Annotated in this window: 36 protein-coding genes, 8 pseudogenes and 1 riboswitch (1 of these 45 running past the window's edge); of the genes and pseudogenes, 13 read left to right on the top strand and 31 right to left on the bottom strand. The window is 37.9% G+C overall.

Translation table 11 applies throughout. The annotated features are described in order from the left end of the window. The 13 genes and pseudogenes from JCM15092_RS17495 to JCM15092_RS05530 form a co-directional block, all read right to left on the bottom strand. Nucleotides 1–543, bottom strand: a pseudogene (locus tag JCM15092_RS17495) (6-O-methylesterase); its annotated part reaches 651 nt to the left of the window's first position; the annotation flags it as partial. A gap of 21 nt (nucleotides 544–564) precedes the next feature. Further along, nucleotides 565–1,888 (bottom strand): annotated as a pseudogene (locus JCM15092_RS17490) (glycoside hydrolase family 28 protein); the annotation flags it as partial. After that, a pseudogene (locus tag JCM15092_RS05580) lies at nucleotides 1,885–4,260 on the bottom strand (alpha-L-rhamnosidase); the annotation flags it as partial. The pseudogenes JCM15092_RS05580 and JCM15092_RS17490, both read right to left, overlap by 4 nt. Before the next feature lie 77 nt (nucleotides 4,261–4,337). Then, nucleotides 4,338–7,643, bottom strand: coding sequence for an MGH1-like glycoside hydrolase domain-containing protein (locus JCM15092_RS05575; protein WP_024993795.1), 3,306 nt, complete (start codon nucleotides 7,641–7,643; stop codon nucleotides 4,338–4,340). Then, nucleotides 7,633–8,586 (bottom strand): glycoside hydrolase family 43 protein, encoded by a 954-nt coding sequence (locus JCM15092_RS05570; protein ID WP_024993794.1) that lies wholly within the window; start codon nucleotides 8,584–8,586, stop codon nucleotides 7,633–7,635. The genes JCM15092_RS05575 and JCM15092_RS05570 overlap by 11 nt, the downstream gene beginning before the upstream one ends. 47 nt (nucleotides 8,587–8,633) lie before the next feature. Then, on the bottom strand, nucleotides 8,634–10,067 hold the full coding sequence (locus JCM15092_RS05565) for a sodium:solute symporter family protein (RefSeq protein WP_024993793.1): 1,434 nt from the start codon (nucleotides 10,065–10,067) through the stop codon (nucleotides 8,634–8,636). Between the two features lie 3 nt (nucleotides 10,068–10,070). Then, entirely contained in the window at nucleotides 10,071–10,238 is a 168-nt protein-coding gene (locus JCM15092_RS17190; RefSeq protein ID WP_159101373.1) for a hypothetical protein, read from the bottom strand. Nucleotides 10,239–10,395: 157 nt separating this feature from the next. Beyond that, nucleotides 10,396–11,058, bottom strand: a complete 663-nt coding sequence (locus JCM15092_RS05555; RefSeq protein ID WP_024993792.1) for a DUF3826 domain-containing protein — start codon at nucleotides 11,056–11,058, stop codon at nucleotides 10,396–10,398. Between the two features lie 29 nt (nucleotides 11,059–11,087). Then, nucleotides 11,088–12,811: pseudogene (locus JCM15092_RS15100) on the bottom strand (polysaccharide lyase). A 172-nt stretch (nucleotides 12,812–12,983) separates the two neighbouring features. Continuing rightward, entirely contained in the window at nucleotides 12,984–15,203 is a 2,220-nt protein-coding gene (locus tag JCM15092_RS05545; RefSeq protein WP_024993791.1) for a RagB/SusD family nutrient uptake outer membrane protein, read from the bottom strand. A 7-nt stretch (nucleotides 15,204–15,210) separates the two neighbouring features. Further along, nucleotides 15,211–18,567, bottom strand: coding sequence for a SusC/RagA family TonB-linked outer membrane protein (locus tag JCM15092_RS05540; protein WP_024993790.1), 3,357 nt, complete (start codon nucleotides 18,565–18,567; stop codon nucleotides 15,211–15,213). A 22-nt stretch (nucleotides 18,568–18,589) separates the two neighbouring features. After that, nucleotides 18,590–20,074: a DUF4992 family lipoprotein gene (locus tag JCM15092_RS05535; protein ID WP_024993789.1), complete on the bottom strand. Its 1,485-nt coding sequence runs from the start codon at nucleotides 20,072–20,074 to the stop codon at nucleotides 18,590–18,592. A gap of 35 nt (nucleotides 20,075–20,109) precedes the next feature. Next, nucleotides 20,110–20,958, bottom strand: coding sequence for a sugar phosphate isomerase/epimerase family protein (locus tag JCM15092_RS05530; protein WP_235782284.1), 849 nt, complete (start codon nucleotides 20,956–20,958; stop codon nucleotides 20,110–20,112). A 360-nt stretch (nucleotides 20,959–21,318) separates the two neighbouring features. Between JCM15092_RS05530 and JCM15092_RS15095 the strand changes: the two are divergent. Together JCM15092_RS15095 and JCM15092_RS05520 are read left to right on the top strand one after the other, a co-directional pair. After that, nucleotides 21,319–22,265, top strand: a pseudogene (locus tag JCM15092_RS15095) (SPFH domain-containing protein). Nucleotides 22,266–22,268: 3 nt separating this feature from the next. Continuing rightward, nucleotides 22,269–22,469: a type II toxin-antitoxin system antitoxin gene (locus tag JCM15092_RS05520; protein ID WP_024993787.1), complete on the top strand. Its 201-nt coding sequence runs from the start codon at nucleotides 22,269–22,271 to the stop codon at nucleotides 22,467–22,469. 90 nt (nucleotides 22,470–22,559) lie between these two features. Here JCM15092_RS05520 and JCM15092_RS15090 read toward each other — a convergent pair. After that, nucleotides 22,560–24,772 (bottom strand): annotated as a pseudogene (locus JCM15092_RS15090) (heavy metal translocating P-type ATPase). A gap of 175 nt (nucleotides 24,773–24,947) precedes the next feature. On the opposite strand from JCM15092_RS15090, the gene JCM15092_RS05510 reads away from it, so the two are divergent. Genes JCM15092_RS05510 through gcvP form a run of 4 tightly spaced genes read left to right on the top strand, consistent with a single transcriptional unit; the run spans nucleotide 24,948 to nucleotide 29,976 of the window. Next, a complete protein-coding gene (locus JCM15092_RS05510) occupies nucleotides 24,948–25,787 on the top strand; it encodes an RsiV family protein (protein WP_024993786.1) in 840 nt (279 codons plus the stop codon). A 22-nt stretch (nucleotides 25,788–25,809) separates the two neighbouring features. Then, nucleotides 25,810–26,430: a 16S rRNA (guanine(527)-N(7))-methyltransferase RsmG gene (rsmG, locus tag JCM15092_RS15085; protein ID WP_148296601.1), complete on the top strand. Its 621-nt coding sequence runs from the start codon at nucleotides 25,810–25,812 to the stop codon at nucleotides 26,428–26,430. Nucleotides 26,431–26,451: 21 nt separating this feature from the next. After that, a complete protein-coding gene (locus JCM15092_RS05500; RefSeq protein WP_024993785.1) occupies nucleotides 26,452–27,090 on the top strand; it encodes an MBL fold metallo-hydrolase in 639 nt (212 codons plus the stop codon). A 36-nt stretch (nucleotides 27,091–27,126) separates the two neighbouring features. Next, nucleotides 27,127–29,976, top strand: a complete 2,850-nt coding sequence (gene gcvP, locus JCM15092_RS05495; protein WP_024993784.1) for an aminomethyl-transferring glycine dehydrogenase — start codon at nucleotides 27,127–27,129, stop codon at nucleotides 29,974–29,976. 224 nt (nucleotides 29,977–30,200) lie between these two features. On the opposite strand, the gene JCM15092_RS05490 is transcribed toward gcvP, so the two are convergent. The 10 genes and pseudogenes from JCM15092_RS05490 to JCM15092_RS15075 form a co-directional block, all read right to left on the bottom strand. Further along, nucleotides 30,201–31,868, bottom strand: a complete 1,668-nt coding sequence (locus JCM15092_RS05490; RefSeq protein ID WP_024993783.1) for a formate--tetrahydrofolate ligase — start codon at nucleotides 31,866–31,868, stop codon at nucleotides 30,201–30,203. Nucleotides 31,869–32,085: 217 nt separating this feature from the next. Next, nucleotides 32,086–32,952 (bottom strand): F0F1 ATP synthase subunit gamma, encoded by an 867-nt coding sequence (locus tag JCM15092_RS05485; protein WP_024993782.1) that lies wholly within the window; start codon nucleotides 32,950–32,952, stop codon nucleotides 32,086–32,088. A gap of 2 nt (nucleotides 32,953–32,954) precedes the next feature. After that, the gene (atpA, locus tag JCM15092_RS05480; RefSeq protein WP_024993781.1) at nucleotides 32,955–34,544 is read right to left on the bottom strand and encodes a F0F1 ATP synthase subunit alpha; all 1,590 of its coding nucleotides are present in this window, start codon (nucleotides 34,542–34,544) and stop codon (nucleotides 32,955–32,957) included. A 13-nt stretch (nucleotides 34,545–34,557) separates the two neighbouring features. Next, a complete protein-coding gene (locus JCM15092_RS05475; RefSeq protein ID WP_024993780.1) occupies nucleotides 34,558–35,112 on the bottom strand; it encodes a F0F1 ATP synthase subunit delta in 555 nt (184 codons plus the stop codon). A 6-nt stretch (nucleotides 35,113–35,118) separates the two neighbouring features. Next, nucleotides 35,119–35,619: a F0F1 ATP synthase subunit B gene (gene atpF, locus JCM15092_RS05470; RefSeq protein WP_024993779.1), complete on the bottom strand. Its 501-nt coding sequence runs from the start codon at nucleotides 35,617–35,619 to the stop codon at nucleotides 35,119–35,121. An 8-nt stretch (nucleotides 35,620–35,627) separates the two neighbouring features. Beyond that, nucleotides 35,628–35,879 (bottom strand): ATP synthase F0 subunit C, encoded by a 252-nt coding sequence (atpE, locus tag JCM15092_RS05465; protein WP_024993778.1) that lies wholly within the window; start codon nucleotides 35,877–35,879, stop codon nucleotides 35,628–35,630. Between the two features lie 41 nt (nucleotides 35,880–35,920). Beyond that, on the bottom strand, nucleotides 35,921–36,973 hold the full coding sequence (gene atpB / locus JCM15092_RS15080) for a F0F1 ATP synthase subunit A (protein ID WP_084488465.1): 1,053 nt from the start codon (nucleotides 36,971–36,973) through the stop codon (nucleotides 35,921–35,923). A 456-nt stretch (nucleotides 36,974–37,429) separates the two neighbouring features. After that, entirely contained in the window at nucleotides 37,430–37,678 is a 249-nt protein-coding gene (gene atpC, locus JCM15092_RS05450) for an ATP synthase F1 subunit epsilon (protein ID WP_024993776.1), read from the bottom strand. A gap of 7 nt (nucleotides 37,679–37,685) precedes the next feature. Then, nucleotides 37,686–39,227, bottom strand: coding sequence for a F0F1 ATP synthase subunit beta (gene atpD / locus JCM15092_RS05445; protein ID WP_024993775.1), 1,542 nt, complete (start codon nucleotides 39,225–39,227; stop codon nucleotides 37,686–37,688). A gap of 415 nt (nucleotides 39,228–39,642) precedes the next feature. Beyond that, nucleotides 39,643–41,405 (bottom strand): annotated as a pseudogene (locus tag JCM15092_RS15075) (hydroxymethylglutaryl-CoA lyase-like TIM-barrel protein). Between the two features lie 220 nt (nucleotides 41,406–41,625). Here JCM15092_RS15075 and JCM15092_RS05435 point away from each other — a divergent pair. From JCM15092_RS05435 to JCM15092_RS05420, 4 genes are read left to right on the top strand one after another with little or no spacing between them, the layout of a single operon-like run. After that, nucleotides 41,626–41,925, top strand: coding sequence for an ATP-dependent Clp protease adaptor ClpS (locus JCM15092_RS05435; protein WP_024993774.1), 300 nt, complete (start codon nucleotides 41,626–41,628; stop codon nucleotides 41,923–41,925). 4 nt (nucleotides 41,926–41,929) lie between these two features. Then, complete coding sequence (locus JCM15092_RS05430; protein ID WP_024993773.1) at nucleotides 41,930–44,152, top strand: AAA family ATPase; 2,223 nt, start codon at nucleotides 41,930–41,932, stop codon at nucleotides 44,150–44,152. 2 nt (nucleotides 44,153–44,154) lie between these two features. Further along, a complete protein-coding gene (gene aat, locus JCM15092_RS05425) occupies nucleotides 44,155–44,787 on the top strand; it encodes a leucyl/phenylalanyl-tRNA--protein transferase (protein WP_024993772.1) in 633 nt (210 codons plus the stop codon). A 50-nt stretch (nucleotides 44,788–44,837) separates the two neighbouring features. Continuing rightward, complete coding sequence (locus JCM15092_RS05420; protein ID WP_024993771.1) at nucleotides 44,838–45,719, top strand: DMT family transporter; 882 nt, start codon at nucleotides 44,838–44,840, stop codon at nucleotides 45,717–45,719. Here the strand turns inward: JCM15092_RS05420 and nrdG are convergent. From nrdG to JCM15092_RS15070, 3 genes and pseudogenes are all read right to left on the bottom strand, one after another. Beyond that, the gene (gene nrdG, locus JCM15092_RS05415) at nucleotides 45,714–46,193 is read right to left on the bottom strand and encodes an anaerobic ribonucleoside-triphosphate reductase activating protein (RefSeq protein WP_024993770.1); all 480 of its coding nucleotides are present in this window, start codon (nucleotides 46,191–46,193) and stop codon (nucleotides 45,714–45,716) included. The genes JCM15092_RS05420 and nrdG overlap by 6 nt on opposite strands. Then, a complete protein-coding gene (gene nrdD, locus JCM15092_RS05410) occupies nucleotides 46,171–48,270 on the bottom strand; it encodes an anaerobic ribonucleoside-triphosphate reductase (protein WP_024993769.1) in 2,100 nt (699 codons plus the stop codon). Before nrdD ends, nrdG begins: the two co-directional genes overlap by 23 nt. A gap of 92 nt (nucleotides 48,271–48,362) precedes the next feature. Continuing rightward, nucleotides 48,363–48,578, bottom strand: a riboswitch (cobalamin riboswitch). Nucleotides 48,579–48,662: 84 nt separating this feature from the next. Continuing rightward, nucleotides 48,663–49,306, bottom strand: a pseudogene (locus tag JCM15092_RS15070) (DedA family protein). A gap of 238 nt (nucleotides 49,307–49,544) precedes the next feature. On the opposite strand from JCM15092_RS15070, the gene JCM15092_RS05400 reads away from it, so the two are divergent. Next, complete coding sequence (locus JCM15092_RS05400) at nucleotides 49,545–50,843, top strand: phenylacetate--CoA ligase family protein (protein WP_024993768.1); 1,299 nt, start codon at nucleotides 49,545–49,547, stop codon at nucleotides 50,841–50,843. A 16-nt stretch (nucleotides 50,844–50,859) separates the two neighbouring features. Continuing rightward, a complete protein-coding gene (locus JCM15092_RS05395) occupies nucleotides 50,860–51,294 on the top strand; it encodes an ACT domain-containing protein (protein WP_024993767.1) in 435 nt (144 codons plus the stop codon). 156 nt (nucleotides 51,295–51,450) lie between these two features. On the opposite strand, the gene JCM15092_RS05390 is transcribed toward JCM15092_RS05395, so the two are convergent. Together JCM15092_RS05390 and JCM15092_RS05385 are read right to left on the bottom strand one after the other, a co-directional pair. Beyond that, nucleotides 51,451–53,154 carry a DUF6057 family protein gene (locus tag JCM15092_RS05390; protein WP_024993766.1) on the bottom strand — a complete coding sequence of 568 codons (1,704 nt, stop codon included), beginning with the start codon at nucleotides 53,152–53,154 and terminating at the stop codon, nucleotides 51,451–51,453. A 13-nt stretch (nucleotides 53,155–53,167) separates the two neighbouring features. Then, nucleotides 53,168–54,598, bottom strand: a complete 1,431-nt coding sequence (locus JCM15092_RS05385) for a TolB family protein (RefSeq protein ID WP_024993765.1) — start codon at nucleotides 54,596–54,598, stop codon at nucleotides 53,168–53,170. Nucleotides 54,599–54,912: 314 nt separating this feature from the next. Here JCM15092_RS05385 and JCM15092_RS05380 point away from each other — a divergent pair, with 314 nt between their 5' ends. Next, the gene (locus JCM15092_RS05380) at nucleotides 54,913–55,560 is read left to right on the top strand and encodes an HU family DNA-binding protein (RefSeq protein ID WP_024993764.1); all 648 of its coding nucleotides are present in this window, start codon (nucleotides 54,913–54,915) and stop codon (nucleotides 55,558–55,560) included. 9 nt (nucleotides 55,561–55,569) lie between these two features. Here the strand turns inward: JCM15092_RS05380 and JCM15092_RS05375 are convergent, their stop codons facing one another. Together JCM15092_RS05375 and JCM15092_RS05370 are read right to left on the bottom strand one after the other, a co-directional pair. Continuing rightward, entirely contained in the window at nucleotides 55,570–56,196 is a 627-nt protein-coding gene (locus tag JCM15092_RS05375; protein ID WP_024993763.1) for an aminotransferase class IV, read from the bottom strand. Next, nucleotides 56,180–57,226 carry an aminodeoxychorismate synthase component I gene (locus JCM15092_RS05370; RefSeq protein WP_024993762.1) on the bottom strand — a complete coding sequence of 349 codons (1,047 nt, stop codon included), beginning with the start codon at nucleotides 57,224–57,226 and terminating at the stop codon, nucleotides 56,180–56,182. The genes JCM15092_RS05375 and JCM15092_RS05370 overlap by 17 nt, the downstream gene beginning before the upstream one ends. Between the last annotated feature and the right edge of the window lie 445 nt (nucleotides 57,227–57,671).

Raw genomic sequence — 57,671 nt, 5'->3', positions numbered from 1 at the left:
GAAATGTCCATTAGGGCATATTATCAGAGGATGCTTTCCACCTTTAAGAGGAGAATATATTGATCCACAGACATATTTGCCTTTGAGGGTTTCAAGAGCAAAATTCTGAACTTTATAGCCATTATATTTTCTCTCTTTGGATAACTTAATTGTCGGATTTGGCACACACTCTGAGAGTATATTATCAATTCCTAATTTCTCTCTTACCTCTTTTCTCAGTACAGCAGCTCTCTTTTCGAAAGTCTTATCATCATTATAGAGTGAAGAGAGATAGCCGAGTAATTTCTCGCCATCAGCCGTTGTGCGACGAGCATATTCATATGCTTTAATTTTGTAAAGTTTATCATTCTGCTTTACGAACTTGAAGTCAAATGGAGCTAAAACATTTGTCAGCGACTCCTCTAAAGAGTATGGTCTTATTCTGAAATCAGCATATGGAAGTACTAGTCCGGTGGTATCGACATCATACTTAAGTCTGACACCAAAACGTTTGCTTATATCATCAAGTACTGTTCCAAGAGATTTACTACTCTGAAATGACATAGCTTTATCTGTTGCACTAATTTGGAACTTCTCTCCATTTACAACGACATTATCTAAAACTATATCTTTGCAATCCTTTATGATGCTCTTCCCTTTAGCTCCCTCCATCTGTATGTTCTTAAGAACAATACCGGTTATTGGAGCCTCCTCAAGACCTACTATCTTGAGAGGCGTCTGCACATTACGTACTATAACATCGGATACAGAAATATTCCTATATTCAGGAGTTCGTTCACTTTTAGGTTCTTGAGGCATATCGCTATATTTCAGATTGAATACAAATGCCTCTTTTATATTGCTCATCACTATATTACTCACCCTAACATCTTCAACATAACCTCCCCTTCCACGTAGATTTTATTCTGATACCTCTGTCAGTCCCGTCAAAGACGCAATTGCTTATTGTAACCTTTCTTACTCCACCGCTCATCTCACTACCTATTACAACACCTCCATGTCCGGAGAGCATGGTACAGTTGGTTATTGTTATATTTTCGCATGGTACTCCAATGGTTCTTCCCTGAAGATCACGTCCGGACTTTATTGTTACACAATCATCTCCAACAGATATATGGCAATCACTGATATGTACATTTTTGCATGATTCAGGATTTATACCATCTGTATTAGGAGATGGAGGATTATCTATAGTGATACCTGTTATAGTAACATTATCACAAAATTCAGGGTTAACAGTCCAAAATGGTGAGTTGATGATTTTCACTCCTTCAATCTTAATCCTCTTACACCTTATAGGATGAATAAATGGGGGACGGAAAAACCTCCTTTCCAAAGTTGAGTGCCAATCACTATTTGTATTATCATAAAGAGATTTCATATCATTTGAGTTCTCGAACATCTTCTGATATCTGTTTACCTCTCTCTTACCATTCTTTTGAAGATCAGTCAATACTTTGAAAAACTCGCTCCACCACAGTTTTCCACTTCCATCTAATGTTCCCTCTCCCTTTATTGTTATATTCTCAGAGTCGTATGCATATATAAGAGGTCTGAAACTCTTCATCATTACACCCTCATGACGTACCTCTGTAAAAGGAAGATATTCATCAAAGTTGTCACTGAATTTCAGAACCGCACCAGCTTCAGTATCTATAGTTATGTTACTCTTCATCTCGATAGGTCCGGTAAGATAGATTCCTGCAGGGAAAAAGAGGGTACCTCCTCCTTTAGATGCCAACTTATCTATTACCGATTTTATGATTTCACTATTCGACACTTTTCCACTGTTATCCGCTCCTGCCAACCTCATATCTACTCTTTCAGCGAATGCCTGAGCAAAAAATGAAGATAGCATCAACACCAAGATATATTTTTTCATAATCATATGATATTTACATTAAACTTGTGTACCCCACCCTTAACTTTTATGGTTTCAACCTTTTCGGGAAGTTTGATTTCAGCATCACTGTTTTCGGGTATGACAACCTTCATACTGAATTTGTTACCCTTTCTATTCCACTCTACAGAGACCTTTCCATTGTTTGTTAATGTTGAGGCTTTTACATATTTTAGGTCACCTACCGGATTTGGTGATATGGTGATCTTTCCACTAAAATCAATGTTTATTCCGGCAAGAGAATTAAAGAACCATTCATCTATCTGTCCCATCATAAAATGATTCCATGAAGCCCCTTTTCTAGGATCCCACTGTTCAGTAAGAGTTGTGGCACCGAATTTCAGCTGAAATCCATAACCTGGAGAATCATAATGATTGTGCATCTCATACATTAGTTCATTAAGTCCATTGCGTGCCAGTGTCTGGAACAGATATCTGTTGCCTACATCACCAGTTGTCAGCCTTACACCATGTGCCTTTATATCATTAACCAAATTACTTAGTATATAACTTCTCTCTCCTTCTGGTTCCATATTAAGAAATAGAGGTAATGCATTACTGCACTGACTGCCGGTACCATACTGATGAGTCTCCTTATTATAAAATTTCTCGTTGAATGCTATCTTTACATTTTCTGCCAACTGGCGGTATTTCTCAGCATCACCTTCTGCTCCTACTATTTGAGCTGCCTGACAAATATAGTCGAGCATCATATAGTAGTGTGCTGTTGCAACAAGAGGTACCGGTGTGTTTCGTGAGAAACCAGCCCTATAATCTCCAAAATCGTACCAATCACCAAGTCCAAAAGAGAGAATACCATTTTCAGCCCTTGTTGAGAGATACTCCATATAGGCAGACATGTTATGGTAATATTTTCTTATTAGCGAGTCGTCCTGATAGAAGTCACGATACATAAATGGGAATACGACTAACGAAGCGCCCCACTCTGGCGATTCAGCGAAATCCTCAAGCCATTTTCCTTTGAAAACAACATATTCCGGAGCAGTAGTAGGCATTGAACCATTCTCACGTTGTGCATCTGCCATGTTCTGCATAATCTGCTTTCCGTAATTTCTCAAATCATAATTATATAGAAGACCAGGTCCGTTAAGATGAACCTCCTCCAGCCAACCAAGTTTTTCACGATGAGGACAATCTGTAAAGACACTTTGCATATTGCTGCGAGCTGCCTTCTCAATAATACGATGAGCTGAATTGAATATCTCATTGGAACATTCAAATGTAGATACCTTCTTTGCAGAGTTGTATATAAAACATGAACGAACAGATTTTATGACAGGCAAACTTCCTGATGCAATCTCACTCTTAGTAGAGTATTCACTCAGATAAGCGCCCTCTATCTGAATATATCTGAATCCATAATATGAGAAACGCGGATGCCATATCTCCTCTCCATCTCCTTTAAGAGTATATGTATAGAAGTGTTGTCTTCCTGTCTCGCGTTGGTTTACTGCACCCTCTTCTGTCAAAGATTCTCCAGGAATAAGAGTAACGGTTTGTCCCCTTCTGCCTTTTACCTTTATCTCGGGAAAACCTGAAAGATTCTGAGCCATATCGAGAACATATGCTACCGAACCAATTTCTCTTTTTGTCTTTTTTGATGCAGATGCAATCTCTTCTTGAGATAATCTTTTAGATTTGACAGGTGAGTAATATTCCATAATCTTTACCGGCTCAGCAATCTGTTGCCTCATTACTCCTTTCGGACCCTCTTGTATGACAACCTCTTTCCACCCTGCGGCATTGAAATTCTCTATGTCCCAGCCATCCTGTTCCAATCTTGCATCATAATCCTCACCTCCATAAATACAGTTGAAAAGCACCGGACTAACATCATATCGCCAACTGCCATCAGATACCACTTTATCGGTTGTACCATCCTTATATTCCAACATAAGTACAAATCGTAATGTAGGAGGTCCAAAACTAATCTGCAACTTTCTATACCTTCCACCATTAACATTATAGAATCCGTTTCCTAACATTACACCTACTGCATTACCTCTCTTGGCTAACAACTTAGTAACGTCGAAAACATTATAGAATACTGATTTGTCATAATCACTCCATAATGGTGCAAATTCCATATCTCCAACCTTCTTGCCATTAAGAGTGAATTCATATAATCCCAGCCCACATATATAAGCTGTTGCCTTCTTAAGATTACTTTTTACATTGAACTTTTTACGTAAATATATGCTCCTTTTGGATATCTCAGGAACAGCATTCCATGCATCTTTTACCTCCTGTTTTTTCAGTTCTGCATCAAAGTAATTTCTTCCTTCAGGCAATTTTGCCTCTTTACGAGTAATGGCTCCAATCCAATAGGAGCCATTAAAAGTAGAGCTATTATCGTCCATTGCTGGAAGATAATTAGCACTTATCAAAAGAATAAATAATATGTAAAATCTCTTCATCATAATTCAAAAGTTATTGTAGATAGATTTTCTCTATTTGCAACTATCTTTCCGTCGACCAGAACCATAAATCCCTTTCCTATTCTATATTTATCACCATTCTTATCCCATACTATTGTGATATTCTTACCATGATAAAAAACATTATCCAGACAGAACCAATCCCACTTTCCTTGAGGAATTAAAGGATTTACAGTAACTTTATTGCCAAAAGCAGGACGCAAGCCAACCAAACCTGTAATCAAAAGGTCATTAAAGGTGGAATGATTATAATATCTAGATCTCTCCTGATCACCTTTCAACCAGTATCCTGTTGTCTCATCAAGATATTCACCTATATATGGACGTCCGCGATGATATTGCGATTCAACATACTTTTCCATCTGTGCAAAGTATACAGAATCATTAATTATCGGATTAGAATAGTTATTCATATAGTTTGCCAAAGCTGTCAATGTCTGTGAGGTGGCAAAAGGCCATATCGCTCCATCCCATTCACATTTTCCTACGCCATGTGTTCTAAATTCAGGATGACGTTGTTCAGCTGTTGTAAGTCCATAAGGAGCATCAAACCCTTTGACATCTGTTATCTGCATCCATGCCTGGTCATATCTCTTATTATCAGGGAGGTTAAAGTACCATGGTAAATAACCTATTGCCTCACGGACATTTGCACTAGAGTCACTCCTCATTGTCTCAAAGAATAGTTGCTTCTCATTCCACAATTTATCCTGTACCAAATGTTTCAGAGAATCAGCTTTCATGCCATATTTCATTGACATAGCCTCATCACCTGTTATCATACCTATCATTGATAATGCATTTGCATTACCATACATATAACTGTTTATTGTAGGTCGTGCATATTTCTTCTTTCTTCCTCCACTTATTGACTCCTCCATACCATCTTGCACATCACCTTGCCAATATAATCCGTTTGGAAGACGGTTACTCTGCTCCCATCTTGAGTATTCAGATTCAAGTTCAGGAGCTATATCAACTAAAGAGTTTTTGTTACCATCTACTTTATATCGCCCAAGTATGGCATCTGCATTCCACGAGCTGAATTTGTTCATTTTAGCCATATGCTTACCATCATTACCACGATACCAGGTATTGATTATTCCATCAAGATATTTAGAATTTCTCAGCCAACGGCTTTCATATATATGATGTCCTACAGCACAAGCTATAAGATTATATTTATCTGCATACGAACGGTTAACCAGAAACTCGGTCATTCCGTAACCAACAGGAGTATTCTTAATATGTTTGCGCAATGTCCACCAACGATAGTAGAACATCTCCTCAAAGTTCTTCTGAGGGCATTCGAACAGAGGAATATTCTCTTCCATCCATTCTGCTGCTTGAGAATTAGGGATAGCCTGAACAATATTTTCATCCTCCATATTGTTAAACTCGTCAACATAGTGCTTATAGTCGGAGAACTTGAGCAGTGCAGAATATGGAGAGTCTGCATCTATTGATTCACTCTTAAAATCAGCAATCTTGTATATTGCCAACAGCTCCTCGTCACCAGCTGAAGGGAGTATCCCGTTCCAATCGGCAGGAGTGTCAATGGTAGGATAATTGCGATGGATACCTGTAGCAAATGAGATGCGCTCAATCTTATCTACAGGAGCATCAAATATACGTTGACCAACTTTCTTATCATCTACATATACAACTATCATACGTTTATCAACAGATAGTTCTGCAACCACCTTATACTCCTTGTTTGGAGAATATTTCATAAGATTTCCAAAACGAGCACCTCCTTTAACACGGAACATACCATCAGAAGTTAGTTCCAATCTTGAGCATGCCACACCACTTCTATCGAGGAATTCAATACGTAGGTAACCATTACTGTTTTGGCAAGCCATTATAGAGAAGCTAACTTTTAAATTATCGCTGGCAGGAATTACCCTCTCTATTTTGGAATAGTCGTATAAATCCTTATCCTCAAGAACAAGCCATTTACCCTCCAGACTTACAGGAGCCCACTGAAGAGAGTATATATTCCAATCCCTCAATTGGCTTAAATATCTATATTTTGAAAAGTCGTCATTTGCTTGAGCTGTAGCCTTAGTTCTGGCAGGCACAGTAATATGTGAAACCCATATATCTTCCTTGTTCATGCTATATGAAACCCATATATCACCATCTTTAGGCTTTCCATTACCTTCCTGAATACCCCTTACATACTGAGGTCCAAAAGATTTATAGTTTCCACCATACCTCATTGGGCTTATCTCTCCATGTACCAAATTAAGTGTGGTATAGTTAAGTCCATCTTTACTTAATGATATCGCCAATGGCCATCTATATTCAGAAGGATTATATACTGTAGCATATGAGCCATCGCTTAATCGCTGTCCCCATATTTTTGCATTGCTATTAACAAAACCTTTAGCACGTTCAATAGGTTCCTCCCAGTTTTTTCCGCCATTACTACTTATAGAAGTAAGTGCATGTTTCCATAAAGAGACAAGTCTTCCGTCAGGAAGAGTATAGTCACAATATGCCTTATAAGGTTTATTTAATGGAATCAAAGGATCGTTCCTGTCAGCCTCCTCTACCCATTGCATTCTGTACCTCGGGTTAGCAAGTATCTCATCACAAGCTTTTACAAACTCTTTGTCTTTGCTCTTTTTATAATATGGGAAACTTGTATTCTTCTCGTTGAAACCATGATTATAATATATGAAGAATATATCTCCAAAAGATCCGTCCTTATTTATCCTTCGCACAACACGTCCGATACCATTTCCATCATTTGGATCATCTTTTGGATCTAATGCTACACCATAATTCCCCATTGCTATAAGGATATTACTTTTGGAGACATAGAAACCAACTCGTTGATGCATTATAGCATTAAGGTTATGTGCTTTGTCTTCTCTTCCAGGTTTTGAATATCCCTCTGGAACAAGATATATTGGGAAAAGAGTCTTTGGATTAGTCCATTTATAGCCATCTTCTGATGTCATAAGAAATGTCTGTGATGGTGGAATATGCTCATCACTTGGATCTGAAAGATAGTGCAGATAAAATTTACCATTCCAGTATGCCATCATAGGTTGATGATTGTAAGTCCATCCATTACCATTCAACTCAGATGGTTTCTCACGGTTGGCTCGCATAATCTGTATATTGTGTACCCCAATCAGAGGTGACAGTCCTCCATCATGTAAAGATGGATTAGATAGTTCAGTCCCTGTATAGTGTACTCTATCCTGTCCCTCCATTACACTGCATAGAGAGAGTGCAGCGAGAAGTAAAAGATATTTATTATTCTTCATTATCAGTATTATTATGTAGTCCGTTTTTTAGTTCTAACATTTGCTCTATCATACTTTTGGGAGCCTTGAATATGGTACCATGTTTATGACCAACAGGTACTCTGACCTTATTAGTGATATCTTCAAAATTAATAAAGTCTTTTGTAAAAGCAGCACCATATCGTTTTTCTCTGTACTCGTCATAATATATCACATATCCACTATCGACAAATGCCACAGCCGGTCCTTCAGTTAAAAAACGGGTAAACGATTTAGATGCTTCACTCCACGGGCCTTCAGGACTTTTAGCAAAAGCTACCTTTAAGTTTCTATTTGGACGAGTATTATCTTTTAAAACCATTACATAATCGTCTGCTTCACGTTTTAATATTGTTGCATCAATAACACTGAACTTTGGATCATATAATAGGTTTGTAGGAGTTACAGTATTGAAATCTTTAGTTTTGATGTAGTATAATCTATGGTTGTTCGTCTCCTCCTCTTCTCCCTTTTCAAACTTATAAGGGACACAAGATGCCCAAACGACCATTATACTATCCTTTACGTCATCATAGAATAGATCAGGAGCCCATACATTTACTGTTGTAGTGTCATGACTCATAACTGGAATGAATTTCTGATCAGACCACTCAATCAAGTCTTTACTAGATGAATAACCGAAACCCAAATCCCCCTTCCAACTAGAGGTCCATACAAGATGGAAGATACCGTCAGAAGTGCGGACAATAGATGGATCTCTCATTACCTTATGTTTACCAACTTCAGGTTTAAGCCATACACCAGGTATACTGTCCCAATTAATCCCATCCTGACTATATAGGAATCGCAATCCCTCAGTGGCTGGTTCATGAAATGATGTGAAAACATATATCTCTTTTTCTGTTTTGCATGATACTAAAACTACAATCAACAAAGCAGAAATAACCTTAAAAATCTTCTTCATAAACTATTGATAATTTATGAAAAGACGAGATACCTTGCTCTATGTACTCATTTCTTGCTGATATTTCCTATTAATTTAGAAGATAGAAATCCTACAAGGAAAATAAGTATAGTACCAAAAACGATAGCTAGATTTGCATGAACATATGAGCTTAGAACAATCCATATAACCAGGATTACTCCACAAGCAACACCAATCATAGCATCTATATTACGAACTTTCTTACTCATATAACCAATAAGAAAGAGTCCTAACATGCCTCCACTGAATATGCTACTCAATGCCCACCATGCGTCCAATGCACTATCAACCTGAAGAAAGGCTATAGCTACAAATATACCTAGCAGTCCAATCAACAAACTGCCTAACTTTAGTACCATAAGTTTCTCCTTATCTCCAGCTTTTTTCCTTATCATAGAGTAGAAATCGGTCATAAGAATTGTACTACTACTTGTTACACTGGTAGCAATGGTGCTCATGCCTGCCGCAAATATACTTGCTATAAGCAAACCAGTCAGTCCAACCGGCAATTTGTTAACAATGAAAAATGGAAATACATAGTCAGCTTTTGTACCCGGAGGCAATAGATCTGGATATACCTTAAAGTAAGCAAAAAGAGCAGTGCCTATAAGAAAGAAGACCGCACTTACAGGTATGAAAAGATATCCTCCAAAAAGTGCTGAGAACTTCGCTTCCTTTTCGTTCTTAGCTGTATGATATCTCTGAACATAGTTCTGGTCAATACCATAGTTCTGCAGGTTAGTAAATATACCATATATCAAACAGACCCAGAAAGTACTCTTATCCAGTTCTGCGCCAAAACTTCCAAGGCTGAATTTATTATATTTCATGCCTATCTCAAAAGTCTGTAAAGGGCCTTCAGGCATGCTGAATAGCAACACGACAAGGCATACCAATGCTCCTACTATAAGTATTATTCCCTGAATAGCCTCTGTCCATATTACAGCCTTAATGCCACCTACTATGCTATATATAACTATCATAATGCTTGTAACGACTATAACTGTAGGTATATCCCATCCGAAGAGCTGATTCATTGGCAGCGCAAGAAGATATAAGATACTACCCATACGAGCTACCTGCGTAAGCAGATAACAGGAAGATGCATACAATCTTGCCCATCTACCAAATCTCTTTTCCAAGAATGAGTAGGCAGAAATAGAAGATTGAGATCTATAGAATGGTACAAAATATTTGGCTGCAAAATATGAAGCAAAAGGTATACTAAGACTGAAAACAAATGCATTCCAATCGCCGGCAAAAGCTTTACCCGGATAGCCAAGATAACTTATACTGCTTACATAGGTTGCAAAAATACTCATACCAACAACCCATCCTGGGATGTTACTGCCTGCATTGGTAAACTCATCTGATGAGCTTTTTCTGTTGAAGAAAGAACAACCGAAAACAACGATACCTCCTGTAAAGAGTAGAAAGACTAAGATATCTATCAAATGCATAAGCTAAACATTATAAAGTGAAGAGTTGATAGACAAACTCATAAGTAACATATCTATCTTTTCGCACTCCGCAAAATTGATTTCATCAAATAAATAAGCTATTTTATTACTGAATACAGCTATATGGCCTATAGGATGAGTATAAGTGTTTTTCTCTAGTATAAATTTCATGAAACAAATATATATGTTTTACCATTCATTAAGAACACAAAATTACATTAAGTAACATTTTAATATTATTCTTATATGGATAAAACTATAAAATAATAAGAGCCTATCCGATAAAAATCAGACAGGCTCTTGCTAAATAATAAAACCCTAAATCAAATCAGATAGAACCACCACGAGCTTTTATTCGCTCATACCATGCTTCTCTCTCTTTCACTAAATCATAACCACGTTTAGATAGATAATTATTTATTCTACCTTTATACTTTCCAAAAACTTCATGCTTTTTATTTGATGATTCGGCATCGATAGCCAATTCACGAGCTTCTATCAGCCAAACTTTAATCTGAGCCTTCTCCTCATTCTTAAGAGAAGGTATCATATCAACAGTTGCTTTATATGTTACATCTACCACATTGTATGTCATTCCATCTTTAACATCATCTATCTGCTTTCCATCAAGATAAAGTGACAAATCGGCTGTAAAAGCAAAATGAGAACGATAAAGTTTTGAATCTTTCTCATCTTCAGCCGACTTAATTGCACTCTCTTTTGCCTGACCTGTAAGACTATTCTTAGCTTCTTTTACTTTATTGTCACGGGCAGTGTAGATATCATTAAGTTTAAAATAGCGATTAGCAATTATTGTTGTAACAGACTCTATAGAAGCTTTATCAGTTATATTCAGTTTATCAACAATCTTTTTCGAACGTTTCACTATAGATGAGACATATGCCGTATCGCGTTCCTCTTTATCAAGTTCCACAGCTTGTACGGCAAATGCCACAAACAACATAACTAATGATAATATTACTTTTCTCATATCAGATTAATTATTTATTGCCAAAAATATTACATCAACTTACCTTTTGAGGCAAGAGTATCATAATTGTTATTCAGATTTCTCCAATCAATCTTACTGCTAGTGCTGATACCATTAATATACTTCTCTATGTTAGTATATCCATCACCGTTGCAGTCTCCGTTTGCATCTGAAGCGTCTAGTGGATTCAACCATTAGCCTTTTCCCATGCATCAGGCATTCCATCAATATCGCTATCAATGTACTTTTCTCCTTTATATTCAGGATATCCTCCCATCTGGCGAACATCGGTTATGATACCAATCTTATAAGAGTCTTTGTCCATTCTACGATATTTGAAATAGCCATCTTTATCTTGAGACTTATCTGACAAACCGCTAACATCACCATATGCATCTTTAGGTAACTTCTTCACATAATATGGTACATTTGTCTTAACCTCATCAACAATACGTTCATCTACGATATCACGGCAAGGAATAGTAGCACCCACATTCTTAAGGACGTAACTATATGCCTCATCTGCTGACATTATATTAACAAAAGGCATAGTAAAAGGCTCATTTGATTTCATATAGCCCGTATGACCATCTGTATTGTTCTGTTCCTCAATCTGAATACCTCCATTCCAGTTATTTTTTGTTATCTCAGGGTATCCCTCCATAACATTACCTTCTGCAAAGACTCTACCATATACCTTATGGTCAAGTTTACTTCTTCCTGCTTCAGGTTTTAGAATTCTGTGTCCAACATTAGTTGTCTTTGGTGTTGCAGGTCCCGGCTTATAATAGTTGTTTATCATATTGAACATTGCTGTATAGTCACCACCATCTGATGAACGATGTACCCAGTTATATACTACATTGTTTACAAAATTGAATATACCATTCCATCCTATTGATGGGTTACGGCCAGAGTTACTAGCCCATAGATTGCGTACGAAAGCACAGTTCTCTCCACCAAGTGTACTACCAAATGCATGATTGTATGTATCAAGAGCCTTTGCTGATATAGTATTTTGTATTGTAACATTTACAGTAGGAAGTTTCTCATCTGTGCTTTTGTATTGACCTTCACTTGGGTCATACATGTGACGATAAAAAGATATATTCTCGTCAAGTCCCCATGTACATGAGCAGTGGTCAATCATAATGTTACCTACAGGATTACCTCCGAATGAATCATCACGATGATGTACTTTTGTCTCTCCTCTGCGGAAACGCATATGACGTACAATAACATCATGAGTATTTACCCAGAAAGATTCACCTGCAATACATACACCATCTCCGGGAGCAGTCTGTCCTGCTATTGTAATATATGGAGCACGTACTATTATCGGTTTGCTCAATTTTATAATACCTGAAACATTAAATACTATAATTCTTGCTCCTCCGGTCTCACAAGCTTCACGAAAAGATCCAGGACCATTGTCATTCAAGTTAGTCACAGTAATAACTTTACCGCCACGTCCTCCGGCTGTAAACATACCACCACCCTCTGCTCCAGGGAATGCAGGAATCTTTGCCTGTACAAGATCGTAAGGACGACTTGCCCATGGCACATATGGACGACCTTGAGTTGCCTCTTTCATTACTATTGGCAAAGCTTTTGCCCATGCTGAATCAGAGCTGCTGTTCAACTCCTTTTTCATCTCATCAAATTTCTGCTTAGCCTCATCTGTTATCACAGGATATTGTGCTTTTGCAATATTAGTTGCAAAAATGATGCAATACACATTGCAAATATCAATCTCTTTTTCCTCATATCATATTCTTATTTTTGCGTTGTAATTCTTTATATATTATATAGACGCTCATAATTCATATTTGTAATCATGCTTTTCGCCTTTTATAAATATAAAAATAAAAAAGAGTCTGGTAAGTACAAAAGTTCTTACCAGACTCAATTTATAAATATTTATTTTATTCTGCTAAAGGGTCAAATGTACCATTCGTTCCACCCTTGTTATAGTCTTGCCATCCAATGTTCTGTTCCAACGCTGTATTAACAGTCTGTGCCTTCTGACCAAGGCCAAGGAAATAGTAGTATGGCTCGAAATTCATATAAAGAGGGATATGATTAGAATCATAAGAATCTCCCTTCTTAGTATTTCTTTCAAGATAAGTAGAATACCAAGTCTTCAAAGCCTCAAGCCAAGGGCCTACCTTATTTGGAGCCTGGCTGAAGTTAATTGCAGTTGGTCTTGCTATGCCACTCAATGGATCAGGATTTGTTCCACCTATTGTCCATTCTTTACCTCCAAGACCTCCTTTATAATCACTCTTTACGCGGAATTCAATTATCTCACGGCGTTTTCCGTTTAGTGGTGTGAAACCTAGATAAGTACATGTGTTTCCACCCCAACCTGTAAGTGTCCATGATGTTGGTGCTCCTTCAACATGACCAGCTCCACCATCAAATAACATCCAACGACGAAGATCATCAAAACGTTTTCCCTCATAAGCAAACTCTATCTGACGTTCATAAAGGATAGCTGACATACAAGCTGCCTCACTAGAAGTTAGATTAGCCTGAAGACCGTAGTTGTTGTCTGCAGTATAACCAACACGTGAACGGATACGTTTTAGTTGATCTACAGCAACACTTAAGTTGCCAGAGTTACATGCAGCCTCAGCTAAATTTAGAATAACTTCAGCATATCTTATTTCAATATATGGAGCAGCAGAACGTTTGAATCCACGGCTTGAAGCCTCAAATTCATATAGTGGAGAGCCATTTATATCCTTATCATCAGAACGCTTACGTACATACATACCCTTTGCATTAGCAAGAAGATTATCTGATCCATACTGCTTAGTGCTCTCTATGTTGTTACGGTCTTCAGCACTTGTATACCATACATAATTCCAAAGTTCATAAGTACTTCCATCATATGGGTTATTGTTTCCTGTATTACGTGGGTCACCATTAAATGTCCATCTAACTCCAGGGAAAGCAAAAGTACGGTAGAAACGCTGATCGCGGTTCATAAATGGATAATTAGGATCATATCCCTCTTCAGAAGCCTCTAGCAGAGAGTATGTATTACATGTAGCAGGACGTTTTCCATCTGCCATAGGGAACATATCAATAATCATAGAAGAAGGAGTTTTTCCACCACCTCCATTAGCATTACTTGGACGTATTCCATTTTCCCATGTATTGTTACGGCTATAATCAGGTGCACCTCCATCAGCAATTGTGTTATACTTAGTAAAGAATATAGCTTCAGGATTGTTATCACAAGTTACGAAAATATTAGCCCAATTCTTTGCATAGTTGCCTCCATTGCCTTCAGCTACTAGTGCATTTCCACATGACTCAATTACAGGAATAGATTTAGATATTACATCATATGCTGTCTCCCATCTTGTCTTATCATTAGCACGGTTAAAGAGAGGACTAGCCCACAATATAAGTACTCTACCCTTCAATGCTAAAGCTGTACCGGATGTAACACGTCCGTAATTCTCAGAGTTCCATCCACCATTAGTTGTGAATGGTGCAAGCATCTCGGCTGCTTTATCAAGGTCTGAACAGATAAAATCAATACAAGCTTTAGTTGATGAACGAGGTACAACTGAAGTCTCAACAGGGTCTTGTACTTCTGTAATGATTGGAACACCACCATACCATTTAACCATCAGATAGTAGCACCATGCACGGAAGAAATAAGCTTGACCTAATAATTCATTTTTCTCTTTATCACTAAGTGTGCTTCCTTCTATTCCCGCAATAGCATCATTGATATTACGGATACGTCCCCATGTCATATACTGAATATTTCCATTATCAGTTCCGTTAAAATAGTCTGGAACTTCTTGAAGACCACCGGAAAGTGACTTCATAGGTTTTTCAGGGTCAACAAAAGGACTGAATCCAGCATATTCTTCCGTTGCTTTTGAATGGTCATCAGACAAACCGGAACTTCCATATTTCCAGTTTGGTGTATCATTTGCACTTGGCAATGACCAATAAATAATGTCATCCAAACGTCCTTTAGCACCACTGTAATAGTTGTATGCTTCAGAGTTTGTCATATCATAGTTCTTTAACTCCTGCAGAAAGGAGTCACTGCATGATGAGAAAGCAAATGTTGTCATCAAAGCAATGCCTAAAACTGCTATATTTTTTCTTTTCATATTGTCTTTAGAATGTTAGATTAACACCAATAGTAAACTTTCTCAAAGTTGGATAACTTCCATAACTCATCATTGGGTCCATGAAGTTTTCAGGATAAGGATTGTACAAACTCAATAAATTCTGACCTGTAACATTTAATCTACAGCTCTCAATTCCAGCTAGTTTAGTGAATCTTGATGGAATAGTGTAAGCTAGAGTAAGATTATTAAGTCTAACCTGTGTTCCGCTTATTCTCCAAAAAGTAGATGCCACACTATTTACAGTTGCATACTGTAAGTTAGGATATTTAGCATCACGATTTTCAACAACAACCAAGTTACCTGCATTATCGTATACATTCTGGTAAGAATACATATTATCAGGGTTCCAGAAAGATGGCATATTTGTCATCTCTATTGATGAACCTGTCTTCAAAACAGATGTAGGTAAAACGCTGTAACCTCCCCAACTAGCTGATAGTTGAGCTGAGATAGAGATGCCTTTCCATTCTGCACCTAGATTTGTTGTAAATCCATAAGGATTTGAACGATTTGAAAGTCTTACTTGATCATCTTCATCACTAACGATACCATCAGGACCTAAATATGTACCGTCAGGTTGTTGTTTACCACGTACATCTTTGTAGATCAACATACCTGGTCTAACCTGATCTTTTGTTTTGCCCATATATGATGTGATGTTATATTTAGCAAAATACTCCTCTATATCCTGGAAAGAACGGAACATTCCTAAACACTGCATACCCCATGTTCCAACATCTGTACGACCATCTTTCTGAATCTGGCGATAGATATAGTCTGTCTCCCAGTCCATAAGCAATACTTTATTGTCTGTATATCCCGTATTAACTCCAATTTTATATTTAAAGTCCTTACCGATACGATCTCTCCATGTAGCAGACAATTCAACTCCATAGCTATCCATCTTTCCATAGTTAACCTTTGCAGACTGAGTACCAACTGTACCAGGGATTGATGCTGAATAGTTCAACAACATCTCTCTGTTCCATTCATAATATCCGTCAATATTGAAAGATAGACGATTATTAAGTACATTAAAATCAACTCCGATATTTGCTTTATAAGACTTATCCCAATGTGCATCACGGTTTACAGCAGAGTTTTTCTTATTAAGAGTAATATGACTACCTGCATTATTTCCAGTTCCAACGCCAATAACAGGACCTTTATCTTTATCTGTAGCATATGTCTGCATCCACTGCCATGCTACAGTATTATCACGACCTGTTAGACCGAAAGATCCACGTAATTTTAGATAATCAATCCATTTTACATTCTTGAAAAAGTCCTCTTGTGAAACAATCCATCCAGCAGAGAGTGATGGGAAATAACCCCAATAGTTTTCAGGTGCAAATTTTGTTGATGCATCAGTACGGAACAAGAATTCCAAAAGATATTTGTCAGCGTATACATAGTTCAAACGACCGATATATGACAATGAGCCTGACTCAGCACGAGTAAATGTTGTAGACATTTCACTGCCTGAGCCTACAGAGTTTGACTGACCTGTTGTAAACTCATATGGATTTGTTACATATCCATAGAGGTATTCATTCTCTGTTTCAGATCTTTCAATTGAGAACAAACCAGAAATAGAGTGTTTACCAAATTGGCGGCTATATGAAGCTGTTAAGTTTATCTGATAGCTATCTGTACGATTCATATTACGTGATAGATAACCTGTTCCACTACCACCATTTAGAACTGCTGATCCATTATTTCCAAGTAAGAAATTGCTCTCTGACATCAACTCGTTGTAAGCTTCATCATATCCGTAAATAGGAGTATAAAGATGCTGTCCACTACCTGAACGAATTGCCATCTTATAAATATTGTATGAAGAACCGTATTGGTTACCCTTATCAGTACTTATACTTTTAGAATAAGAGAGACGTAAATTAAGTCCTTTCAATATATTACTCCATCCGAAATCATATTCCAAACTACCGTTGATATTCAAATTTGAGGTCATAGATTTGCTATAATCCCCTGAGTTTTGCAAAGTATAGAAAGAGTAGTTCTGATCTTGGTCCTTCTCAAGGTTGCTAGGGCCATAAGATGCTAGAGCATAGCCATTAACCTCTTCAGGGATATAATATGGATGAGTGAGTAGAAGGTTGTAATCCTTTTCATCATTAGTACCACCTACTTTTACATTTGGCTTATTCTTCTTAGAATAGTCGCCTGAGATCTGTAAGTTTGCTTTCAGCCATTTGCTGACCTTAACATCTACACCAGCACGGTAATTCCAACGGTCATAATCAAGTTTTCCTAAATTACCAGACTGATCAAAATATGATATACCAGCAAAATAGTTAGCTTTTTCGGTTGCTCCACTAACATTTAAGCTATGTTTTTGTGTCAATCCGGTTTCCCAATACTTATCCAATAAATCATAATTCAATCCTTTCATAGCTTCAAGCTCATCTGCTTGGAAAAGATCGTATAGATGATCAAGTGTAGTACTTTTAGGATCTGCTGCAGCTATAGAGTTATATAGTCTTCCATATTGATATGCACTCAGCATCTTTGGGCGGGAAACCTCATCGGTAAATCCGAATGATCCGCTATAGCCAATTTTAGGAGCGCCCATCTTACCTTTTTTGGTAGTCACTAAAATAACACCATTAGCAGCACGAGCACCATAAACAGCAGCAGCTGCATCTTTTAATACAGAGATACTTTCGATAACTGAAGGATCTAGATTATTGAAAGCTGTAGAACCAAGATTTTCTGTGTTGTTTCCAACCTTAACCTCATTAGGATATATAAAACCATCTATAACGAAAAGTGGTTCTTGAGCATTACCACCAACAGAAGATAAAGCATCACTGTTACGTATATAAATACGAGCATTTTCTCCTGGTCTGGATTCACCCCCACTTACGCTAAGACCATTAACCAAACCACTAAGTGTGCTTGAAAGGTTACCTGAAGTCAAGTCTTGAATTTCATTTACCGGAACTGTAGATATGGCACCTGTAAGATGTGCTTTTTTCTGTGTACCATAACCTACAACAACAACCTCTTCCAATTGTTGTGAATCCTCTTTAAGAACAACTTTAGGATCTGTAAACTTACTTAGCTTCTGAGTAATATATCCTATGAATGATACTTCCAACTGTTTACCTTCCGGAACGTTTATTGTGAAGTTTCCATTAAAATCAGAAATGGTACCGGTTGATGTACCTACTATTTTTACTGATGCACCTATTATCGGTTCTCCCGACTGGTCCACAATAATACCTTTATATGTTTGAACTTTCTGAGCTGATAGTGGCATTACCATTAATAAGGTCAGAAATAGCCCAACAACAAATCTAATTAGTCTATTATGTTTCATTTTTTCTTAATTTTCTCTGTTATTATTCGTACCAACGAGGATCACCAGCTGCCCAACTTACAGCATTTGCACCTTGAGGTTTAAAGTTGATTCCACCATTAACCTGTGATAGATCGAGTACCTTATCAATAGGACCAACAAACTGAGGATCCTCAGTTGTACAATATTTAGCATCTGTAGCATCTACAGTATTCAAAATTCCAAATATTGTATTCTTGTCCCAGCTCTTTACCCAATTGCCCTGGAAGAGTTTCTGCAACCTCCATGTATCGTAGAATATACATCCCTTTACATCTGAATAGAACAGATTTGAGTTCTTCACATTATTACCCATCTCCTTAGCACTCATTACCTTTGAAATTGTACTATTAGTAAATATGAATTGAGAGGTTGAACCTGTACCAAATACCTGATTAGGATTAACCTGAGTACTGAATCTGATAAAACGGTTTTTGCTATCATTGCTAAGATTGTATATAGTACTATTCTTAACCATCAAGTTACATATAATAGATGTTGTAGTAGGTTTAGTCCAATCTACATTCTCCATACATATAAAGCTATTGTTGCTTACAGCTCCATCAAAATTCATCTGTACTATACAATCAACTATTCTGAAGTCTTTTACACACCATCCAACTTTATTGTTATGTATGATAGGACGATTATTGAGGCCCTTAATATTACACTCCTGAATGATAATAGGATTATCTATTATATAAGCTTTCTTATCAGCACCCAAAGCTGTATATCCCTTACTTTCTGAACTAGTTGAAGGATCAGGAGTTTTTCCTAAACCTATAAAACCACTTTCATCAGTTAAAGAAGAACAGTCAAAGTTGATGAATTTTATTTTCAAACCATTTTGAGTCATTAAACCTCCTTGTGAACCTACAGTTACAGTAGGACGGTTTTTCTTATTTGATCCACGTAGTGTAATGTAGTTGTTACGAAAATCAACAAGACTATTCATAGTATATTGTTTTCCTCCCTCAAGTTCGAAAGCCTGTTCTACATTACTATCTGTTAGATTTGCATTGATAAATGCTGCTATATCTTGTCCTTCCGGAATAGTTACAGCACTAATCATTGTACTATAAGGAAAAGTTGTAGATTCTAGAGCATCTTTATTATTGAGCTTCTGATTAGCGATAGTCTTAATAGAAAACTCATACTTTGTATCTTCAAGTCTTTGAAAGAGTATAGAACATCCATCAACTAAACTATCTTTTATCAATACAACAGGAGAACTTGGGTCATCTACTATATTTACATTTACCAAATAACCAACTGCCCCACTGACTAGTGGCCAGTTCACTACTACGCTCTCCGAACCATCAGTATTCGCCATAACAGAAAAATTTTCATTTCCCAACTTAGGCGATTCAAGTTGAGTGTTTGTGACATCGATCGTAAATCTCTCGCTGTCATCGACACCATAAGCACATGATGCGAACCATATAGTTCCGATCAGGTACCACAAGTTTCTAATTTGTTTTAAATTCATAGATTATAATTATTATATTAACAAAATTTCTTTACTTATTTTTGAAATATATTTTTCAGATATTGAATATTTGTACCGAAGTTTTTCTTAACGCTTCGTATATCATTTACATCACGAGAACGTTCAACAACCAGCCAGCCACTCCACCCTATTTTATCAAGCGTCTTCTTTATTTTATTAATATCAAAGCGCTTATTATATGGAAGTGTTACTCCATCTGTATCACTAAAGTGAATCTGACATATCCTTTTCTTTCCTAGTAACTTTATCTCTTTACATACATCTCGTTTATTATCCAATGCATTTTGAAGAGAGTAATAAATCTTTATTCCTTCCGAATCAATTTCTTTAAGTAACTTCAGTTCAGACTTTGCATCAAGATGAGTACGAATGCCTATTACCATATTCTCTTTAGCAGCCATATCTCCTGCACAACGTAGACGTTCAATCAACTCTGTACGTGCTTGTCCTGGCTTAGTCCAATCTTCTTTAATACCTCCCAATGGTAAGAAAGCGACCTTTACCCCAACACATTTCATTGTAGCAATACAATCATTAATCAATACCTTATAATTATTATGAGTAAGAAATGATTGTCCATAAAAACCTGACATTGCTACTGATGCTATTTCTACATTGTATTTCCTTGCAGTTTCTGGAAACAGAATCTGAAAATAAGGTTGATGAAACTTATTATCAAATGTATCACGAGTGCCTAGACCGCCAATGTCCATTTCAATTCCGTCACCTCCCAACTCTTTCATCAGTTGGAAAGCACCTATTTTCTGTCTTTTAAGCATCATCCAGTCGCAAGCTGCGATTTTATAGCGCTGTCCCGACAGGTTCTGCGCTTCTACCGGCAACATCAGCAACATCAGCAACATCAATAATAAAAATTGAACAACTCTATTTTGCATACTTATTCTATCTTTTTTACAAGACGAGTTTGATTAATTTTTGTAATCACCTTCTCATTATTAATAAATAATTAAGTCGAAATTTTAACTATCGCCTATGGAGAAAACAAACTTCACTCTACTATTATTCATTAAAAAATGGTTTTTTCATGATTTATAATGAATATGGAGATTATGTTTAGCAATGAATAATTAAGTTGAAAGCAAAAATTGCCTCGACAACATAAACAAAAAAATAAAAAATATTTCTCTAAATATTAGGATATTAATAAAACAAACCTATATATTTGTGATATCATTTTAATATCACTTTAATACAACAAACAAATGGAAAACAAAGAATTAAATTTTAACGGGACAACATTGAATGGTTTCATGGTCCTATTTCTTAATTTAATAGTGGTGCCTGCATTGATTGCACTTGATATTATCTTTTGGGGAGATAATAAAGGATTATCTATACCTATTGCAGCTGCACTTTTTATTGTTTTTATCGTACTTATGCCTGGTTACTTCTCTCAAGAGCCAAATGAAGCACGTGCAATGGTCTTCTTCGGTAAATATAAAGGAACCTGCAAAGAGACCGGATTTTTTTGGGTGAACCCTTTCATGGACAAGAAAAAACTCTCTTTAAGAGCAAGAAATTTAGATATAGAACCAATCAAAGTAAATGACAAGATAGGAAATCCTGTTATGATAGGTTTGGTGCTTGTTTGGAAACTTAAAGACACATACCGTGCAATGTTCGAGATAGATGCGCAGACTATGGCAGATAAGGGAAACGGACAAATAGGAGTTACTGTAGCAGGACGTATGAAGGCTTTCGAAGAGTTTGTTGCTGTACAGAGCGATGCTGCCTTAAGACAAGTGCTGGTGAATATGCATACGATGAGAGTGAACATGGAAGCGATGAACTTACATTAAGAGGAGGTGGTGAAGAGATTAATGACCAACTTGAGAAGAGACTTAATGAAAGACTTGACATGGCAGGCATGGAAGTCGTAGAGGCTAGAATAAACTATCTTGCTTATGCTCCTGAAATTGCAGCCGTTATGTTGAGAAGACAACAGGCAACAGCTATCATCTCTGCACGTGAAAAGATTGTTGAAGGTGCAGTAAGCATGGTCAAATTGGCACTCAATAAACTTGCCGATGAAGAAATCGTTGATCTTGATGAAGAGAAAAAAGCAGCAATGGTGAGCAACTTGCTTGTAGTACTCTGTGCAGATGAGCCTGCTCAACCAGTAATTAACTCTGGTACATTAAATCATTAATTTGTGGCAAAGAAAGATATAAATAAAAGTTTTGTCCTAAGAATAGATGCCGAAACGATGGATGCCATCGAAAAATGGGCAGCGGACGAATTCCGTTCTACTAATGGTCAGTTGCAATGGATTATAGCAGAAGCTTTGAAAAGAAGTGGAAGGATGAATAATAAAAAGATTACAACGAAACCTAACAATGAAGAGAATAAATGAAAAGAGAAGGCATTGCCTTCTCTTTTCTATTTTATAGCAGCACTCTGCTTTTGATTATTATCATTCAATCTTGTAATTCTAGATTAAGATTTATATCTGTCTCCAATTTAGGCTGAGACTATTGAGAACAACAGACACAGAAGAACATGCCATCGCAGCACTGGCAATCATTGGACTAAGCAATATGCCATACGATGGGAACAGTATTCCGGCAGCAATAGGTATTCCTATAACATTATAAATAAATGCCCAGAAGAGATTCTGACGTATCAATCCTACCGTCTTTTCGGATAAAGAAAATGCGCGGGGAAGGAGCATAAGATCGGATGTGATAAGAGTTATCATTGCCACGTCCATAGCAATATCTGTTCCCTTACCCATGGCAATACTTACATCAGCTCTTGCCAATGCTTGCGAGTCATTTATACCATCCCCTACCATTGCAACAACCTTACCCTGAGCCTGAAGTTCCTTTATTACATTCTCCTTATCTGTAGGTAAAGCTTCAGAGATAAATCGGTTTACTCCAATAACTCCAGCTACCGCCTGAGCTGTACGATGACCATCACCTGTAAGAAGAATAACCTGTTTCCTGTGTGCACGTAGAATCTTTACCGCGTCAATAGAAGTAGGTTTTATCTTGTCACTTATTGAGAGGACTGTAAGTATCTTGTCTTCCAGACCGAAGTACACAAGACTCTCTCCATGATTCTGGAATTCAGCTATTTTATTTTTAAGTTCCTCTGATAATTCAACACAATGTAGTTCGAACATACGGTTGCTTCCTGCCCAATATCTCTTGCCATCTTTTGTAACTGTGATACCAAGTCCTGTTATACTCTCAAAAGAATCTATAGTTTCAGGTTTCACGCCCTCTTTTTCAAATGCCTCTACAATGGCCTGTGCCAGAGGGTGCTGAGATTTCAATTCTGCAGCATACAATATACCCTTATGTTGATCTTCCCATCCTGACTGATGCAGCCAACCTGTCACCTCAGGACGGCCCTCTGTTACAGTTCCTGTCTTGTCGAGAACAACCACATCAACCTTTCTCATCAGTTCAAGAGCAACAGCATCCTTTACAAGCATGTGTATCTCTGCTCCCTTACCTATGCCAACCATCATAGCTGTAGGAGTAGCAAGTCCAAGAGCACACGGACATGCTATGACTAGAACTGAGACAGCGACAGCATAGCATAAGATATATTTTCTGTGCCACCAACTACAATCCATATAACGAAAGTCAATATAGCAATCAAAAGGACTACCGGGACAAATACAGCTGTTATCTTGTCCACTATCCTCTGAACAGGGGCCTTTGAGCCTTGCGCCTCTCTCACCATATCAATAATATGAGCAAGCATGGTCTCCCTTCCTACCTTATTGGCTCTCATTACTATGGAACCGGTGGTATTAATTGTTCCGGCAAACACTTTATCGCCAACCTTCTTCTCAGCAGGAATAGGCTCACCGCTAATCATACTCTCATCAATATATGTCTCACCATTATCTATAACTCCATCCACTGGAATCTTCTCTCCTGGTCGTACACTTATCATATCTCCTACTGAAAGGTCACTTATCAGCATCTCTCTTACCTCTCCGTCGACAACAACATGCGCCATCTTTGGCTGAAGTCCCATAAGTTTACGTATAGAATTTGAGGTCTTACCTTTAGCTCTCTCCTCCATAAGTTTACCTATAAGCACAAAAGCTATGATAACAGTTACAGCCTCGTAATATACATGAGGTACAAGTCCTCTCTCCAGCCAAAAAGAAGGTACAAGCGTGTTGAACAAGCTGAACATGAAAGCAATAAAGGTACTTAATGCAACAAGAGTATCCATATTACTAGTGAAGTGGCGTGCCTGTTTGTAAGCATTAACATAAAAGTCACTTCCCGAATAGAATAGCACTGGAAGAGTAAATAACAACATCCACCAATTTATTCCCTCTTCAAGCATGAAGAACATGCCCATGATTGCAACAGGTATTGCAAAAACCCATGCTACTATGGTCTTCTTAAGCAATCTTGAATAGTATTTTTGCTGAGCTTTTTCCTGCTCCTCCAGAGGGTCATCCTCTTCTATTATCATATCATATCCTATACTCTGAACCTTCTTCATCATCTGCTCAGGAGTTATAATTTCTGGATTGAATGATATATTTAGTAATGATGAAGCCAAGTTTACTGATACGGTCTCCACACCGTCCATTTTCCTCAATGCCCTTTCAATATTATTGGCGCAAGATGCACAATGCATCCCTGTTAATGGGAAAATCTTGTTTAAAAGTTTATTCATAATTTATTTTTATTAAAATCGTTTACAATAATAACTAACTAGCACCTAATTTGTTCATATTACTATAACAAATGTGAGGTGATATTTTGTCACTTTTTAGTCAGTTTTTAAAGAACTTATTTTATATTTGTACAGATATGTTTTGAAAAAACAGTGTTCAAAATGTTATTTCGTTATGAAAAAAAGCAATATAGCAAATATAAGAATATACTTATTATCATCTTTGATTTTTTTGTCTGTAGCCTGCAAAGATAATAAGCAAAATGACACAGGCATTGAAAAGGTTAAAATCGAAGAGAATATAAGCCTTAATAAAAACTCTAAATCACCTTCCTGTAAAATCAGCATAGACGTTGATTTTCTCAATTCTCCTAAAGACTCTGTAGCTTTAGCCATTAACAAAACTATTAATGCAACACTTTTGGGCAAACAATATGAATCACTGACACCGAAAGCGGCTGTCGATTCTTTCAAAAATGCATATATTACATCATATAACAATGAGGTTGGGAAACTGTATGAAGAGGATTTAAAGAGTAATCCCGAGCAAAAGAACCTCCTATCATGGTACAATTATGAGTATAAGCTTTCCAGCACCATAACCGATGGAAAAAGCGGAATCATGAATGTAAAAGCCACTTTTTTTGAATATTCTGGAGGCGCCCACCCTAATGAATGGGGAAAGTGGATGAACTTCAGCAAAACAAGCGGAGCATTATTGACCTACAATGATATCTTTATGACCAGTTCAGAAAAGGTTATATCTAAGATGCTTCTTGACAAACTAATTGAGTATATATCCGATAAATACAAAGATGAGAAGGTTAATGGAATAAATGACCTTAATAATCTTGGTATTCTTAATGAATCGGATATGTATATTTCCGATAATTTCTTAGTAGGAAAAGATGAAGTATCTTTCCTATACAATAAATACGACATAGCTCCATATTCTGTAGGTTCGATTATTCTTTCGTTACCTTACTCAGAAGTTAAGGATTATATGTTGAAGTAATAATTTTTTCGTAAAATGTGAGATGGAATTAATATTAAAATATTTTCCTTATATAACTCAGAAACAGAAAGAGCAGTTCGCTGCTCTTTACGATCTATATATAGATTGGAACAGTAAGATTAATGTCATATCAAGAAAGGATATTGAGAACCTCTATGAGCATCATGTCCTGCACTCTCTTGGTATAGCTAAGTTTGTTAATTTCAAGCCTGGCACAGATATAATGGACTTAGGTACAGGTGGTGGATTTCCAGGTATCCCTTTGGCTATTATGTTCCCTGACTGCAAATTTCACCTTGTAGATAGTATCGGAAAGAAGGTAAAAGTAGCAAGTGAGGTGGCTGCTGCCATAGGACTTGAGAATGTTTCTTTCCGTCATTGCCGTGCTGAGGAGGAGAAATCGAAGTTCGACTTTGTTGTTAGCCGAGCTGTTATGCCGTTAAATGATCTGCTTAAGATTATAAGGAAAAATATAAGTGACAAACAGATTAACTCCATACCTAACGGACTTATCTGTCTTAAAGGTGGCGAGTTGGAAAACGAAACACTTCCTGTAAAACATAAGGTTGTGTCTTCTGATTTGAAAGATATCTTCGAAGGGATGTTTTTTGAGACTAAAAAAAATTATTTACGTACCAATTAATGGATAATATTTTTTATCGTGATGAAAATTAAGAGATTTGAATTCAATATGTTTCCCGAGAATTGTTACGTTCTCTCTGATAGTACAAATGAGGCTGTCATAATTGACCCGGGATGCTTTTATGATGAAGAGAAGCAGGCTTTGAAGAAATATATCATAAGCAATAACCTTACCGTGAAACATCTTCTGAACACCCACCTTCATCTCGACCATATTTTTGGAAATCCTTTTATACTAAAGGAGTTCGGTTTGAAAGCAGAGGCTAGCCAACTTGATGAGTTTTGGCTTGAGCAGGCACCAGCACAATCAAGAATGTTCGGTTTCAAACTAGAAGAGCCAATGGTTCCTCTGGGTAAATATATTTGTGATGAAAATATAATTGAGTTTGGTAATACCAAACTGCAAGCAATACATGTACCAGGACACTCTCCTGGTAGTTTGGTATTCTATTGTAAACAAGAAAACTGTATGTTTAGCGGGGATGTACTTTTCCAAGGAAGTATAGGCAGAGCTGATCTTGCAGGAGGAAACTTCGATGAGCTGAAAGAACATATTTGCAGCCGTCTGTTTGTTCTTCCTAATGAGACAGTAGTCTACCCAGGTCACGGAGGACCTACAACCATTGGAACTGAAAAGAGCGAGAACCCGTTTTTCAGATAAAACCTTTGAATATGTTATCCAACTTAATGTAGTATTATGAAGAAAGAGATGTTATCCGACCGTCATATCGGAATCAGGGAAAGTGATATTCCTGATATGTTAAAAAGAATAGGCGTTAAGTCATTAGGTGAACTTATAAGCAGAACCATTCCTTCAAAAATCAGACTTAAAGATCCTTTGAAGCTGAAAGCACCTATGTCAGAATCTGAGTTCTTGTCACACATAAATGCTCTGGCCGCGAAAAACAGAATTTTCAAAACCTACATAGGTACTGGTTGGTATGGCACAATAACGCCTGCTGTGATTCAAAGGAACGTATTCGAGAATCCGGTATGGTATACTTCATATACACCATATCAGACTGAGATATCACAAGGACGACTTGAGGCACTTATGATATTTCAGACTGTTGTGAGTGATCTCACAGGAATGCCTCTTGCAAACTGTTCACTTCTAGATGAAGCTACTGCCGCTGCTGAAGCTGCTACAATGATGCTCTCATTAAGAAGTAGACAGCAACAGAAAGAGAATGCTAATACTCTATTCGTCGACACTGAGGTCTTCCCACAGATAAGTTCTCTGATTAAGACTCGTGGCATCCCTCAAGGTATTAATATTGTTTCGAAAAACTACAAGGATATTGAGTTTACTCCTGATATGTTTGGATGCATAATACAGTATCCTAATGCCAGTGGAAATATAGAAGACTACAGAGAATTTGTAAAGAAAGCCCATGAAGCGGGATGCAAAGTAGCAGTTGATGCTGATATTTTGGCTCTTGCCCTTCTTACTCCTCCCGGAGAATGGGATGCTGATATAGTATTCGGAAGCACTCAGAGACTGGGCATACCTCTATTCTATGGTGGACCATCTGCTGCATACTTTGCAACAAAAGATGAGTTCAAACGAAATATGCCGGGTAGAATCATAGGTCTGTCAAAAGATAAATATGGCAAGCTATGCTACAGAATGGCACTTCAAACTCGTGAACAGCATATCAAGAGAGAGAAGGCTACTTCGAACATATGCACATCACAGGCTCTTCTGGCTACAATGGCTGGTTTCTACGCTGTATATCATGGTCAGGAGGGAATAAAGGATATAGCTATTAGGATAAACAACATAGCATCTTTACTTAATAAGATTTTTGTAAAACTTGGATACAAGCAGTTAAACTGTTCATTCTTCGACACTCTTAGGTTTGCATTACCTGAAAATCTCTCTTCACAAAAGATAAGAACTATAGCAAATGAGAAAAAGATCAACCTGAAATATTATGTAAACGGTGATGTTGGAATATCTATTGATGAGACTACTTCTCTCAGCGACATTAATATGCTAGTGTCAATCTTCTCAGTAGCTGCAGAAAGAGAATATAATGAGATTAAAGAGATTCCAGAGAAGAGTTCTATAATGAAAGAGCTGAGAAGAAAGAGTCCTTTCCTCACAAATAAAATATTCAGCAAATATCACAGCGAGACAGACATGATGAGACACATCAAGCGTCTTGAGAGAAAAGATATATCACTTGCTCACTCAATGATATCACTTGGTTCATGTACAATGAAACTGAATCCTGCAGTAGAGATGATAGCTGTGACGAATCCTATGTGGATGAATATCCATCCGTTAGTACCGGAAGATCAGGCATTAGGATACAAGGAACTTATAAATAATCTTGGCGAGCAGCTTAAGGTTATCACAGGATTCGATGGAATAACATTCCAACCAAATTCAGGAGCTGCCGGAGAATATACCGGGCTAAGGATTATTCGTAGTTATCTGGAGAGCATAGGTCAGGGACATAGAAACAAAATCTTGATACCAGCATCAGCACATGGTACCAACCCGGCTTCAGCCATTCAGTGCGGATACTCTACTATAACATGCGCTTGTGATGATAGAGGTAACGTTGATCTAAACGATCTGAAGAATAAAGCTGAAGCAAACAAAGATGACCTTGCTGCTTTGATGATAACTTATCCATCAACTCATGGTATCTTTGAGAGTGAGATAAAAGAAATATGTGATATCATTCATAGCTGTGGAGCGCAGGTATATATGGATGGAGCAAATATGAACGGGCAGGTAGGAATTACCAATCCTGCAACCATAGGTGCAGACCTGTGCCATCTGAATCTTCATAAGACATTCACCAGTCCTCATGGAGGTGGTGGCCCAGGTGTTGGCCCTGTATGCGTTAAAGAACATCTGATTCCATTCCTTCCGGGACATACTCATTTTGGTGATGCAACAAATCAGGTATCTGCAGCTCCATTCGGTAGTGCCGGTATTCTTCCTATAACATATGGATATATCAGCATGATGGGTGAAGAGGGACTTAAAAGAGCTACTCAATGTGCCATACTTTCAGCCAATTATCTTGCAGCAAGTCTTGAAGATAGCTATGGCATAGTTTACAGAGGCGAGAATGGCTTTGTAGGTCATGAAATGATATTGGAATGCAGAAAAATTCATGAAGAGAGCGGCATTGATGAAAACGATATAGCCAAACGACTAATGGATTATGGATATCATGCTCCTACTCTCTCCTTCCCTGTTCATGGCACATTGATGATTGAACCGACAGAGAGTGAAAGTCTTCCTGAGTTAAACAACTTTATCAATGTGATGAAGAGTATCTACAAAGAGATAAAAGAGGTAGAGAATGGCACCTACAGCAAAGAGGATAATGTACTTGTCAACGCTCCTCATCCTGAATATGAGGCTGTAGCTGATGAGTGGAATCACAGTTATCCAAGATCTAAAGCTATTTATCCAATTGAATCAGTAAAAGAGAACAAGTTCTGGATAAATGTTGCAAGAGTTGACAACACTCTTGGAGACAGAAATCTAGTTCCTTCACTGAATGGTTCTTTAGATTAAGATTACTCTGTAAGAGTCAATTTAGTATAGATTTTATTTAAACAATTTATATTATAACCAAAATCCAGTTCCACTTTATTGTAGAACTGGATTCTTATTTTAAAGATATTGAACATATTATATCAATGCGGATTATAACCTAATTCTAAACTTAAATCTGAGAGGATAAATAATAATGTAAAAGAGCAATTATCGTTTTTTATATCTTTTCTCAGAAATATTATTTATGATAATCCTTCTATCTCGCCATCTACAATATCAATATGAAGTGCTTGAGGCTCTTTTGGTAATCCAGGCATACGCATTATCTCACCGGCGACAACGACCAGCATTTCTGCTCCTGCATTGATTATAATATCCTGAACATGGAACTCGAAATTGTCTACTGCTCCATAGATCTTAGGATCGGTTGAGAATGAATATTGTGTCTTAGCAATACATATTGGGAATGAAGAGTATCCAAGTTCCTGAATCTGCATAATCTTCTTCCTTGATGTTGTACTATAGGTAATCATGCTCGCGCCATACTGATTGCATGCAACTTTAGAGATTTTAGTCTCAACAGAATCCTCTTCTTCGTATGCATAGTGAAGTGGCTTAGAAGCATTTTCATTAATTGTATCTACAACAAGCTTAGCCAACTCCTCTGCTCCTTTTCCTCCATCTGTAAAGGCATTGTTTACAGCGAAACCTACACCTTTATCATTGCAATGCTGCTTAATGAATTCTATCTCATCATCTACATCCTCCGCATATTTGTTGAACGCAACGACAATGCTCTGACCAAAAGCTTTTAGATTACGAAGATGTTTGTCAAGGTTAGATACACCATTCATAAGAGCCTCCATATTAGGTTCCTTAATCTTTTTCTGATCTACACCGCCATGCATCTTAAGTCCTCTGGCTGTAACCACAATAACAGTAAGTTTAGGCTCTATGCCAGCTTTACGACACTTTATATCATAGAACTTCTCTGCACCAAGGTCAGCACCGAATCCAGCTTCTGTAATGACATAATCACCAAATGTCATAGCCATCTTTGTAGCAAGTATGGAGTTACATCCATGAGCAATGTTGGCAAAAGGACCACCATGAACAAAGGCTGCTGTATGCTCAGTAGTCTGCACAAGGTTTGGAGACAATGCATCTTTCAGCAATACTGTTATTGCACCGGCAACGCCAAGGTCTTTAACAGTAAATTTCTTATTATCAAAAGTGAATCCTAAAAGGATATTCTCAATTCTTCTTCTTAAATCTTTCTCGTCGGTAGCAAGGCACAATATAGCCATTATCTCCGATGCAGGGGTTATATCGAATCCAGACTCTTGAGTTATACCATTTGACTTTGGTCCCAGACCGGTCACAATATATCTAAGAGAACGGTCGTTTACATCGAGTACTCTTCTCCAAAGCACCTCTTTCAATCCGAATCCATTATCTCTGTTTTGATACAAATAGTTGTCAAGAAGTGCAGAGATCATATTATGTGCTGAAGTGATAGCATGGAAATCGCCTGTAAAATGAAGATTAATCTTTTCCATAGGCAAAACCTGAGCATAGCCACCTCCTGCAGCGCCACCTTTCATGCCAAAACATGGACCAAGTGAAGGCTCGCGTAGTGCGACAATGGCTTTTTTACCTATATTGTTAAGACCTAGAGCAAGGCCTATTGATACAGTAGTTTTTCCTATTCCGGCTTTGGTTGGAGTAATTGCTGTTACAAGGATTAGGTTGCTCTTTTTTACTCTTTCTTCATCTATCAGATCTTCATTGACCTTTGCTATATATCGTCCATAATTGCTTATGTGATCAACAGGGATATCAACTTCTCTGGCAATATCCTTAATCTTGGTCAACTCAATGCTACGCGCTATCTCAATGTCAGATTTCATATTCATTTAAATTATTATGCAAAGTTAATACAATTCTTCGAAATTCTCATGATTGCACTTTACTGAATTGAAGGCATAATAATAACCATATCCAACCCACTTGTGAGTTATGATATGGTTACCATCATTGATATATATATTTTTAATAATGCACTCTGATATAATCTATAAAACATATCTGATAATCAATCAATATGCTTATTTGAGACTATATATACTATTTGAATGATCCTCCCACGATATCCAATAGTTCGTTCGTAATAGCCTGCTGACGTGTCTTGTTATATTGAAGATTAAGTTCCTGAAGCAAATCATTCGCATTATCTGTTGCAAGCTGCATAGCCATTGTACGGGCTGCATGCTCTGAAGCATTTGAGTCCAGAAGAACAGTATACATCTTTATAAGCAACACCTTTGGCACAAGTGATTCCATTATCTCTCGTGAATTAGGTTCAATAATGAAGTCATCCATATGCTCCGGGAAATGTCTTTCAACTTTCGGGAACTCTATTGGCAGGAAAACATCCTGTGTCAGTGACTGCACAGCTGTATTCTTGAAGTGATGATAAAGTAGTTCAACCTTATCAATCTTTTTCTTCTTGAATTTATCCATCAAAATACGTGCAAGGTCTGAAGCTTCTTCGTATGATGGTTTTTCCGCAAGATTAGTGAAATTACCCTCTATCTTAAAGCCTAGTTTCTTCACAGCTTCGGCAACCTTCTTTCCTACTGGATAGATGTGGATATTTTCTATGCCAAGATATTTATATTCATCCAACATCACAGTAACACGTCGTATCACATTAGCATTGAATCCACCCACAAGGCTGGCATTTGATGAGAATACAACTATAGCTACGCTTTTCACCACTCTATTCTCGGTATAGATAGATCTCTCCTCGCTGTCAAAAGCTAGAAAGTCAATAAGGATTCTATTAAGACGCCTTTCGTATGGAAGCATATTCTCTATACGACTCTGCGCCTTATGTAACTTCGAAGAAGCTATCATCTTCATTGCCGAGGTAATCTTTCGGGTGCTAGTTACCGTAGCTATTCTGTCTTTTACCGCTTTCAGTGATGCCATGGTTAGCTCTTAATATATAACTGTGAAATATCGTGAGCAACTTTCTCTATTATAGAAGTAACCTCATCATTAACCACACCTGAAGCAAGTACATCAAGTACGTCACTCTTATGGTTAGCACGCATATCTTCAAGGAAGGATGCCTGGAAAGGTATTACATTCTCAATAGATATATCTCTTAGTAGTCCTTTTGTTCCACAATAGAGAATAGCAATCTGTTCACCTACAGACATTGGTGAATGCTGAGGTTGTATAAGGAGCTGATTGTTCTTACGTCCTCTGTCAATAGCCATCTCAGTAACCTTATCCATATCACTGCTGAATTTAGAGAAAGCCTCCAATTCACGGTACTGAGCCATATCTATTTTCAATGTTCCGGCAATCTTCTTCATACTCTTTATCTGAGCGCTACCACCAACACGGGATACAGATATACCGACATTGATAGCCGGACGGAATCCTTGGTTGAACAGGTCAGATTCAAGGAAAATCTGTCCGTCTGTGATAGAGATAACATTAGTAGGAATATATGCTGATACGTCACCTGCCTGAGTCTCGATAATTGGTAGTGCAGTAAGTGAGCCACCACCCTTTACTTTACCTTTAAGACTCTCTGGAAGGTCATTCATCTGCTCAGCAACTTCCTGCTGGTTGATAATCTTTGCAGCTCTTTCAAGAAGGCGAGAGTGCAAGTAGAATATATCACCAGGATATGCCTCACGTCCTGAAGGACGTTTTAAGATAAGCGAAACCTCACGGTATGCAACAGCCTGCTTTGAAAGGTCATCATAAACAACCAATGCATCACGACCAGTATCACGGAAGTATTCACCAATGGAAGCTCCTGCAAAAGGTGCAAAATACTGAAGAGCAGCTGGATCAGCAGCTGTAGCAGCAACAACTATAGTATAGTCCATAGCTCCACTCTCTTTCAGCAGATTTACGATAGTAGCTACCGTAGAAGCCTTCTGACCAATGGCAACATATATACAATATACCGGTTTGCCGGCATCAAAATTTGCTCTTTGATTAAGTATAGCATCTATAGCAATAGAAGTCTTTCCTGTCTGACGGTCACCAATTATAAGTTCACGTTGTCCACGTCCAATTGGAATCATGGCATCGACTGACTTCAGTCCTGTCTGTAAAGGTTGGTTTACAGGTTGACGGTAAATAACTCCTGGAGCTTTTCTTTCGAGAGGCATCTCAATTCTCTCACCACCTATCATTCCCTTTCCGTCAATAGGCTCTCCTAGAGGATCGATTACTCTACCCAACATACCCTCTCCAACCATTATGGATGCAATACGTTTGGTACGTTTAACAATCATGCCCTCCTTGATCTTATCTGTAGGACCTAGTAGAACAGCTCCCACATTATCCTCCTCAAGGTTCATCACAATTGCCATGATACCATTTTCAAACTCAAGAAGTTCGTTAGCCTCAGCCTTAAGTAATCCGTAAATACGTACTACTCCATCGCTTACCTGAAGCACTGTACCAACTTCATCAAACTTCATGGATGTATCAATATCCTTGAGCTGTTGCAGCAGCACATCTGAGACTTCACTTGGTCTTATATTATCTGACATACCATTCAATAATTTAAACTATTCTCCTATTCTTTTCCACAAACTGCGACTTAATACGGCGCAGCTGAGTAGCCACACTTGCATCGAGTCTGTAGGTTCCAATTTCAAAAATGAATCCCCCTTCTATTGAGGAATCTATACTGTTGACTAGCTCCAGTTCACCTTTTGTTGTATTAACAACAATCTTCCTGATTCTCTCCAACACCTCTTCAGATACAGAGTGAGCAGTAATGAGTTTACCTATGCTTATATTCTTTTTCTTTCTGTAAATATCGCAATAGGAATTAATCATGAAAATTAATACTGATTCCCTCCTCTGCTCAAGAACGAGTGAGATAAAACGTTTCATCTCATTGCTCACATCACCTCCTGCTGCCTCCAGTAGAAGAGAACTCTTCACACTCGATGGGAGTACAGGATTGTTTATCGTCCGAGAAAGCTCAGGAACATTCGAGAAACTCTCCTTCAAAGAGAGCATCTCATTATATACCTTCTCCTCAGCATTTGATAATGAAGCATACTCATAAAGAGCTTTAGCGTAACGTACAGAAATTGTTCCTATATACATAAATCATCAGTTTTTTGAAGCGGTAATCTCATCAAGCAACCTGTCAATCATAGCTGTCTGCTCAATATCGTTATCTAAGTTCTTGCGTAAAACCTTTTCTGCAATATCTACAGAAAGAGTAGCAACCTGACGACGAATCTCACGTATTGCATCATTCTTCTCAGCTTGAATCTGCAGCTTAACCTCTTCCAACATCTTAGTTGTCTCAGATTGGGCTTTCTCTTTAGCTTCGCGAATGATACGCTCACGTGTTGCAGCAGCTTCATTTAGTATACGAAGCTGCTCCTCATGTGCTTTTGCTATGATCAATTCACCCTCCTGTTTCAAGTTGTCTAACTGTTCGTTGGCTTCACTGGCTACTTTAAGCGAATTGTCAATATATGCTTTCCTTTCATTAACCATTTTGATTATAACTGGAAAACCATACTTGGCAAGTACAGCAAAGACCACTCCGAACGAGAGAAGCATCCAGAACAGCAAGCCACTATCGGGTACCAATAATGACATAATCTCTATTAATTAAGTGCAAGGAAACAAACAACACAAGCAAACAAAGCTACACCTTCAACAAGAGCAGCGATGATAATCATACTCATTCTGATATCACCTGAAGCCTCTGGCTGACGAGCAATAGCATCCATAGCTGAGCTACCGATTCTACCAATACCAATACCAGCACCGATAACTGCTAAGCCTGCACCAAGTGCTGCACCTACTTTACTTAAGCCGACACCTGCGGCTGCCTGTAATAACACTGATAATAACATAACCAATTAATTTTAATTTATTTATTAATACTTATTTTTTTTTATTTAGCATGCTCCTCTTTACCCTCTATTCTTGACAATCCGATAAATACTGCCGAAAGCATAGTAAATACATATGCCTGTATGAAAGCCACCAGCAACTCTACCAGATTCATGAAAAGAGTGAATATGAAAGAGACGAAAGTCATAGCACCGTTAACCATCGGTCCCATACTTACAGTCACAAATATAATACTTGTAAGAGCCAATATTACTGAGTGTCCTGCAAGGATATTTGCAAATAGACGAATCATCAGAGCAAAGGGTTTTGTGAATATTCCAAATATCTCTATAAGAGGCATAAATGGAACCGGACACTTAAGCCATACAGGAACTTCCGGCCACAATATCTCTTTCCAATAATCTTTGCTTCCCCAGATATTCACTGCAAGAAATGTGCAGACTGCAAGGACTAAGGTCACTGCTATATTTCCTGTCACATTTGATCCGGCCGGGAATATAGGAATCAACCCCATAAGGTTGTTCACAAAGATGAAAAAGAACGCAATAAGAAGATATGGTGAATATTTCTCATAACCTTTACCAATACAAGCTTTAATTACATCATCTTCCACCCATACAATAAAGAGTTCCATAAATCCTACAAAGCCTTTTGGTGCCTTAGAACTAGCGGTTTTCTTTCTGTACCAGAATGCTGTGGATAGAACAATAATTAATAGTACAGAACTATTAATTAATAATCCTAGTACAGTCTTTGTTATTGATATATCAAAAGGACGAGTGATGTTTCCCGCCTTATCAACTTCTACAATCTTACCTTCATATTCTCCTTGAGTAGCAATAGTAAAACCTTGATATGCTTTACCCTCAGGAAAAAGATTAGATGAAGAGAATATATGCCAACCACTCTCACCGCTATATAATATTACCGGCAAAGAAATTGATAATTCACTTTCACCCAATGACGTTATATGCCAATGATAAGAATCCTGAAGATGTCCCAAAACTATTGCTCGAGCATCAACATTCTCGCTTTTTTTAGCTCCCTCCTCATTTTCTGCATTCATCCTACCGGAAAAAGTAGTAACATGCATAGTAGAGATATGACAAATTCTTTCAATCTAAACATTTGTTATTCTTTTTTTTTCTCATTTTATGTGATTCATACAAAATGAAGAACCAACATTGAAATACTAGAGAAATGATATAGAACAAGAAAAATACAATTACAAAGTCTCTTGTGTGCTCTTTTATCTTCAAAGTATAAAACAGTACCAATAATATTGATAGAGTTAACTTGGCAAACTTAACGCCCAGGTAGACATTCAACAACTTACTAGGAGTTTTCAACCTGCACTGGTCAAACATAAAAATGCTATATACTTCAAAAAGATAGAAGAAGAGAGGTATTATAGGATAAAACTTGAAATAGTACTCTGGCATGAATAATTTTAAAATGCCATAGACAACTAATGCACTTACACCAATAACTATAGTATCCCAAATAAGGAAATACTTCTTTGTCAGAGTACATTTCATAAGCTTAATTTTTATTGTTCAACACATACTGAAACAACATTCTGCTTTACCTCTACAAATCCGCTTTTAATGACAATTTCCTGTTTGTGTTCTTTCTCATAAAATGTTATTACACCTTGCGTAAGCTGTGTAATAAGTGGTGCGTGAAGTGGCATAACAGCAAATAATCCCATTACGCCCGGCAAAAGTAAACTTTTCACTTTACCCTCAAATAGTACTCCTTCAGGAGATACAATTGTCAAATTAAGCGTTTTGTCCATTTAACCATTATTTTTGTTCTGCTGCTTCAAGCAGTTTCTTTCCCTTTTCTATTGCATCCTCTATTGTTCCAACATTCAAGAAAGCCTGTTCAGGAAGGTAATCCACCTCACCATCGAGAATCATCTTGAATCCTTTTATTGTATCTTCTATTGATACCATAACACCCTGCAGACCTGTAAACTGTTCTGCAACAGTAAATGGCTGTGAAAGGAATCTCTGTACTCTACGTGCACGGTTTACTATCTTCTTATCATCATCCGATAGCTCATCCATACCAAGGATAGAGATTATATCCTGCAACTCCTGATTACGCTGTAGAATCTGAATTACTCTCTGAGCAACATTATAATGCTCCTCTCCAACTACAAGTGGGTCAAGAATACGTGATGAAGATTCCAATGGATCTACAGCAGGATAAATACCAAGCTCAGTAATCTTACGACTCAATACTGTTGTAGCATCAAGGTGACTAAATGTTGTTGCAGGGGCAGGGTCGGTCAAGTCATCTGCAGGAACATAAACCGCCTGCACTGATGTGATTGATCCGTTCTTTGTAGATGTGATTCGCTCCTGCATCTGCCCCATTTCAGTAGCCAAAGTAGGTTGATAACCTACAGCAGATGGCATACGTCCCAAAAGTGCAGATACCTCAGAACCTGCTTGAGTAAACCTGAATATATTATCAATAAAGAAAAGTATATCTCTACTTTCATTACTATTCGCATCAGCCATACCTCTGCCGTCACGGAAAGCCTCAGCAACAGTAAGTCCGGAAAGTGCTACAGAAGCACGAGCTCCAGGAGGTTCATTCATCTGTCCATAGACTAGAGTAGCCTGTGACTTCTGAAGTTCATTGTTGTCGACTTTAGAAAGGTCCCATTCGCCCTTCTCCATGCTCTTTTTGAACTCTTCGCCATATTTGATTACTCCAGACTCAATCATCTCTCTAAGAAGGTCATTACCCTCACGAGTTCTCTCTCCTACACCTGCAAATACAGAGAAACCATTATGTTTCTTGGCGATGTTATTGATAAGCTCCATGATAAGTACGGTTTTACCTACACCGGCACCACCAAAGAGTCCGATCTTACCTCCCTTACTATAAGGTTCCAGCAAGTCGATAACCTTTATACCGGTATAAAGTACCTCCTGTGAAGTTGACAATTCGTCAAACTTAGGTGGATCATGATGAATAGCGAAAGCATCTTTCATATCGAGCTCACCCATTCCATCTACAGATTCACCAACTACATTCATCAGACGACCTTTTATCTGTTCGCCTACAGGCATAGTAATAGGGCTTCCGGTAGGTTTAACTTCCATACCGCGACAAAGTCCGTCAGTACTATCCATTGCGACAGCTCTAACTGTATCCTCACCAATGTGTTGGGAAACCTCTACAATAAGTATTCTGCCGTCTGCCCTTCTTATCTCAAGCGCTTCGTGTATGCTTGGTAAGAGAAGATCGGAACTGATTCCATTTGCTTCAAAATAGACATCAATTACCGGTCCTATAATTTGTGATATATGCCCTACTATTTGCGACATTATATTTAATCTTTTTAATTTTACTACGACAAAGATAATTAAGTTTTTTACTCGTTGAACTCTTAATTATCATTTTTTAAAAAAAAGCTTATATTCACGTATAATAGACCAATAAAAGAGAGGTTTACTAACAATTGCCAGCATAGTTTTTGCTATTAAAACATATAAATCACCCCATTCGGAAGGTCTATTTTCGGTATATGTATATGTGCATTCATACCTTTCAGTTAATATACATATATTACATATTTATGCAATATACAGTTAAATGAGTGTATAAACTTTCTAATCTCCATCAATTGTAATAGTCTATTCTCTCATCTATATTCATCTATGTTGCACTATTCATATTACAACTATAAATGAAAAAAGTCAAATCCATATGGTATGAATTTGACTTTTTTATAATTCCTTATTAATCTCTCTCTATATATGCCAGGACATCACCTTTTTGAACCACATCTCCCTGATTTGCACAAACCTCAATTATTCGTCCCTTGAAGTTTGCTTCAATCTTATCGAAAGTATTCCATAAAGTTGTGATATATGCAAAGGTATCATTAGGATTAAACTGCTGTCCTATCTGTGGAGGCATTGACTGAGCAACCACATCTACCTCCCAAATCAATCTTCCACTAGCAGGAGAAGTTATAGGCTCTGCTTTTGCTCTCTTAAGATTCTTGACATCCTCAATAGAAAATCCCATCTTAACCATATCTTTATCTTTGGCATCGGCAAGTTCATCCTCAAATCTCTTTTTAGCTACACCCGACATATAGTCTCTATACTGCCTGTCGTGCATCGCCAGTTCGAATAGTTCCTCATCATCTTCACCTCTATCCCATCCTTTTTCCTCCATCTCCTTAATATACTCATCAAGCTGATTTGGGTAGTTGTCCTGAGGGTTTACATCAGTGAACTCATAACCTTTATCCTTAGCAAGTTGAATAATCTCATCATCAAGTTTTCCCGGCAACCTTCCATCCTTGCCTAAAATCATATTCCAAGCATGGTTATCTATCATAGTCCATCTGCCCTCACCCTTAACCATAGACATAAGGTTCATCAAAGCGATGTTTTTTACATATTGGCTGAATGGAGTTACTAGTGGAGGATACCCCAGTTTAGGCCATATATATTCCACTTCGTCAAATAGCATCACAAGTAGATCATCAATGCTCAGTTCAGCCTCTCCTTTACTCTTGAGTATCATATTTATGCCTGAATGTACACCTTTCAAATCGGCCATCATTGAGCCCATCATACCACCAGGTAAACCGCAACTTAGCAATAGAGAAGATGTTATCTTATTCGAAGGATCCATGAAAAAGCCGAGGAAGTCATCAATAAACTCCTGAGTAAGAGCTCTAGCCTTCATATAGGCTTTCATATTTATCTCAGGCACATCGAAACCCTCATCCTTGAGCATTGCCTGTACAGATATCACATCCGGATGCACCTTACCCCAAGAGAGCGGTTCCATAGCAACGTCAATTATATCAGCTCCGTTATTACAAACCTCCAATATAGATGCCATAGATAGTCCCGGACCATTGTGGCCATGGTATTGTATAATTATTTCAGGATGTTTATCTTTAATATTTTTGGTCAGTCTTCCCAACATACCAGGTCTACCGATACCTGCCATATCTTTAAGACATATCTCCTTTGCGCCGGCTTCTATAAGCTTATCGGCCATATCAGAATAATATTCGACAGTATGAACTGGTGAAAAAGTGATACATAGTGTAGCCTGTGGAATCATTCCTGCCTGATTGGCATATTCTATTGAGGGTATAATATTGCGGACATCATTAAGTCCACAAAAGATTCTGGTAATATCGACACCTTGTGCCTTCTTTACCACGTACATTAGTTTTCGCACATCCGCAGGAACCGGATACATCCTCAGTCCGTTCAATCCCCTGTCCAGCATATGAGTCTGTATTCCAGCCTCATTAAAGCATTTTGTAAATGCCTTACTGCCTTGTTAGGATTTTCTCCGTAAAGAAGATTTACCTGTTCAAATGCACCTCCGTTTGTCTCTACTCTTGCGAAACAACCCATTTCCACTATTAGTGGGGCTACTCTTTCAAGCTGATCTTTTCTTGGCTGATACTTGCCTGAAGATTGCCACATATCACGATAAACCAAGCTGAATTTTATCTGCTTTTTCATACTTTCATCGTTAATTAATTTATGACTTTTATGTTGTATAAGATAACTCTATTTGTATTAACATATTATTACGGAAAAATTTCTCTATTATAGTGATTATTTTTTGATTTTAAGCAAAGTTTTATAAAAAAATAATATTTATACCTCAAAATTGAACTAATAATTGATTAAGTAGCAACTTTCTAGTATTTTTGCATCTTCAAAATAAAAAAGCAGGACTATGGATACTAACTCAGCTGTCAAAGAAAAAGACAATACAAATCTAAAAGAGCCAAGCAGATATAGTGTAATTCTTCACAATGACGATTTTACCACAATGGAGTTTGTAGTTCTGATACTAACAACAATATTTGGGAAAACAGAGGGTGAAGCAAATGAAATTATGATACAAGTTCATAAGGATGGCAAAGGCATAGCTGGTGTGTACAGCTTCGATATAGCACATTCTAAAGCCAACAAGGCTTCTAAGAAAGCAAGAGATAATGGCTTCCCCTTGAAATTAACAGTTGAAAAAGAGTAATTAGATGGAAATCAGATATAACAAATTGTGCGAAGAGATAATCAACAGAGCAGTAATTATCGGGACACAGCTTAGAAATGAATTTATTACTCCGGAACATGTCATGATGGCTTTTCTGGAGAATGAGGAATTCTGTGAGATTCTCACTGAGTGTGGTGGAGATATTGATTTGCTTAAGACTGAATTGAGTTTGTACGTAAGTAAAGAGATAGATAGCATTGACGGCGATGAAGCTTATACACCTCAGTGCTCTTTCCTCCTTGAGAAGATTCTTAATATGGCATATAGAAATGCCACTAATTCAGATAGAGACGAGATAACATGCAGCATGGTGTTTCAAGCCATGTCAAGCATAGAAGAGAGTCACCTCTCATATTATCTTGCAAAGGCAAACATTGACCCAACAGAGGTACTTATCTATATGATTGATGATATGGATGAAGAAGATGATGATGATGACGATGAGGATGCAGAGGAATCACGGATGTCACATAAGGATGACTGGAAGAAGATGGTCACCTGCCTTAATGAACATGTAAATGATCATAATCCTTTGATAGGTCGTTCCGACGAGTTGGAACGTACCATGGAGGTACTTTGCCGTAAGGAGAAAAACAACCCTCTTCACATAGGTGAACCAGGAGTGGGAAAAACAAGTATTGCCTATGGCCTTGCAGCAATGATAGAGAGAGGCGCTGTTCCTGAACCTTTGAAGGGAACTAAAATATACTCTTTAGATCTAGGTAACCTGCTTGCAGGAACTCAGTACCGAGGAGAGTTTGAAAAGAGATTGAAAACTGTCATGAAGGGAGTTTCACGAGAGGAGAATTCAATAATCTATATTGATGAGATTCATAATCTTGTTGGAGCAGGTCAGACCGGAGAAGGATCATTAGACGCATCAAATATGCTAAAGCCATACTTTGAAGATGGATCAATAAGATTCATAGGTTCAACAACTTATGAAGAATTTAATAGATACTTCTCTAAGAATAAAGGACTAGCACGTCGTTTCCAGAATATTGAGATTCTTGCTCCATCCAATAGTGAGACTGTGACAATCATCAAAGGTCTGCAGGAGAACTACGAGAACTTTCATCATGTAAAATATGACGAGGGTGTGGTAGAGTATGCCGTTGATATGGCTGACAAGTATATCAACGAGAGATTCTTCCCTGACAAAGCCATCGACCTTATCGATGAAGCCGGAGCTTACCGTCAATTGCACCCTGTTGCAGGCGAGACACAACCAGTAGGAAAAGATATAATAAACCTTATCCTTGCAAAGATATGCCGTGTAGACTCTTTCGAACTTAAAGCCGATGAGAGCAAGAATCTGGCATCTCTTGAACAAAGAATACTTACTAAGATATATGGACAGAACGAGGCAGTCGAGAAGATTGTAACATCTGTTCAACTATCCAAAGCCGGCCTTTTGGACGACAACAAACCTATCTCATCACTTCTCTTTGTGGGACCTACAGGTGTAGGTAAGACAGAGATAGCCAGAGTATTGGCAAACGAGTTAGGTATTAAACTGATACGTTTTGATATGAGTGAGTATACCGAGAAGCATACAGTTGCAAAACTTATTGGTTCTCCTGCCGGTTATGTGGGATATGAAGATGGCGGACTGCTTACTGATGAGATAAGAAAGACTCCACACTGTGTTCTTCTTCTCGATGAGATTGAGAAGGCACATTCGGACATTTATAATATCCTGCTTCAGGTAATGGACTATGCCACTCTTACTGACAACAAGGGACACAAGGCTGACTTCAGAAACGTTATACTTATCATGACATCGAATGCCGGTGCACAATATGCTAAGCAAGCTTCTGTAGGTTTCAACTCTAATGTAAGCTTGGGAAGCGCTATGCTATCGCAGGTTAAGAAGACCTTCAAACCGGAGTTCATAAACCGCCTCTCCTCTATCGTCACATTCAATGACATGGACGAGACTATGGCAAGTAAGATTGTGAAGAAAAAGCTGGGTGAACTCTCTCAAAAGTTAGAGCCTAAAAAAGTAACACTTAAGTTAAGTGATGAAGCAACAGAATATATACTGAAACATGGTATAACCAAAGAATATGGTGCAAGAGAGATAGAGCGAGTTATCACTTCACAACTCAAAACCCTGCTTACAAAGGAGATACTTTTCGGTAAACTTAAAGAGGGCGGTGAGGCAAACATCATTGTCGAGAACAACGAACTGAAACTTAAATAGTAATGGCCGTTTATCAGCTTAACGAGGAGTGCTCTTTCCCTGATCCCCATTACGGTGAACCCGACGGACTTCTGGCCGTTGGGGGCGATCTCACCATCGACAGATTAATATTGGCATATTCCAACGGCATCTTTCCATGGCCCAATGAGGAGGATATGCTGATGTGGTTCTGCCCATTGAAGCGATTCGTAATCTTCCCTAATGAGATACATATATCGCACTCTATGCGTACTTTCCTCAATAAGACAAGTTATAAAATAAGTTTCAACAGAGCATTCGAAGAGGTAATATACAACTGCAGCGAAATGCGCAAAGGAGAGACTTGGATATTCGACAATATAAAGAGTGCATATATTGAACTACATAATCAAGGATTTGCAGTGAGTGTAGAGGTTTGGGATGATGAACAACTTGTAGGTGGACTCTATGGAGTCAACCTTGGCAAGAGCTTCTTTGGTGAGAGCATGTTCAGTAAGGTACCCAACGCATCAAAGTTGGCGCTTATCGGCCTTGCCGAATTTATGGAAGAGAATGGTGGAATAATTATAGATTGCCAAATGGAAACTCCTCATCTTAAATCTATGGGAGGAAGATATATCGACTATGACGAGTACATCTCATTGATAAGGGAATAACGATATCCATAAGGAGACTGAACAAACTTAACATAAAATACAAAGAGATGATGAACGGAAGAAGTGAGATTTTTTATCATGTTATAGCAATTATTGTAGTCTCAATATGGGGCGTTACCTTTATTTCAACAAAAGTACTTATTGATAACGGCCTAACACCGCAGGAGATATTCTTTCTACGCTTTATAATAGCATATGTTGGTATGTGTATGATATCGCATAAGAAACTATTTGCCTACTCATTGAAAGACGAACTTCTTCTCATGGCAGGAGGTGTTACAGGCGGTTCACTCTATTTCCTTACGGAGAATACAGCACTTGCCCATACACTTGTTACCAATGTCTCTTTCATTGTCTGCACAGCTCCACTTCTTACCACTATTCTATTAATCGTAGTCGACAAGGATACCCATATCAACCGTCATATCATTGCAGGTTCAATCATCTCTCTTTTAGGTATGGGAGCAGTGGTCTACAACGGAAGTGTTATTCTGAAGTTATCACCTCTTGGCGACTTTCTTGCACTATCGGCAGCAATAAGTTGGGCATTCTACAGTCTTATCATGAGGAAGTTGTTCCGTAAATACGAAACAAACTTCATAACACGCAAGATTTTCTTTTATGGATTGCTGACTATCCTCCCTGTGTTTATCATTGAACCCGCTAATACTCCTTTCAGTAAGATTTTAGAGCCGGCAGTATTAGGTAACCTTCTATTCCTGGGGATCATTGCCTCATTGGCTTATTATGCTATATGGAATGTAATACTAAAGCATATCGGCACTATTAAGGCAACCAACTATATATACCTAAATCCCTTCTCCACACTTATAGGTTCATTCATCTTCCTCGATGAGCCATTTACAATTATGGCTATGGCAGGTGTCATACTTATCATTGCAGGTATGTATATTGCAGCGAGACGATCATAGAGGCAACCCTTTTCTATGAAAGCGGTAAGTTATATCCACCATATTACCCTTCTCAACCATATACATCCGTTGGTTGGTATCTGGAGAGTTCAGTCCGCCTAATCTCTCTATATATGGCCCAAGTTTAATATAATCGAAGTTATCAATAGATATATTCTCATCCAGGTTTTCTCTTCCAGAGTACCATCCTACTTTAATACCTCCTTCATATTTCGAGTGTATATATTTTGCCATGGTATCCACATCTCTCACCGATGAATCACCTCCCATAAAGCATATACAGCTCACCTCATCCCTATAACCATCTATAAGAGAATCAAGGAGGGGTTTATCCAACAGTTCACCTATGTCGTCCATAAGATGCGGGCTATGACAGCCCTTACATCTTATGCAACAATTTGATAAATTTAATGCTAATGTTATTTCATCTGGTATCTCTTGAAAGACTATATCATAGCTTGCCAGCTTCAACATAAAATCGTTTTGCAGCCTCCTTCTGCCTTGCTAATGAGAAGTTGCTTACACGTTTCATATAACCTATAACTCGTGTAAGATAGTCTACATTCTTACTCCTGCACACAGGGCACTCCGTAAGATATCTCTTGTCGATATGGTTACAATCATTGCACACTGTATTAGGAATATTATATGTAAAATAGTTACATCCCTCTTTTGCAGCAACTTTTAGTAACTGTCTATATTGAGCCTTTGAAAGATGCTCCTGTAGGTTCATGTGCAGCGCCGAGCCACCTGTAAGGTGCTCAATATATCTCCTTCCATGAAGACGGAACTTATCAATTATATTAAGCGACTCATCCTCCACAATATAGAAGTAGCTGTTATAGCATTCACGATATGTCTCAAATCCTGCCTCTTTATCCCATTTAGCGTGTTTTACACCTACATTCTCAGCAGGTATCATCTCGCAATTGAATAACACATCTTTACCCCTATACCTTTTGTTATATTTCTCTATCAGTCCCAAAACTTCACCAACAAACCCCTCATATTTAGGGTTATCGTTTATCTCTATTCCCATGAACTGTGCAGCCTCAACAAGGCCGTTCACTCCCACAGTGAGATATTGTCTGCTTATGTTAATATAACCGGCATCGAAGAGTGGCAACATACCTTTTTCCTGCAGTTTTTTGAGATTCTCGTTGTATGCCATCTGCACCTTATGTACCAAATCTATTACCTCCTCGAGGAATAAATTGTATGCAATGCCATTTTTAACAGCATACTGAATACATCTGTTGAGGTTTATTGTAAGCACACTTTTTGAACCTGTAGATACACCACCAGCACCAAGAGTATAGCTGAACCCATTATCCTGTATCTCATTTCTCAGTCGGCAGCAGCTACTTAGTGAGTCAGCATTATCGCTCATATAGGTAAAGAAAGAGTGTCCTTTGGAGTACATATAAGCTGTAAAGTCGCCATACTCCTTATCTTTTGCATCATCATTTTCTGTGAGAAGAGCCATTGTCTCGACAGGGAATGTAAGCACTGATCGTGTACGTTCAACGTTAAACCACTCCATAAACCTCTTCTGAAGCCAACTCAGAGAATCCCAATGTGGAGAACTTCCATCAGGGAAAACAAAGTGTTCGAAGAGAGAGTTGAAGTAGTATTTATCATAATATGATATATTCCAGAACACCGCCTGGAAGTTACGTGCTCCCGTTGGCTGATTGATAGAGTATACAATCTGTTCAAAGCAGTCGGTTATAATCTTATCTATAGTACGTCTCTTTGTCGACAGATCCACCACCTTATCGGCATTTTGGTAGTAATCCTCACCATACTCCTTCTCTATGAAGTAGTTCATGTACATCAAAAATTCAGGTGTAGCACAAGCACCGCTAAGCATACTTGCCACAATGAATACCATATTTACAAAACCACCGCAAAATGATTTTAAGTTTGTTGGTGCTGTAGAGTTACCACCTATAGCCGTTGTACCCGAGATAAGCCATGGATACATGGTGATACTTGCGCAATAGTTTGCAAGGCTTGTCTCATCATTTTTGTAGATGAAATGATTATTAAGAAGTTCCAAGTATCTGTCGGCCAACTCTTTTCCATACATATCCTTTATCCTGTCTGTAATAAGACGTCTGTTAAGACGGATAAAGTTTGACTTAGGCAACTCTCCTATTAATGTAGCAATGTTTTTGTTCTCTACATTCGCATTTGCATCATATTTACTTCCCGAAGCAGGGTTCGACGCATCACAGTAGTCCATAAGGAATTTCAGCTTATCCCTTGTCTCTCTGTCTTCGGTATGTTTCTGTCTGTATAGCATATACGATTTTGCTACACTGTAATACCCTTCGGACATTAAGGCTATTTCCACTTGGTTCTGTACATCCTCCACAGTAATTCCATCATGGATAGATATACGGCTGAGGATATTTGTCAATACCTCCTGCGATGCAAAACTTCCTACCGACAGGAACGCTTTTGAGATTGCATTTTTAATTTTATCAATAGAGAAATACTCTTTCTTCCCGTCTCTTTTGATAATAGATAAATTCGAATTCAACATAGTATAAAATAATTAGTGATTCTTCGCAACCAAATACTATCATACAGGGACAAACAGATGTAACATCTTTGCCTTTCACCCGAAAGCCTTGAATGAGTTCTTTGTTACCGGCAGGTCTTCTGACTTGTTTTATGCAACGCCTTCCCGACCCTTTCAGGTCAGTGGCTTTGGGTTGTTGCAAAATTCATCTCAATAGTATGAGATAAACAAAACTTACAGCTACGGGGATAGTTCCTGAATTTCACAGGATTCCCTTTTAATTCCGTCGTTCATGAGTTGAAGCGGAAACCGATGCTATGCAAATATAGATAATTTAGTTTTGCTAATCCTAATTTATGTGACTATTTATGGAAAACATTTTTTGTCCATTGCGGACTATTTTCATTAACTGATTAGCTCTTAGATTGGTATAATGAGCGGGCTAATTCCAACATAGGAATTGCAGAAGTAACAATGATTATTAAGATGATGAAAAGATTCATATTCTCCTGTACAAACGTTATATCACCGAACAAGTAGCTCCGTAACAGAATAGAATCATCCAGAAAAATGCACCTATAACATTATATCTCATGAAATTATAGTATCGCATCCTTCCCATACCCGCCACAAACGGCGCAAAAGTACGTACAATAGGTATAAATCGGGCAAGTATTATTGTCTTACCACCATATTTGTTGAAGAATGCATGTGTTCTTGTAAGATAACTCCGCTTAAAAATCTTAGAATTCCTGTTTGCAAAGCACCGTTGCCCCATGTAATGTCCAACAAAATAGTTGCATGTATCTCCCAACACCGCTGCAATAAAGACTACCAAAGCAATAATATTCACATCAAGAGGTGTTCCCGGCAGAGCTGAAAGCGAACCGACTACAAATAGTAGTGAGTCACCCGGTAAAAAAGGTGTTATAACAAGACCTGTCTCCATGAATATTACAACGAAGAGTATTGCATAAGTCCATATTTGATATTCGCTGACAATGTATGCAGCATATTTATCAATATTAACTAATATGTCGAACAGCGATTCAAGCATAACAACAACTTTTGCTTATATAACAAATATAACAACTAAAGTATTATAAGCTTAATTCTTAAACGTAAAAAATGAGCTTAATCAAGAAAATAAAGTCATATGACAAGAGTTTAAATATATATTCTTTATCAAACCAAATCAGATCTTTTTTTTTCAGAAAGGATTACAAAAGCAGAGTTTATTTTGCATGATGAATTTATCTTTTATAAGTTTGTTCAAATTCAATATTGAAATAGATATGTATTTACACAAAGAACTGGAGACAATGAGTCGTGATGAAATTAATGCTTATCAACTTGAGAAGTTAAAGAGCACGATAACTCATTGCATGAATTCTCCATTTTACAAAAAACGTTTCAACCAAGAGAAACTATCGGCCGACAGTATAAAGTCACTCGACGATTTAAGACGTTTCCCATTCACGACAAAAGAAGATTTACGAGCTACCTACCCTTTTGGTATGGCTGCAGTTCCACTTGAGAAATGCATTCGCCTTCACTCATCTAGTGGTACCACCGGAAATCCTACAGTAATACTTCACACACGTAATGATATAGAGGCATGGGCTGATGCCATGGCTAGATGTATGTATATGGTAGGCATGCGCCCTAACGACGTATTCCAGAACTCATCAGGTTATGGCATGTTCACAGGTGGTCTTGGTATGCAGTATGGAGCTGAGCGTTTAGGTATGCTCACAGTGCCGGCAGGTGCAGGGAATACAAAGAGACAGATAAAGTTTATGAAGGACTTCGGTACAACTTGCCTTCATGCAATACCATCGTATGCCTCACGCCTTTATGAAGTCATGAAGGAAGAAGGTATAGATCCACGCCGTGACCTTAAGTTGCGCGTCCTCGCCATTGGCGCCGAACCACATAGCGATGAACAGAGACACCGCATCGAGGATATGTTGGGTGTCAAGGCATACAACTCTTTCGGAATGTCCGAAATGTGTGGACCAGGTGTAGCTTTTGAATGTCCAGAACAGAATGGTATGCATATATGGGAAGATTACTATATAGTTGAGATTATTGACCCCGTTACTCTGGAACCTGTTCCTGATGGAGAAATCGGCGAGATGGTTCTCACCACTCTAAAACGTGAGGCTATGCCTATGATACGCTACCGTACCCGTGACCTTACACGCATCCTTCCCGGAGAGTGCCCTTGCGGACGTCATCATAAACGTCTGGCACGTATGCAGGGACGTTCCGATGATATGATAATTCTCAAGGGAGTCAACATCTTCCCTATCCAGATAGAGCAGATTTTGATGAGATATAAAGAGTTGGGAAGTGATTATCTGATAACTCTCAACAGAGAAGATATAAACGATTCAATGACCATTGAGGTAGAGCTCAACCAACTATTCACTGATGACTATGGCCGTCTGCAGTCGCTGACACGCGATATAACAAGAGAACTCAAGGATGAGATTCTTGTCACCCCTTATGTAAAACTTGTATCAAAAGGCTCGCTTCCACGAACTGAAGGAAAAGCTAAACGTGTAGTAGACAATCGTATAACACACTAATATTAAAGCAAAGATTATGACAATACATCAGATTTCAATCTTCATAGAGAATAAGAGCGGCACACTTATAAAGGTGCTGAGACAACTCAAAGAGGCTAAGATACAGATTGTAGCAAGTACCATAGCCGACACCACTGATTATGGTATTTACAGAATTATTTGCAGTGAACCTTTACGAGCAGTTAAGATGCTTCAAGAATCGGGCATACAGGCTAATATATCCGATGTCTTCGCCTTGAAACTTGACAATAAACCGGGCTGTGCTGCCGATGCCTTAGAGATAATTCATAACGCAGGAATAAGTATCTCCTACCTTTACTCATTTCTTCTAGATGGCAGAGGAATACTTATTTTCCGTACCAATCAGCCGGATTTGACCAAAGAGACTATTCTTCTTAATAACATGGATTATATGGAAGAGGATGCTCTGGCAAAAACTATTAATATTTAATTCAGAGATATTGCAGACATGTATTGTCTGCTGCCATCTTATGACGAATATGTAGGCAACTGATATTACATCAAATAAGCTTATCCCGATGACCTTTGGTTAGAATGAGATAATCAGCATCATCCTTACTCAATAAAGCAGAGTGAGGATGATTTTTTATTCTATCTTTTCTACGTTTATATCAGAGAAGTAATACTTCAGATAGCTACCGGCAAACTTTCTACCTATAGCCTCGCTATTGCCTGTCTGCATCATCTGTTGCAGATCTGAGTAAGCTCTTAAGGCCTCATCAGTGACCTCAATTCTGCAAGGAATATTGTTCACCTTACATAACAGAGCAGCCTCCTTATAGCATCCTCGCACCAGTTCAGGTGATGTAAGACAGAAAGGAGCCACCTGTGCAAAAGTTGCAAGATCCTTTTTCATAAGCAAATTACAGAGCAGACAGTCGTTTATTGACGTAGTTGAATATTGACTGGATAGCACACGCATTAGTGTCTTTACATCTGTAGATGCACTGAATAGCTGTGGAAGACGGGGAGCCTCACCTCTACTGGCATTTACGAACTCTTCAAGCTTCGTTGTATTCAGATTACTACGAGAATATATAGAAAGGTATTTCCTTGCCAACTCCTCATTTCCACTGATCTTAGCACATTGAGCCAGATTTCTAAGATCACGGAAATTCATTCCATAGTCCGACATACAAGCATCCTGGAAGAGGTTGTGCATAGCCTCATTTGTCAGATTAAGTGATTTATAGAATCGACTGTTCAATCCATAGGTCATGCGACTGTTGGGTGAAGGATACGTATATTCAAGCATAGGTGTAACAGGAAGCGAGAAGAGCAACTCGGGAAGTTTGTTCAACTCTATCAGGCTCAACACTGAATATTTCATACGAAGATCGTATAGACTGAGTTCACTATCCATCCCCCTCTGAAGTATTCTGTTCCACATCCTATTCTCTGCAAGATACTCCAGATGATAGCTCTCTTCTGAATTCTTAAAGACGCTATCCTTATACAATATAGCAGATGCAGTGCCTAACAATAAGGCAATTATGACATATGCCCAATAAAATGCAATATGCTTTACTTTAGATAGATTGAATATCGAGATCAAACAAGGAAGGAATACAAATATAGTAAGCCAAGTTGGTATCTCTGCGTTGGTAAACATAGAATAACGGACAGCAATAGGCTCATAATAGAAATAGTTCCATATAACAGGAGCAAACGCTGCCAAAATAGCAAGTAGGATATATACCAATGACTTAGATGAACGTGGAGAACGTATCATCTCAACTAATGCTATAGAGATATACAAAAATATCAAAGCTCCTCCGGGAATAAGAAATAACATTATCGGTATAAGAACAGCAAAAATAGCCAATCTTAATGAATAGTTGCCAATCTTACTATATAACAATAATGCACCCCACAACGCTATCTGGCTCACAATTATCACAGGAGAGTGAGCATAAAACGATGCCCACATAGTGGCGACAACAGGTAGAGCAGCAAAGCCCAGCATACCCCCTCCTAACTTGTTCTCTTTCATTGTATAGTAAGAGATAACCCCTAAAAGTGAGAGAAGAACAGTGTTTATAAGTATGCCGACTATCACGTTACCATACCATTGAGCAAGCCATAGCCCTATCCACTCTGCCACACCGGCAGGTGAAGTGAGAACAGCCTTAGTAAAGTCGGAAGTCAATATAAACAAGTTATCTTCCTCCATCTTCCATAGTCTATATGGGTAAATCTGAGAGAAGAAGATATATATTATTACAAACATTAAGAGAAACAATAAATAGTGGTTTTTATTGCCTTCTATAGCTTTTATTTTCAGTTTCATAGTATTGCAATTCTTATTTAAACAACTCCATTGCCTTTTTCTTATCCAATCGTACCGGTGCTTTTATAAACTCAGGTATATTGTATGATTCTAATCTCATGATATTATGCTCTGCCGACTCTTGAGGCAAAAGGAATGGGCGTGAGAATCTGCCTTTACCGTCAAAATGCGCTATGAAGAGACGAGTATAACGTCCATCAAGACGTCGGCTGCTAAATATTACCCACTTGCCGTTTGATGACCATGAGTGATAACTTTCTGCCTCTTTGCTGTTGAGAATGGAAGTATCAGTAAACTTACCGGTCTGAAGATCTATCATCTCCAACTCGCTGTCAGAGTGCCATATAGGGAAAGTAGCAAAGCCTGAACGAGTAAACAACAGGTATCGTCCTTCAGGAGATATTCTTGGGAAAGAGATGCTGTTCATTCCCTTCTCTGCATCGATAATAGTATCTATCTTTTCAGCAAATGTTCCTGTTTCTGCATCAAAACCAACTCTGCATAATGAATAGTGAAGTTTGTTCAGTTCATCCGAGCTCTTTACCTTCTTTGATACACAGTAGTATAGTGACTTTCCATCAGGAGACCAAGCCGGGAATGTCTGCAATAGTGAATCTCCGCAAAAGCGTTGATCTGTAGCCACCTTCTCATCATCAACACGATAAAGTATAAGGTCTGACTCGCTGTCGTAAACCTCTATAGGGTCCTTGCCTGTAGCATAGAAACTTTGCGAAGTAGCATTAGAAGAGAATATAACATACTTTCCTGAAGGATGCCACATAAGGTATACCCCTTGCTTTCCTGGAGCAATAGCCTTCAAATCAATCTTCTTCAACTTATCTCCTTCAACAAAGAGTGTTCCACCACCCTTCTTACGGTAATGTATAAGCATGTTCTCGGGAGAATAGTTATGGAAAGAGTGGCAATTTATACATCCATTTCTATCAGTCTTGAGAATCTCCTCCTCTGTAAAATCGGATAGTCTGCGTTGGCATATCTTCATATCCTGCCAACTCTCATAGCCAGGTTCAATCAATCTGTAAGCAATATAGGGGTCTATACTATCCTTTGATACAAATATAGAGAAAGGTCTGTATCTCACACCTTCAGGATTCGCCTCATCGAAAACAGACAACTCTACTTTAAGCTCCTTACCTGCACATGATGTCATAAGTTCCCTCCACTCGTCGGATGAAATTTTTATTTCTTTATTACCATCTACCGATAATAAAACATTACCATCACAGCTAATCTCTGCATAGAGTGATTTTGCGCCTTCAACCTCAAAATTCAGAGGAGCAATATTGCATGGGACAGTTATATCTTTATAATCAGGAAATATCTTTGGAGATTGGTCTATCTCCCTGTCAGCCCTATGACCGGTCGAACAGCTCATAAACAGCGTAACCCACCCAGTAAGGAAAAGGGATTTAATGAAATTCATAATGTATTGTCACTGTGTTTTTTATTCATAATATAGATTTTCAGTGGAAAGATATATCAAAATTAGAGCAACTCAAAAAAATGAAGATTCATTTATCAAAAAAACTTTATACAAAGTATCATAAAAATAGAAGAATAAAGAGTTTTATTTCTCGTTATTTATTTGTATATTAGAGATATACAAGATGAATTATTCATTTGCCGCCGCCGTCTGATAAGTCGCCGTCGTCGTCTGATGAGATGGTGCTGCCGACTGATTGGCCGTCATCGCCAAACGAACTTTTTATCACGATTATTCACATAAACTTTTACTTTATGACTAAGTATATTAAGCAGGAGATGAATGATTTGAATGGTACCGGAAAGAAAAGGTGCTATTACAGGCTTGAAAGTAGAGGAATTCTTTCTACAAAAGACCTTATTTCTCAGATAGCTTATCCCGGTTCCGGGCTGAGCACCGGTAGTGTGACGCATGTTCTACAGAGTATGTCCGATGAAATAGCGCGCTCTATAAGCAAGGGATATAGCATCTCTATTGAAGGACTTGGCATCTTCAAGGGTAGCATCGGTGTTATAAAAGGGAAAGAGATGGACACCATAGATGGTAATGATCAAAAGAGAAATGCAGCCAGCATAGTCATTGACGGAGTAAGTTTCCGAGCAGACAGAGACCTTATATCTAGAGCAAATCAGAGCTGTAAACTTAAGCGTGGTAAGGTAAACAGGTTGCACATATCACCTTTCACAAAAGAGGAGAGATTGCAGCAAGCACTCACCTACCTCAGTAATCCAGATACACCATTTATGCTGGAGGCGGATTATGCGAAAATTACAGGATTGTCAAAGTTCAAAGCTCATGAGGAGTTGGTGGAACTTAGAAATGATCCCGACTCAGGAATAACTTTTTCTGGTTCAGGAAATAGGGTGATATACTATATTAATAAGAAAGCTAATGAAGATTAGGTGATATAATTAAGGCAGACATATGTTATCTGTACCTATCTCTAGCACTCCGAAAGGTATCATTGCATTAAATAGACATATTTTTGAATATCTTTTTATGGTAGATAGAGGAATATTTTCCTCTTTTATGACATGACCTTCAAGAAGAGTCTCTCTTCTGATACCTTTCAGAAGTGGATATTGAGGAGTGAACCATCTTTTGCCATCCCAAAATGCAACATTGCAGATAGATGTATCGGTCACCATTCCATCTTTTATTATAATTATATCATCGCAATCACTACGCATTGCGAAGAGCTCATTAAGTTTTGCACGGTCAGCACTTTTATAGGAATACTCTATCTGGTCACAAATAACACATTTCAGAGTTCTTACCTCTCTAATTTTATATGGTGAGAGAGTGACATCTATTACCCCATCCTTATCGTAAAGCAATCTTGCCTTATAATTAGATATTTTAATACCAGGAGACTCTTTTTTCATCTTCTCTATCAAGGGATAAACATATTTCTCTATCTCTACTCTCTCATTGAGATAAGAGATATGATGTAGAGTAGCGTTAAGTCGCCTATTGTGATAATAAAGATTTACAATATTATCATCATCAACCATCATTGTCTCAATATATTGGCACATAAACTTTTTGAATTACTTCATTATACTCACTCTCACAACAACTCATAGAGGTTATTCCACCACCGGCTTTGAAATATAGCTTACCATCTTCATTCTCTATAAACCTGATCATAACTCCGCTATCCAAGCATCCTTCCATATAATATCCCATTATGCCGGTATAGAAATTTCTGTCGTATCCCTCAGCCTCAGCTATAATCTCCATAGTTTTTTTCTTTGGAGCACCGGTTATGGAACCTGCAGGCAGCAATCTGAATATTATATCTCCTATCCTCTCCTGATAATCATCGGGCAGATGTCCCGAGATCTTCGAACTAGTCTGCAATATAGGTCCCTTATTTGTATATATGGTATCTACATACCTGTATTTGTCAACCTTCACATCTTCGGCAACCATACTAAGATCATTCCTTATCAAATCAACTATTGTAGCATGTTCAGCAGCCTCCTTCTCATCGTTCATCAAAATCTCCTCAGCCCTATCAACAGACGCTTCAATAGTACCCTTCATAGGATATGAACTTATCACTCCATTTTTATCTATACGTACAAATATCTCTGGTGAAAAACATACAAATCTATCTTTCAAGAGCAACTTATACATAGCTTTAGAATTATAGAAAATATCAACAAGAGATAAGTTTGTAGCAATAGGTACCTTACAGGTAAGATTTACTAGGAAGCTGTTCCCTCGACGAATATTACTAACCACTGTATCAAAGCTCATTTTATAGCTATTAAATAATGGCATATTGTAGTGCCATTCAATATTGCTTACATCTGTTTCTTTATTATAGGAAAAGTTCTTACCAATCTGTAATAATCCAATATCTTTCCTCTTTTCATTAATCGAATGAGTAGAGTTTGATACAGAGTTAAATGAGAAGAGAGTCTCATAAGGATCAACATTCTCAATCCTCTCAATAAATATATTCTCCTGTAAATAGTCAATTATAAAGATATATGGAATATCTGCCTTTGCCAATCTATTCATCTGCTCAATTGCATCTTGCTTACTATATAGCTTCATCTTTTTAAAATTATGATGTAAATTTAGGTAAATTACTATTTTCTCGATGCAATTGATAGCTATAAAATAGTTATCAGCCATAAAACAGACTTTATATCCTCTATCTCCACAAAATACATTTTTATTGAAACAATAATTCGTCGTCTAATGAGATGACGTTGCCGACTGATGACCGTCATCGCCAAACGAACTTTTTATCACGATTATTCACATAAACTTTTACTTTATAAGTAAGAGTAATTCACTATGAGAGCATTCTTGTTTTACTGAATTCCCACTATAATCAATACTACCATAAACAAAATAAAAAATACTTACTATTTTGTAACCTATAACAATAGTATACCTTTGTAATCACTAAAAATAGATTCAGATTGACGTAGGGTTTTTGTCTGGTTTTTCGTCTAATAACAAACGAATATAGAATGAAAATACTATTTAGCAA

It is taken from the genome of Phocaeicola paurosaccharolyticus JCM 15092 (assembly GCF_000613805.1).
GTDB lineage: Bacteria > Bacteroidota > Bacteroidia > Bacteroidales > Bacteroidaceae > Phocaeicola > Phocaeicola paurosaccharolyticus.
Note: the sequence above shows the minus strand (reverse complement) of the source record. Positions and strands in the feature narration are given on the sequence as shown.

Excerpts from the sequence above, each read along its gene's own strand:
- JCM15092_RS05575 (WP_024993795.1), bottom strand. The coding sequence starts at position 7,643 with ATGAAGAATAATAAATATCTTTTACTTCTCGCTGCACTCTCTCTATGC.
- JCM15092_RS05570 (WP_024993794.1), bottom strand. The coding sequence starts at position 8,586 with ATGAAGAAGATTTTTAAGGTTATTTCTGCTTTGTTGATTGTAGTTTTA.
- JCM15092_RS05565 (WP_024993793.1), bottom strand. The coding sequence starts at position 10,067 with ATGCATTTGATAGATATCTTAGTCTTTCTACTCTTTACAGGAGGTATC.
- JCM15092_RS17190 (WP_159101373.1), bottom strand. The coding sequence starts at position 10,238 with ATGAAATTTATACTAGAGAAAAACACTTATACTCATCCTATAGGCCAT.
- JCM15092_RS05555 (WP_024993792.1), bottom strand. The coding sequence starts at position 11,058 with ATGAGAAAAGTAATATTATCATTAGTTATGTTGTTTGTGGCATTTGCC.
- JCM15092_RS05545 (WP_024993791.1), bottom strand. The coding sequence starts at position 15,203 with ATGAAAAGAAAAAATATAGCAGTTTTAGGCATTGCTTTGATGACAACA.
- JCM15092_RS05540 (WP_024993790.1), bottom strand. The coding sequence starts at position 18,567 with ATGAAACATAATAGACTAATTAGATTTGTTGTTGGGCTATTTCTGACC.
- JCM15092_RS05535 (WP_024993789.1), bottom strand. The coding sequence starts at position 20,074 with ATGAATTTAAAACAAATTAGAAACTTGTGGTACCTGATCGGAACTATA.
- JCM15092_RS05530 (WP_235782284.1), bottom strand. The coding sequence starts at position 20,958 with ATGTTGCTGATGTTGCTGATGTTGCCGGTAGAAGCGCAGAACCTGTCG.
- JCM15092_RS05510 (WP_024993786.1), top strand. The coding sequence starts at position 24,948 with ATGAAAAAAAGCAATATAGCAAATATAAGAATATACTTATTATCATCT.
- rsmG (WP_148296601.1), top strand. The coding sequence starts at position 25,810 with ATGGAATTAATATTAAAATATTTTCCTTATATAACTCAGAAACAGAAA.
- JCM15092_RS05500 (WP_024993785.1), top strand. The coding sequence starts at position 26,452 with ATGAAAATTAAGAGATTTGAATTCAATATGTTTCCCGAGAATTGTTAC.
- gcvP (WP_024993784.1), top strand. The coding sequence starts at position 27,127 with ATGAAGAAAGAGATGTTATCCGACCGTCATATCGGAATCAGGGAAAGT.
- JCM15092_RS05490 (WP_024993783.1), bottom strand. The coding sequence starts at position 31,868 with ATGAAATCTGACATTGAGATAGCGCGTAGCATTGAGTTGACCAAGATT.
- JCM15092_RS05485 (WP_024993782.1), bottom strand. The coding sequence starts at position 32,952 with ATGGCATCACTGAAAGCGGTAAAAGACAGAATAGCTACGGTAACTAGC.
- atpA (WP_024993781.1), bottom strand. The coding sequence starts at position 34,544 with ATGTCAGATAATATAAGACCAAGTGAAGTCTCAGATGTGCTGCTGCAA.
- JCM15092_RS05475 (WP_024993780.1), bottom strand. The coding sequence starts at position 35,112 with ATGTATATAGGAACAATTTCTGTACGTTACGCTAAAGCTCTTTATGAG.
- atpF (WP_024993779.1), bottom strand. The coding sequence starts at position 35,619 with ATGTCATTATTGGTACCCGATAGTGGCTTGCTGTTCTGGATGCTTCTC.
- atpE (WP_024993778.1), bottom strand. The coding sequence starts at position 35,879 with ATGTTATTATCAGTGTTATTACAGGCAGCCGCAGGTGTCGGCTTAAGT.
- atpB (WP_084488465.1), bottom strand. The coding sequence starts at position 36,973 with ATGCATGTTACTACTTTTTCCGGTAGGATGAATGCAGAAAATGAGGAG.
- atpC (WP_024993776.1), bottom strand. The coding sequence starts at position 37,678 with ATGGACAAAACGCTTAATTTGACAATTGTATCTCCTGAAGGAGTACTA.
- atpD (WP_024993775.1), bottom strand. The coding sequence starts at position 39,227 with ATGTCGCAAATAGTAGGGCATATATCACAAATTATAGGACCGGTAATT.
- JCM15092_RS05435 (WP_024993774.1), top strand. The coding sequence starts at position 41,626 with ATGGATACTAACTCAGCTGTCAAAGAAAAAGACAATACAAATCTAAAA.
- JCM15092_RS05430 (WP_024993773.1), top strand. The coding sequence starts at position 41,930 with ATGGAAATCAGATATAACAAATTGTGCGAAGAGATAATCAACAGAGCA.
- aat (WP_024993772.1), top strand. The coding sequence starts at position 44,155 with ATGGCCGTTTATCAGCTTAACGAGGAGTGCTCTTTCCCTGATCCCCAT.
- JCM15092_RS05420 (WP_024993771.1), top strand. The coding sequence starts at position 44,838 with ATGAACGGAAGAAGTGAGATTTTTTATCATGTTATAGCAATTATTGTA.
- nrdG (WP_024993770.1), bottom strand. The coding sequence starts at position 46,193 with ATGTTGAAGCTGGCAAGCTATGATATAGTCTTTCAAGAGATACCAGAT.
- nrdD (WP_024993769.1), bottom strand. The coding sequence starts at position 48,270 with ATGTTGAATTCGAATTTATCTATTATCAAAAGAGACGGGAAGAAAGAG.
- JCM15092_RS05400 (WP_024993768.1), top strand. The coding sequence starts at position 49,545 with ATGTATTTACACAAAGAACTGGAGACAATGAGTCGTGATGAAATTAAT.
- JCM15092_RS05395 (WP_024993767.1), top strand. The coding sequence starts at position 50,860 with ATGACAATACATCAGATTTCAATCTTCATAGAGAATAAGAGCGGCACA.
- JCM15092_RS05390 (WP_024993766.1), bottom strand. The coding sequence starts at position 53,154 with ATGAAACTGAAAATAAAAGCTATAGAAGGCAATAAAAACCACTATTTA.
- JCM15092_RS05385 (WP_024993765.1), bottom strand. The coding sequence starts at position 54,598 with ATGAATTTCATTAAATCCCTTTTCCTTACTGGGTGGGTTACGCTGTTT.
- JCM15092_RS05380 (WP_024993764.1), top strand. The coding sequence starts at position 54,913 with ATGACTAAGTATATTAAGCAGGAGATGAATGATTTGAATGGTACCGGA.
- JCM15092_RS05375 (WP_024993763.1), bottom strand. The coding sequence starts at position 56,196 with ATGTGCCAATATATTGAGACAATGATGGTTGATGATGATAATATTGTA.
- JCM15092_RS05370 (WP_024993762.1), bottom strand. The coding sequence starts at position 57,226 with ATGAAGCTATATAGTAAGCAAGATGCAATTGAGCAGATGAATAGATTG.